Source organism: Propionivibrio pelophilus DSM 12018 (genome assembly GCF_059569095.1).
Window position 1 is genome coordinate 55,529 of record NZ_JCANUT010000001.1, and the last position, 54,556, is coordinate 110,084.

The 54,556-nt window shown below is 63.3% G+C and carries 60 protein-coding genes (1 of these 60 only partly in view); 35 read left to right on the forward strand and 25 right to left on the reverse strand.

All coding sequences use genetic code 11. The features are described 5' to 3' along the window. From tgt to BO74_RS00325, 5 genes are all read left to right on the forward strand, one after another. A protein-coding gene (gene tgt / locus BO74_RS00305; RefSeq protein WP_496439179.1) for a tRNA guanosine(34) transglycosylase Tgt crosses the window boundary here: on the forward strand, positions 1–265 show its 3' end. Its footprint begins 848 nt before the window's first position; the window shows 265 of its 1,113 coding nt (coding positions 849–1,113); its start codon lies beyond the left edge, outside the window; the stop codon is at positions 263–265. A gap of 85 nt (positions 266–350) precedes the next feature. Then, positions 351–674: a preprotein translocase subunit YajC gene (yajC, locus tag BO74_RS00310; protein WP_496439180.1), complete on the forward strand. Its 324-nt coding sequence runs from the start codon at positions 351–353 to the stop codon at positions 672–674. A 68-nt stretch (positions 675–742) separates the two neighbouring features. Continuing rightward, complete coding sequence (gene secD, locus BO74_RS00315) at positions 743–2,614, forward strand: protein translocase subunit SecD (RefSeq protein WP_496439181.1); 1,872 nt, start codon at positions 743–745, stop codon at positions 2,612–2,614. 18 nt (positions 2,615–2,632) lie between these two features. After that, a complete protein-coding gene (gene secF, locus BO74_RS00320; RefSeq protein WP_496439182.1) occupies positions 2,633–3,577 on the forward strand; it encodes a protein translocase subunit SecF in 945 nt (314 codons plus the stop codon). Between the two features lie 83 nt (positions 3,578–3,660). Then, positions 3,661–4,377, forward strand: a complete 717-nt coding sequence (locus BO74_RS00325) for a cytochrome b/b6 domain-containing protein (protein ID WP_496439183.1) — start codon at positions 3,661–3,663, stop codon at positions 4,375–4,377. 46 nt (positions 4,378–4,423) lie between these two features. Here the strand turns inward: BO74_RS00325 and BO74_RS00330 are convergent, their stop codons facing one another. The 3 genes from BO74_RS00330 to purB form a co-directional block, all read right to left on the reverse strand. Then, complete coding sequence (locus tag BO74_RS00330) at positions 4,424–4,876, reverse strand: c-type cytochrome (RefSeq protein WP_496439184.1); 453 nt, start codon at positions 4,874–4,876, stop codon at positions 4,424–4,426. Between the two features lie 129 nt (positions 4,877–5,005). Then, positions 5,006–5,326, reverse strand: a complete 321-nt coding sequence (locus BO74_RS00335; protein ID WP_496439186.1) for a DUF2322 family protein — start codon at positions 5,324–5,326, stop codon at positions 5,006–5,008. A gap of 11 nt (positions 5,327–5,337) precedes the next feature. Further along, positions 5,338–6,705, reverse strand: a complete 1,368-nt coding sequence (gene purB, locus BO74_RS00340; RefSeq protein WP_496439187.1) for an adenylosuccinate lyase — start codon at positions 6,703–6,705, stop codon at positions 5,338–5,340. A 141-nt stretch (positions 6,706–6,846) separates the two neighbouring features. Here purB and BO74_RS00345 point away from each other — a divergent pair, with 141 nt between their 5' ends. After that, positions 6,847–7,455 carry a glutathione S-transferase gene (locus BO74_RS00345; RefSeq protein WP_496439188.1) on the forward strand — a complete coding sequence of 203 codons (609 nt, stop codon included), beginning with the start codon at positions 6,847–6,849 and terminating at the stop codon, positions 7,453–7,455. Between the two features lie 48 nt (positions 7,456–7,503). On the opposite strand, the gene BO74_RS00350 is transcribed toward BO74_RS00345, so the two are convergent. The 5 genes from BO74_RS00350 to BO74_RS00370 are packed head-to-tail and all read right to left on the reverse strand — an operon-like array spanning position 7,504 to position 11,801. Beyond that, positions 7,504–8,427 carry a carbohydrate kinase family protein gene (locus tag BO74_RS00350; RefSeq protein WP_496439189.1) on the reverse strand — a complete coding sequence of 308 codons (924 nt, stop codon included), beginning with the start codon at positions 8,425–8,427 and terminating at the stop codon, positions 7,504–7,506. Then, on the reverse strand, positions 8,427–9,644 hold the full coding sequence (locus BO74_RS00355; protein WP_496439190.1) for an AGE family epimerase/isomerase: 1,218 nt from the start codon (positions 9,642–9,644) through the stop codon (positions 8,427–8,429). The genes BO74_RS00350 and BO74_RS00355 overlap by 1 nt, the downstream gene beginning before the upstream one ends. A 33-nt stretch (positions 9,645–9,677) precedes the next feature. After that, entirely contained in the window at positions 9,678–10,787 is a 1,110-nt protein-coding gene (gene mnmA, locus BO74_RS00360; RefSeq protein WP_496439191.1) for a tRNA 2-thiouridine(34) synthase MnmA, read from the reverse strand. Next, positions 10,777–11,358 (reverse strand): hypothetical protein, encoded by a 582-nt coding sequence (locus BO74_RS00365; protein ID WP_496439192.1) that lies wholly within the window; start codon positions 11,356–11,358, stop codon positions 10,777–10,779. Before BO74_RS00365 ends, mnmA begins: the two co-directional genes overlap by 11 nt. Beyond that, on the reverse strand, positions 11,355–11,801 hold the full coding sequence (locus BO74_RS00370; protein ID WP_496439193.1) for an NUDIX hydrolase: 447 nt from the start codon (positions 11,799–11,801) through the stop codon (positions 11,355–11,357). Before BO74_RS00370 ends, BO74_RS00365 begins: the two co-directional genes overlap by 4 nt. A 181-nt stretch (positions 11,802–11,982) precedes the next feature. Here BO74_RS00370 and BO74_RS00375 point away from each other — a divergent pair, with 181 nt between their 5' ends. From BO74_RS00375 to BO74_RS00385, 3 genes are read left to right on the forward strand one after another with little or no spacing between them, the layout of a single operon-like run. Continuing rightward, complete coding sequence (locus tag BO74_RS00375; RefSeq protein WP_496439194.1) at positions 11,983–12,168, forward strand: zinc-finger domain-containing protein; 186 nt, start codon at positions 11,983–11,985, stop codon at positions 12,166–12,168. Between the two features lie 10 nt (positions 12,169–12,178). Beyond that, positions 12,179–13,210 carry a lipopolysaccharide heptosyltransferase II gene (waaF, locus tag BO74_RS00380; protein WP_496439195.1) on the forward strand — a complete coding sequence of 344 codons (1,032 nt, stop codon included), beginning with the start codon at positions 12,179–12,181 and terminating at the stop codon, positions 13,208–13,210. After that, entirely contained in the window at positions 13,210–13,647 is a 438-nt protein-coding gene (locus BO74_RS00385) for a YybH family protein (protein WP_496439196.1), read from the forward strand. The genes waaF and BO74_RS00385 overlap by 1 nt, the downstream gene beginning before the upstream one ends. Before the next feature lie 129 nt (positions 13,648–13,776). Here BO74_RS00385 and xylA read toward each other — a convergent pair whose 3' ends face one another. The 6 genes from xylA to BO74_RS00415 all read right to left on the reverse strand — a co-directional run bounded on the left by xylA (position 13,777) and on the right by BO74_RS00415 (position 21,381). Then, positions 13,777–15,093, reverse strand: a complete 1,317-nt coding sequence (xylA, locus tag BO74_RS00390; protein WP_496439198.1) for a xylose isomerase — start codon at positions 15,091–15,093, stop codon at positions 13,777–13,779. 47 nt (positions 15,094–15,140) lie between these two features. Beyond that, positions 15,141–15,902, reverse strand: coding sequence for a polyphosphate--glucose phosphotransferase (gene ppgK / locus BO74_RS00395; protein WP_496439199.1), 762 nt, complete (start codon positions 15,900–15,902; stop codon positions 15,141–15,143). 26 nt (positions 15,903–15,928) lie between these two features. Continuing rightward, positions 15,929–17,074, reverse strand: a complete 1,146-nt coding sequence (locus BO74_RS00400) for a sugar ABC transporter permease (protein WP_496439200.1) — start codon at positions 17,072–17,074, stop codon at positions 15,929–15,931. A 42-nt stretch (positions 17,075–17,116) separates the two neighbouring features. Then, positions 17,117–18,655 carry a D-xylose ABC transporter ATP-binding protein gene (gene xylG / locus BO74_RS00405; RefSeq protein WP_496439202.1) on the reverse strand — a complete coding sequence of 513 codons (1,539 nt, stop codon included), beginning with the start codon at positions 18,653–18,655 and terminating at the stop codon, positions 17,117–17,119. Between the two features lie 72 nt (positions 18,656–18,727). Continuing rightward, positions 18,728–19,738, reverse strand: coding sequence for a D-xylose ABC transporter substrate-binding protein (gene xylF / locus BO74_RS00410; RefSeq protein ID WP_496439203.1), 1,011 nt, complete (start codon positions 19,736–19,738; stop codon positions 18,728–18,730). Between the two features lie 437 nt (positions 19,739–20,175). After that, positions 20,176–21,381 carry an ROK family transcriptional regulator gene (locus BO74_RS00415; RefSeq protein ID WP_496439205.1) on the reverse strand — a complete coding sequence of 402 codons (1,206 nt, stop codon included), beginning with the start codon at positions 21,379–21,381 and terminating at the stop codon, positions 20,176–20,178. A 213-nt stretch (positions 21,382–21,594) separates the two neighbouring features. On the opposite strand from BO74_RS00415, the gene BO74_RS00420 reads away from it, so the two are divergent. From BO74_RS00420 to BO74_RS00455, 8 genes are all read left to right on the forward strand, one after another. Further along, entirely contained in the window at positions 21,595–22,863 is a 1,269-nt protein-coding gene (locus BO74_RS00420; protein WP_496439206.1) for an EAL and HDOD domain-containing protein, read from the forward strand. A gap of 47 nt (positions 22,864–22,910) precedes the next feature. After that, positions 22,911–24,209 carry an EAL and HDOD domain-containing protein gene (locus tag BO74_RS00425; RefSeq protein WP_496439208.1) on the forward strand — a complete coding sequence of 433 codons (1,299 nt, stop codon included), beginning with the start codon at positions 22,911–22,913 and terminating at the stop codon, positions 24,207–24,209. A 2-nt stretch (positions 24,210–24,211) separates the two neighbouring features. Beyond that, positions 24,212–25,477 carry an EAL and HDOD domain-containing protein gene (locus BO74_RS00430; RefSeq protein ID WP_496439209.1) on the forward strand — a complete coding sequence of 422 codons (1,266 nt, stop codon included), beginning with the start codon at positions 24,212–24,214 and terminating at the stop codon, positions 25,475–25,477. Positions 25,478–25,483: 6 nt separating this feature from the next. Continuing rightward, a complete protein-coding gene (gene galE, locus BO74_RS00435; protein WP_496439210.1) occupies positions 25,484–26,497 on the forward strand; it encodes a UDP-glucose 4-epimerase GalE in 1,014 nt (337 codons plus the stop codon). A 43-nt stretch (positions 26,498–26,540) separates the two neighbouring features. Beyond that, complete coding sequence (locus BO74_RS00440; protein ID WP_496439212.1) at positions 26,541–27,497, forward strand: D-2-hydroxyacid dehydrogenase; 957 nt, start codon at positions 26,541–26,543, stop codon at positions 27,495–27,497. Between the two features lie 5 nt (positions 27,498–27,502). Continuing rightward, entirely contained in the window at positions 27,503–28,915 is a 1,413-nt protein-coding gene (locus BO74_RS00445; protein ID WP_496439213.1) for an MBL fold metallo-hydrolase RNA specificity domain-containing protein, read from the forward strand. A 120-nt stretch (positions 28,916–29,035) separates the two neighbouring features. Next, positions 29,036–29,185 carry a hypothetical protein gene (locus BO74_RS00450; RefSeq protein WP_496439215.1) on the forward strand — a complete coding sequence of 50 codons (150 nt, stop codon included), beginning with the start codon at positions 29,036–29,038 and terminating at the stop codon, positions 29,183–29,185. Positions 29,186–29,288: 103 nt separating this feature from the next. Then, positions 29,289–29,495, forward strand: coding sequence for a hypothetical protein (locus BO74_RS00455; protein WP_496439216.1), 207 nt, complete (start codon positions 29,289–29,291; stop codon positions 29,493–29,495). A 30-nt stretch (positions 29,496–29,525) separates the two neighbouring features. On the opposite strand, the gene BO74_RS00460 is transcribed toward BO74_RS00455, so the two are convergent. Beyond that, positions 29,526–30,584 (reverse strand): DUF2914 domain-containing protein, encoded by a 1,059-nt coding sequence (locus tag BO74_RS00460; RefSeq protein WP_496439218.1) that lies wholly within the window; start codon positions 30,582–30,584, stop codon positions 29,526–29,528. Between the two features lie 192 nt (positions 30,585–30,776). Between BO74_RS00460 and BO74_RS00465 the strand changes: the two genes are divergently transcribed. The 3 genes from BO74_RS00465 to BO74_RS00475 all read left to right on the forward strand — a co-directional run bounded on the left by BO74_RS00465 (position 30,777) and on the right by BO74_RS00475 (position 35,006). Next, complete coding sequence (locus BO74_RS00465; RefSeq protein ID WP_496439219.1) at positions 30,777–32,402, forward strand: methyl-accepting chemotaxis protein; 1,626 nt, start codon at positions 30,777–30,779, stop codon at positions 32,400–32,402. A 27-nt stretch (positions 32,403–32,429) separates the two neighbouring features. Continuing rightward, positions 32,430–33,281, forward strand: a complete 852-nt coding sequence (locus BO74_RS00470; RefSeq protein WP_496439220.1) for an MBL fold metallo-hydrolase — start codon at positions 32,430–32,432, stop codon at positions 33,279–33,281. A gap of 114 nt (positions 33,282–33,395) precedes the next feature. Beyond that, on the forward strand, positions 33,396–35,006 hold the full coding sequence (locus tag BO74_RS00475) for a methyl-accepting chemotaxis protein (RefSeq protein WP_496439221.1): 1,611 nt from the start codon (positions 33,396–33,398) through the stop codon (positions 35,004–35,006). Here BO74_RS00475 and BO74_RS00480 read toward each other — a convergent pair. The 8 genes from BO74_RS00480 to BO74_RS00515 form a co-directional block, all read right to left on the reverse strand. Next, positions 34,994–35,680: a class I SAM-dependent methyltransferase gene (locus tag BO74_RS00480; RefSeq protein WP_496439222.1), complete on the reverse strand. Its 687-nt coding sequence runs from the start codon at positions 35,678–35,680 to the stop codon at positions 34,994–34,996. The genes BO74_RS00475 and BO74_RS00480 overlap by 13 nt on opposite strands. Before the next feature lie 26 nt (positions 35,681–35,706). Then, positions 35,707–36,063, reverse strand: coding sequence for a DsrE/DsrF/TusD sulfur relay family protein (locus BO74_RS00485; RefSeq protein WP_496439224.1), 357 nt, complete (start codon positions 36,061–36,063; stop codon positions 35,707–35,709). Positions 36,064–36,098: 35 nt separating this feature from the next. Further along, positions 36,099–37,325, reverse strand: coding sequence for a YbbN family protein (locus BO74_RS00490; RefSeq protein ID WP_496439225.1), 1,227 nt, complete (start codon positions 37,323–37,325; stop codon positions 36,099–36,101). 22 nt (positions 37,326–37,347) lie between these two features. Beyond that, a complete protein-coding gene (locus BO74_RS00495) occupies positions 37,348–37,683 on the reverse strand; it encodes a DUF134 domain-containing protein (RefSeq protein ID WP_496439227.1) in 336 nt (111 codons plus the stop codon). Next, positions 37,680–39,587: a threonine--tRNA ligase gene (gene thrS, locus BO74_RS00500; protein WP_496439228.1), complete on the reverse strand. Its 1,908-nt coding sequence runs from the start codon at positions 39,585–39,587 to the stop codon at positions 37,680–37,682. Before thrS ends, BO74_RS00495 begins: the two co-directional genes overlap by 4 nt. Positions 39,588–39,812: 225 nt before the next feature. Continuing rightward, positions 39,813–40,634 carry a metal ABC transporter permease gene (locus BO74_RS00505; protein ID WP_496439230.1) on the reverse strand — a complete coding sequence of 274 codons (822 nt, stop codon included), beginning with the start codon at positions 40,632–40,634 and terminating at the stop codon, positions 39,813–39,815. Continuing rightward, positions 40,631–41,380 carry a metal ABC transporter ATP-binding protein gene (locus tag BO74_RS00510; protein WP_496439232.1) on the reverse strand — a complete coding sequence of 250 codons (750 nt, stop codon included), beginning with the start codon at positions 41,378–41,380 and terminating at the stop codon, positions 40,631–40,633. Before BO74_RS00510 ends, BO74_RS00505 begins: the two co-directional genes overlap by 4 nt. After that, on the reverse strand, positions 41,377–42,339 hold the full coding sequence (locus BO74_RS00515) for a metal ABC transporter solute-binding protein, Zn/Mn family (RefSeq protein WP_496439234.1): 963 nt from the start codon (positions 42,337–42,339) through the stop codon (positions 41,377–41,379). The genes BO74_RS00510 and BO74_RS00515 overlap by 4 nt, the downstream gene beginning before the upstream one ends. Positions 42,340–42,401: 62 nt before the next feature. On the opposite strand from BO74_RS00515, the gene BO74_RS00520 reads away from it, so the two are divergent. Genes BO74_RS00520 through BO74_RS00560 form a run of 9 tightly spaced genes read left to right on the forward strand, consistent with a single transcriptional unit; the run spans position 42,402 to position 48,981 of the window. Further along, positions 42,402–42,764 carry a NifB/NifX family molybdenum-iron cluster-binding protein gene (locus BO74_RS00520; RefSeq protein ID WP_496439236.1) on the forward strand — a complete coding sequence of 121 codons (363 nt, stop codon included), beginning with the start codon at positions 42,402–42,404 and terminating at the stop codon, positions 42,762–42,764. Beyond that, positions 42,761–43,261 carry a tRNA (N6-threonylcarbamoyladenosine(37)-N6)-methyltransferase TrmO gene (tsaA, locus tag BO74_RS00525; protein WP_496439237.1) on the forward strand — a complete coding sequence of 167 codons (501 nt, stop codon included), beginning with the start codon at positions 42,761–42,763 and terminating at the stop codon, positions 43,259–43,261. The genes BO74_RS00520 and tsaA overlap by 4 nt, the downstream gene beginning before the upstream one ends. Beyond that, positions 43,258–44,121, forward strand: a complete 864-nt coding sequence (locus BO74_RS00530) for a nucleotide-binding protein (RefSeq protein ID WP_496439238.1) — start codon at positions 43,258–43,260, stop codon at positions 44,119–44,121. Before tsaA ends, BO74_RS00530 begins: the two co-directional genes overlap by 4 nt. Continuing rightward, entirely contained in the window at positions 44,118–44,993 is an 876-nt protein-coding gene (locus BO74_RS00535) for an ATP-binding protein (RefSeq protein ID WP_496439239.1), read from the forward strand. Before BO74_RS00530 ends, BO74_RS00535 begins: the two co-directional genes overlap by 4 nt. Positions 44,994–45,024: 31 nt before the next feature. Then, positions 45,025–45,363 carry a NifB/NifX family molybdenum-iron cluster-binding protein gene (locus BO74_RS00540; protein ID WP_496439240.1) on the forward strand — a complete coding sequence of 113 codons (339 nt, stop codon included), beginning with the start codon at positions 45,025–45,027 and terminating at the stop codon, positions 45,361–45,363. 36 nt (positions 45,364–45,399) lie between these two features. After that, positions 45,400–46,245: a damage-control phosphatase ARMT1 family protein gene (locus BO74_RS00545; RefSeq protein ID WP_496439241.1), complete on the forward strand. Its 846-nt coding sequence runs from the start codon at positions 45,400–45,402 to the stop codon at positions 46,243–46,245. A gap of 6 nt (positions 46,246–46,251) precedes the next feature. After that, the gene (locus BO74_RS00550) at positions 46,252–47,202 is read left to right on the forward strand and encodes a radical SAM protein (RefSeq protein WP_496439242.1); all 951 of its coding nucleotides are present in this window, start codon (positions 46,252–46,254) and stop codon (positions 47,200–47,202) included. Between the two features lie 50 nt (positions 47,203–47,252). Then, the gene (locus BO74_RS00555; protein ID WP_496439244.1) at positions 47,253–47,639 is read left to right on the forward strand and encodes a RidA family protein; all 387 of its coding nucleotides are present in this window, start codon (positions 47,253–47,255) and stop codon (positions 47,637–47,639) included. Beyond that, the gene (locus tag BO74_RS00560) at positions 47,632–48,981 is read left to right on the forward strand and encodes a sigma-54 interaction domain-containing protein (RefSeq protein WP_496439246.1); all 1,350 of its coding nucleotides are present in this window, start codon (positions 47,632–47,634) and stop codon (positions 48,979–48,981) included. Before BO74_RS00555 ends, BO74_RS00560 begins: the two co-directional genes overlap by 8 nt. A 207-nt stretch (positions 48,982–49,188) precedes the next feature. Here BO74_RS00560 and citC read toward each other — a convergent pair whose 3' ends face one another. Together citC and BO74_RS00570 are read right to left on the reverse strand one after the other, a co-directional pair. Next, positions 49,189–50,217 (reverse strand): [citrate (pro-3S)-lyase] ligase, encoded by a 1,029-nt coding sequence (gene citC / locus BO74_RS00565; protein WP_496439247.1) that lies wholly within the window; start codon positions 50,215–50,217, stop codon positions 49,189–49,191. A gap of 50 nt (positions 50,218–50,267) precedes the next feature. Beyond that, entirely contained in the window at positions 50,268–50,591 is a 324-nt protein-coding gene (locus BO74_RS00570; RefSeq protein ID WP_496439248.1) for a HesB/IscA family protein, read from the reverse strand. Positions 50,592–50,832: 241 nt separating this feature from the next. Between BO74_RS00570 and BO74_RS00575 the strand changes: the two genes are divergently transcribed. The 6 genes from BO74_RS00575 (at position 50,833) to BO74_RS00600 (ending at position 54,467) form a co-directional block, all read left to right on the forward strand. Further along, positions 50,833–51,258 carry a NifB/NifX family molybdenum-iron cluster-binding protein gene (locus tag BO74_RS00575; protein ID WP_496439249.1) on the forward strand — a complete coding sequence of 142 codons (426 nt, stop codon included), beginning with the start codon at positions 50,833–50,835 and terminating at the stop codon, positions 51,256–51,258. After that, positions 51,245–51,595: a hypothetical protein gene (locus BO74_RS00580; protein WP_496439250.1), complete on the forward strand. Its 351-nt coding sequence runs from the start codon at positions 51,245–51,247 to the stop codon at positions 51,593–51,595. The genes BO74_RS00575 and BO74_RS00580 overlap by 14 nt, the downstream gene beginning before the upstream one ends. A 66-nt stretch (positions 51,596–51,661) precedes the next feature. Continuing rightward, on the forward strand, positions 51,662–52,153 hold the full coding sequence (locus BO74_RS00585; protein ID WP_496439252.1) for a PaaI family thioesterase: 492 nt from the start codon (positions 51,662–51,664) through the stop codon (positions 52,151–52,153). Beyond that, positions 52,137–52,703: a disulfide bond formation protein B gene (locus BO74_RS00590; RefSeq protein WP_496439253.1), complete on the forward strand. Its 567-nt coding sequence runs from the start codon at positions 52,137–52,139 to the stop codon at positions 52,701–52,703. Before BO74_RS00585 ends, BO74_RS00590 begins: the two co-directional genes overlap by 17 nt. A 134-nt stretch (positions 52,704–52,837) precedes the next feature. Beyond that, positions 52,838–53,275 (forward strand): thioredoxin TrxC, encoded by a 438-nt coding sequence (trxC, locus tag BO74_RS00595; RefSeq protein ID WP_496439255.1) that lies wholly within the window; start codon positions 52,838–52,840, stop codon positions 53,273–53,275. A 31-nt stretch (positions 53,276–53,306) separates the two neighbouring features. Next, on the forward strand, positions 53,307–54,467 hold the full coding sequence (locus BO74_RS00600; protein ID WP_496439257.1) for a TsoY family (seleno)protein: 1,161 nt from the start codon (positions 53,307–53,309) through the stop codon (positions 54,465–54,467). Positions 54,468–54,556 lie beyond the last annotated feature (89 nt).

The following is a 54,556-nucleotide window of genomic DNA, read 5'->3' on the forward strand; positions in this document are numbered from 1 at the left end:
CATCAAGATCCGCAACGCCCGCTACAAGAACGACACGCGGCCGCTGGACGAATCGTGCGACTGCTACACCTGCCGCCATTTCAGCCGCGCCTACCTGCACCACCTGTTCCGCGTCGGCGAAATCCTCGGCGCGCAGCTGAACACGATCCACAACCTGCGCTACTACCAGACGCTGATGCGCGAATTGCGCGAGGCGATCGTGGCGGGTGAACTGGCCGGACACGCCGCCCGGTTCCATGCTGATCGTGCCCGAGGGCCGGCCTGACCACCCCGGTGATACAATGCCCCGTTAAATTTCCAGTTGCACTGACTGCGACTGTTGTTCCATCAACCAACCAGGAGACATTACTGTGCTGATCAGCAACGCCTACGCTCAAGCCGCCGCCGGAGGACCCATGGAAAGTGCAATGCAGTTCCTGCCGATCATTCTGATGTTCGTCGTGCTGTACTTCCTGATGATCCGTCCGCAACAGAAGAAAGCCAAGGAACACAAGGCCCTGCTCGAAGCGCTGGGCAAGGGTGACGAGGTCGTCACCGCGAGCGGCATGGCCGGCCGCATCACCAAGGTCGGCGATGACTACGTGACCGTTGAAATCGCCGCGAACACCGAAGTGCAGATGCAGAAACAATCCATCGCCGTCGTCCTGCCCAAGGGCACGCTGAAAAACCTGTAAGGACCGGAACACGGGGGCTCACGGGCCCCCGTCCTGTTTTCACCCTTACTCTTACCCCCCACCGAAAAATGAATCGCTACCCGCTCTGGAAATACATTACCGTCGTCGTTGCGCTGCTGATCGGTTTCATCTACACCTTGCCGAACTTCTTCGGCGAATCCCCCGCCGTCCAGGTTTCCAGCGCCAAGGCCACCCTCAAGGTTGACACCAAGACGCTCGGTCTCGCCGAAAGCGCACTGCAGACCGCCGGCATTGAAACGAGCGGACTCTTTCTCGACGCCAACGGCGTCAAGGTTCGCCTGAAGGATACGGACACGCAGCTCAAGGCCAAGGATCTGCTGGAGAAGGCCTTCAACCCCGATCCCGCCGACCCGCACTACGTCGTCGCCCTCAACCTGCTCTCCAGTTCGCCGAAGTGGCTGACCGACCTGGGCGCGCTGCCGATGTATCTCGGCCTCGACCTGCGCGGCGGCGTGCACTTCATGCTCCAGGTCGACATGAAAGGCGCGCTGACCAAGCGTCTCGACGCCCTCAGCGCCGATCTGCGCAGCCTGTTCCGCGACAAGTCGATCCGCCATGGTGGTGTTAACCGCGAAGGCGAACGCATCAGCATCCGCTTCCGCGACGAGGACACGCGCGGCAAGGCCCGCCTCGCTCTGCAGGACAACCAGCCTGATCTGGCCGTAATCGAACAGGGCGATAGCAGCGACCTGCGCCTGATCGCCACGCTGAAGCCGACGGCGATCCTGAAACTGCAGGAATCGGCGATCAAGCAGAACATGGGCACGCTGAACAACCGGATCAACGAACTCGGCGTTGCCGAGCCGGTCATCGCCCAGCAGGGCGCCGACCGCATCGTCGTCCAGTTGCCCGGTGTGCAGGACACGGCCAAGGCCAAGGACATCCTCGGCCGTACCGCCACCCTGGAAATCCGCCTGGTCGACGACACACCCGGATCGCTGGAAGCCGCGATCGCCGGACAGGTTCCGTTCGGCACTGAGCTCTACACCGAGCGTGGTGGCCGTCCGTTGCTGGTGAAGAAGCAGGTGCTGCTCACCGGCGACCGCCTGACCGACGCCCAGCCGGGCTTCGACAACCAGACGCAGGAGCCGGCGGTGCACCTCACGCTCGACTCCGCCGGCGCGCGCATCTTCAAGGACATCACCCGCGAGAACGTCGGCAAGCGCATGGCCATCCTGCTGATCGAAAAAGGCAAGGGTGAAGTCGTCACCGCGCCGGTCATCCGCACCGAGATCGGTGGTGGTCGCGTGCAGATTTCCGGTTCGATGAGCACGACCGAAGCCAACGACACGGCACTGCTGCTGCGTGCCGGTTCGCTGGCGGCGCCGATGGAAATCGTCGAGGAACGCACGATCGGCCCGAGCCTCGGCGCCGAGAACATCAAGAAGGGGTTCGACTCGACGATCTGGGGCTTTGGCACGATCGCCGTGTTCATGACCGCCTACTACCTGCTGTTCGGCCTCATCTCGGTCACGGCGCTGGCGGCCAACCTGCTGTTCCTCGTGGCTCTGCTCTCGATGCTGCAGGCGACGCTGACGCTGCCCGGTATCGCCGCCATCGCCCTGACCCTGGGCATGGCCATCGACGCCAACGTGCTGATCAACGAACGCATCCGCGACGAATTGCGTAACGGCTCCCCGCCGCAAACGGCAATCCACACCGGTTACGACCGCGCCTTCGACACGATTCTGGACTCGAACATCACGACGCTGATCGCCGGCATCGCGCTGCTCATCTTCGGCTCCGGCCCGGTGCGCGGCTTCGCCGTGGTGCACTGCCTGGGCATCATGACCTCGCTGTTCTCGGCCGTGGTCGTCTCGCGCGCCTTGGTCAACCTCGTCTATGGTCGTCGCAAGGTGAAGTCGCTGTCGATCGGACAGGTCTGGAAGCCGGGCGTCGACACCACCGCTTCGAAGTAAGGAAAGAAGGAAAAGCAGATGGAATTTTTCCGCATCAAGAAAGACATTCCCTTCATGCGCCATGCGCTGGTGTTCAACGTTATCTCGTTGGTCACCTTCCTGCTGGCGGTCTTTTTCCTCAGCACCCGCGGCCTGCATCTCTCCGTCGAGTTCACCGGCGGCACGCTGATCGAGGTCAACTACGCGCAGGCGGCCGATCTCGGCAAGATCCGCGAAGGACTGGGCAAGGCAGGCTATACCGACATCACCGTGCAGAATTTCGGCTCCAGCCGTGACGTGATGATCCGCCTGCCGCTCAAGGCGGAGCAGAACTCGGCGAAGATCGGCGAGGCGGTGATGGGCGTGCTCGACGCGGAAGCGCCGGGCGCCAGCCTGCGCCGAGTCGAGTTCGTCGGCCCGCAGGTCGGCAGGGAACTGGCCGAAAACGGAGCGCTGGCCCTGTTGCTGGTGATCATCGGGATCGTCGTTTACCTCGCGATGCGCTTCGAATGGCGCTTCTCGGTGTCGGCGATCATTGCCAACCTGCACGACGTGATCATCATCCTCGGCTTCTTCGCCTTCTTCCAGTGGGAATTCTCGCTCTCCGTACTGGCCGCGGTGCTGGCCGTTCTCGGCTATTCGGTCAACGAATCGGTGGTGGTCTTCGACCGCGTCCGCGAAACTTTCCGCAAGGTGCGCGGGCTGACCACACCGCAGATCCTCGACCACGCGATCACCAGCACCATCTCCCGCACCGTAATCACCCACGGCAGCACGCAGGTGATGGTGCTGTCGATGCTGATCTTCGGCGGCGAGACGCTGTATTACTTCTCGCTGGCGTTGACCATCGGCATCTGCTTCGGCATCTACTCGTCGGTCCTCGTCGCCAGCCCGCTGGTGATGTGGCTCGGCGTTTCGCGCGAGCACTTCGTCAAGCCGAAGAAGCAGATCGAAGGCGCCAACGAGGACGGCGCCGTCGTCTGAACGAATTTCCACGGGTTGTGTCCTATTGGACGTAACAGACGGGCGCCTGATCGGCGCCCGTTTTTTTTGCCCGGAGAAGGAACATGACCAATGCAACACCCGCCCGCATCAAGCTGTGGGATCTGCCGACCCGGCTTTTCCACTGGCTGCTCGTCATCCTCGTGATTGCCGCCGTGGCCAGCGGCAAGATTGGCGGCAACGCCATCGTCTGGCATGGCCGAATCGGCCTGGCCATACTCGCCCTGCTCGCCTTCCGGCTCGTCTGGGGTTTTGTCGGCCCGACGCCGGCGCGTTTCGCCAGTTTTTTCCCCACCCAGGCGGGGATCGCCGCCTACCTTCGCGGCACGTGGCGCGGAATCGGCCACAATCCGCTCGGCGCCCTGTCGGTCCTCGCGTTGCTGGTATTCCTGTGCATCCAGGTTGGCACCGGACTGTTCGCCAACGACGACATCGCCTTTCGCGGCCCGCTTTTTGAACTGGTGAGCAAGGAATCGAGCGATACGTTGGTGGGCTACCATCGCCTGGCGATCAATGCCCTGATCGCCCTGGTCGTCCTGCACATCGTGGCAATTGCCTTCTACGCGCACGTCAAGAAGGAGAATCTGGTCAGGCCGATGATCGATGGCTGGAAGGCCGTCGAACCGGAAGACGAAGTTGCTCCGATCCGAGGCGGAGGGATCATCGCCCTGATTGTCGCGGTGAGCGTGGCAGGCGCCGCCGTTTATGCCGCGTCGGGACTGTGGATCAAGCTGGCGGAATCACCCCCGGCGGCAGTGACACCGCAAGCGCCGGCTTGGTAAGTCTCCAGAACGGATGCCCGCGCCACGCGGGCATCCTGACGATTCGTCAGTTGCGGAAATTGTCGTGACAGGCCTTGCAGGTTCCGCCGGTCTTGCCGAATTGCGCCTGGATCGCCGCCTTGTCGCCCGTCGCCGCCACTTTCGCAAGTTCGTTGGCTTCCTTGTTGAAATTCATGGCCAGTTCGCGGACCTTGTCCTGCTGCTGGAAGAATTCCGCCTTGACGCGGGTTTTCTCTCCGCCGACTTCCTTGTCCGTCCCCGGACCGAACAACGCCCCGAGCCCTGAATTGGCAACTGCCGCCACCGCCTTGGCCGCGGCTTCCGTCTGCTCCTTGTTGAAGCTGCCATCCAGATTGGCCTTGATCTTGCCCATGTTCCACGACATGAAGCTGTAGGCCGACTTGCGATACTTGATCATCTCTTCGGGCTTCAGCGTCTGCTGCGCCATGGCGGCTCCAGCGAAAGTCACGAGAACGAGCGTTGCGAGGATTTTCTTCATGATTCATCTCCACAGAGCGGATTAACCGAGCGGTTAACAAAAATCGGGGCAGAGACTGCCCCGACCGTACAACACCCTTTAGTCAACGATGGTTATCAGAAGTTCGCCATCGATCCGGCCCGTTTTTTCTCAGACAGCGAAAACGTGCTTGACGCGCAACGTTTTTTTCTCGTCGGCTACGGCAATCAAGCGATCAATGTTCGGATGCTTACCCGGATGCTGGCGGGCATCTTCGGTGTGCTCGGCGTAGATTTCCAGTCCCTTGCGGGCCGCGTCCGGCGAAATGGCGCCGTAGGTTTGCGCAAGGTGGTTGTAAACGGCCAGCGAACCCTGGCTGCCCGCCTTGTTCTCGATCACCGCGACGACGTTGCCTTCGGCGTCGAGCAGGTTGATCGCTGCCAGATGCGAAATTCCGGGCAGTTTCTTCAGGTTATCGGCAAATTGCGACATGATCCTTCCCCTCAGATCCGGCGCGCCAGTTCGGCCGCCTTGCCGGTGTAGTCCCACGGCGTGAGCTTGAGCAGCTCTTCCTTCACCGTCTCGGGGAGCTCCAGCGTTTTCACGAATTCCTGCATGCCCTCGCGCGAAATCCGGTTACCACGGGTCAATTCCTTGAGCTTTTCGTACGGATTGGCGATGCCGTAGCGGCGCATCACGGTCTGGATCGGCTCGGCGAGGAGTTCCCAGTTGGCGTCGAGGTCGGTGCACAGGCTGTCGGCGTTGGCTTCCAGCTTGTTCAAGCCGCGCAGCAGCGAATCGTAGGCGAGCAGCGTGTAGCCGAGCGCGACGCCCATGTTGCGCAGCACGGTCGAATCGGTCAGGTCGCGCTGCCAACGCGAGATCGGCAGCTTTTCCGAGAGGTGGCGCAGCACGGCATTGGCCAGACCGAGGTTGCCTTCCGAGTTCTCGAAGTCGATCGGATTGACCTTGTGCGGCATCGTCGACGAGCCGACTTCGCCGGCCTTCAGCTTCTGCTTGAAGAAGCCGAGCGAGATGTAGCCCCACACGTCGCGGCCGAGGTCGATCAGGATCGTGTTGACGCGGGCGAAGGCGTCGAACAGTTCGGCCATCGCGTCGTGCGGCTCGATCTGGATCGTGTAGGGGTTGAATTCGAGGCCGAGCGACTCGACGAAGCGCCTGGCGAAGCTTTCCCAGTCGTAGGTCGGGTATGCGGCCAGATGCGCGTTGTAGTTGCCGACCGCGCCATTGATCTTGCCGAGCAGACTGACGTCGGCGATTACCTTGCGGCCGCGCTCCAGGCGATAGACGACGTTGGCCACCTCCTTGCCCAGTGTCGTCGGCGTCGCCGGCTGGCCGTGCGTGCGCGACATCATCGGCAGTGCCGCGTGCTCGTGCGCCAGATCGCGCAGACGGGCGATCGCCTTGTCCAGCGACGGAAGCATCACTTCATCGCGTGCCGCCTTGAGCATCAGGGCGTGCGACAGGTTATTGATGTCTTCCGAGGTGCAGGCGAAGTGGATGAACTCGGAGACGAGCATGACCTCCGCGTTGTCCGCGAGTTTCTTCTTGATCCAGTATTCGAGGGCCTTCACATCGTGGTTGGTCACCGCCTCGATCTCCTTGACTTCGGCGGCCTGCTCCGGACCGAAGCTTTCGACCAGCCGGTCCAGCTCGGCCACGGTGGCCGGCGAGAACGCCGGGATCTCGGCGAAATGCGGCTCGGCGGCCAAGGCCTTCAGCCATTCGATCTCGACCTGGAGGCGACGGTGGATCAGTCCGTACTCGGAAAACTGGGCACGCAGCGCATCGACCTTGCCGGCGTAGCGTCCATCGAGCGGAGAAAGGGATGTAAGAGTATCAAGCAACATGGCGTCTGACCTGTGAAAACGTGGAGCCGGAAAAGGGTCTGTATTCTACCTTTTCCGGACTTCTCTCCCAAAAATCGCGTCGCACTGTTGGTATATAATCCAGAGCGATAGACACCTCCCCTGCCACCCTCGAAGACACCCATGAAGCTTATCGGATCCCTTACCAGCCCCTTCGTCCGCAAGGTGCGCGTCGTGCTGGCGGAGAAAAAGATCGAATGCGAATTCGAGATCGATTCCCCCTGGACGCCGGAATCGAATGTTCCCAACATCAATCCGCTGGGCAAGATCCCGGTGCTGGCGCTGGACGACGAGACGGTGCTTTTCGATTCGCGGGTGATCAGTGAATACCTCGACAACGTCGCCCCGAACAACAAGCTGATGCCCGCCCCCAACCGCGAACGAACGGAAGTAAAACGCTGGGAGGCCCTAGCTGACGGGGTTTGCGATGCGGCCGCATTGATCTTCCTGGAAATGAAACGCCCGGAGGGACAACAGAGCGCCGACTGGATCGCCCGCCAGCAGGACAAGATCACCCGCGGCCTGGAATACATGGCCAAAGAACTCGGCGAGAGCCCGTGGTGCATGGGCAACCACCTGTCGCTGGCCGACATCGCCACCGGCTGCGCGCTGGGCTACCTGGCGTTCCGCTTCCCGGAAATCGACTGGCGCGAAACACATCCGAATCTTGCCCGCCTTTACGACAAGTTGATGCAGCGCCCGGCATTTGCCGAGTCGGTACCGAAGGGCTGAACGAGACTCAAGGAACACGAAGGGCCGCGAAAGCGGCCCTTCTGCCGTTCACCCTTCGCTCACCTGAACCTCGGCAGCCAGGCGTTCAACGAGTTCATCGGCCGGCGGCGTCGCTCCCGCGGCCAGGCAGGCACCGGATCCGGCCGCCACCGAAGCGCGCAAATGGGCGTCCCACCCTCGTTCGGGATGGTGCAACCGGCTGCCCAGCAAACCGGCCAGGCTGCAGTCCCCGGCACCGACGGTGTCGATTACCTCGATTTCCGGCGGTACGGCACGCCAAAACCGCTCGCCGACGTACAGCGCGGCACCTTCCCCGCCTCGCGTGTATAGGACCGGCACATCGGGGTTCATGGCGCGCAGACGGGCAAAGGCGCCCTCTTCGTCGTTAGTGCGGAACAACCCGCGCAGGTCTTCCTCGGAAACTTTGACGAGGTCGGCGACGGCCATCATGCGCCTCAGAACGGGGTCGTAGCGCTCGTCCATCACGGCACGGAAATTGGGATCGTAGCTGATGCAGACGCCTTGTTCGTGCAGCCGCTCGGCGAGACTCACGAGACGCCCGGCAAGCGGTTCCCGCGCCAGGCTGATGCCACCAAAATGCGCCCAGCGCACGCCGTTCTCCCAGCCAGCCGGCAGCGTGGAGACGTTGAAATGCAAGTCGGCACTATCGTCGCCGACGAAGAAGTACTTTGGCGGGTGCGTCTCGTGCACGACGGCGAGCAGCGGCGATTTATCCTGACGCTGCATGAAACGCAGGTCGAGCCCGGCCTGTTCACTCTCCCGCCACAACGCATCGCCGAAACAATCCCGGCTGATTGCGCCGCCAAACGCACTCGACACACCGAAGCGAGCCATTACCCGCGCGACATTCCATGGCGCGCCACCCGGAACGCTCGTCCACGTATTCCTGTCACGCCGGATCAGATCTGTGAGGGCCTCGCCAAACGAGGCAAAAAGTGGGAAATCGCTCATCACAAACCTTCCGGCAATTTGCCCAGCGCGCGCAACACGTCGAAACAGGCGCCGATATCGTGGTAATCGACCTTGCCGGCCGGGCTTTTTTCGCGTGTGTGATTGAGGTTGGCCGGGTCGAGGATGCGGAACCAGGCGCCGTTCTGGTGATCGACGAAATGGCACCAGCAGTAGTCCCAGATGCGGTCATACCACGCCCAGTAGTCCCCCTTGCCGGTACGCTGCGCTAGCAACGCCGCCGCGGCGAACGATTCGGCCTGCACCCAGTGGTACTTGTCGCCATCGCAGATACGGCCGTCGGGCGCGAAGCCGTAGTACAGGCCGCCGTGCTGCCGATCCCAGGCGCGGCTGACCGCCGCTTCGAACAGCGCCTCGGCGCGCGGCAGGTGCCAGTCGGCGGGCAGGCGGGCGTCGAGCTGCAGCAGCAGCTTGGCCCATTCGGCCTGATGCCCGGGCTGGAAGCCCCATGGACGGAAGATGTTGCTCTTGTCGCGCCGGTTGTAGTCCCAGTCGACGCTCCAGTCGGCGTGGTAGTGCTCCCAGACGAGGCCGTCGGCCAGTGCAGCCTGCCGGACGGTGATGTTGTGCGCCAGCGTCTCCGCACGTTCGATGTAGCGGCGTTCGCCGGTCGCGACGTAAGCGTAGATCATCGCCTCGCAGGCGTGCATGTTGGCGTTCTGCCCGCGGTACGGCGAGAGCGTCCAGTCCGGTGCGGCCTCGTCGGCGTATAGGCCAGAATCTCCCAGCCAGAAACGCTGCTCGGCCACGTCGAAGGTCTCGGCCAGCCAGCCGCGCGCCTCGGCAACGCCGCTCTTGAATGCGTGCGCGTAGGCCAACATGACGAAGGCCATCCCGTAGCAGTGGCGCGTGGCGTCGAGCACGGTGGCCTTGCCCTCGTGCCAATCGATCAGCCAGGCGTAGCCTCCGGTCAGCGGATCGAGGAACGCCCGGCGCAGGAAGTCGACGCCGTGGCGCACCCCCTCACGGAAACGTTCGTCGCCAGTCAATTGGAAGAGCACGGCGTGGATGATCACGAAGCGCGTGGCGCTGACGAGGTGCCGCGTGCGCGCGTCATAGACCGTCCCGTCATCGAGAAAGAAGTGGTACATGCCGCCGCTCGGGTCGATCGCCCGGTCGGCGTAGAAATCCATGATCCAGGCGATGTGCCGGCGCAGAAAACCCGGGGAGCGAAAATCGGGTGACGGAGGAATGACCATGTTATTCGCCGAACAACAAAGACGGGAAAACGTTCACAGAATGACGCCACCGCCGAGACACACCCGGCTCTCATACACCACTACCGACTGCCCTGGCGTCACCGCCCATTGCGGGCTGGCGAAGCGGATCAGACACTCATCCGCGTCGACGCGCTCGATTTCACACGGCGCGTCGACCTGGCGGTAACGGGTCTTGGCACCATAGACCCAGTGCGTATGTGGAGCCTCGCCCGATATCCACGAAAGCTGGTCGGCACGCAGCTCTTCCGAAAGCAGTGCCGGATGCTCGTGGCCCTGCACGACGTAAAGGATGTTGCGCGCCATGTCCTTCTTCGCCACGAACCACGCCTCGTGCTCGCCGGTATCGGCGCCCTTGCCGCCCTTCACTCCACCGATCTGCAGGCCCTTGCGCTGGCCGAGTGTGTGATAGGTCAGGCCGTCATGTTCGCCAAGCACGCGCTCGTCGTCGAAACAACGGATTTCGCCCTTCTTCGGCGGCAGGTAGCGCATCAGGAATTCCTTGAACGGCCGCTCACCGATGAAGCAGATGCCCGTCGAATCCTTTTTCACCGCCACGTGCAGACCGGCGTCTTCGGCCATCTTGCGCACGTCGCGCTTGTAGATCTCGGCCAGTGGAAACAGCGTTTTCGACAACTGCGCCTGATTCAGACGGTGCAGGAAGTAGCTCTGGTCTTTGGTGCCATCCTCTGCCTTCAGCAGCTGGAAACGACCATTGAATTCGCGCACGCCGGCGTAATGGCCGGTGGCGATCTTCTCGGCGCCCATCCGCAGCGCGTGGTCGAGGAAGGCTTTGAACTTGATCTCCGAATTGCACAGCACGTCCGGGTTCGGCGTGCGGCCGGCCTGGTATTCCTTGAGGAAGATCGAGAACACGCGCTCGCGATATTCCTTCGCGAAATTCACCACCTCGACATCGATGCCGATCGTGTCGGCGACGCTCATCACGTCGATCAGATCCTGGCGCGACGAACAGTATTCGTCGTCATCGTCGTCCTCCCAGTTCTTCATGAACAGGCCGACGACGTTCCAGCCCTGCTGCTTGAGCAACAGCGCCGCCACCGACGAATCGACACCGCCGGACAGGCCGACGACCACCGTTTTTCCCTTGCCTTCACTCGACATTCGGGCTCTCCCCATCCAGCCACGCCGCCAGCGGCATCACCGCCGCCGGCCGGCCATTGTCAAAAAACCAGCTATCCACGACATAACGCGCATGACTCACGTCCTCGGTATCTACCGAGGTTTCCTCGATCAGCGCCGACCAATGCTGAAACAACAGGAAACGCGACCGCAGGGCCGGCTCCAGCACGCGGTGGAAACGCAACCAGCCACGCCGCTCCATCAGTCCCAGCAAGCGAGTGGTCGTCGTTGCGTGATCGATGCAATCCATTCGTCCATACACAGCATCGTCGGCATAGTTGCCGCCGCGATCCGCCGAAATCGGCGCCTGCTGCCCTGCCCAGCCAAGCAGACGCCCGACGGCTTGACTGATCGCCGCGCGTTCTTCCTCCGCATCGCGTGCCACGACGAGCGAATACCCGAGTTCATCGAGTTGGTCGTCGCTGAACTCGACCTCGGCCTGCGCCAGGCACCCGTAGTTGAAGCAGACAGGGACACGCTCCACCGCAGCGGCGGAAAACGCCCCCAATGCGATCAATGCGCCAAGGCACAGGCGCAGCCAGCGAGCCATCATGCGTAATGGGTGATCAGTTCCAGCGGATAGCGCTTGCCGGCCTGCCAATCCTCGATGCAGCGCAGGATCAACGGGCTGCGGTGCTGGCCGGCCGTGGCCCGGATTTCATCCAGCGACAGCCAGCGCGCGCCGATGATGCCGGTATCGAGTTGGCGCTCGGGGTCGTGGCCGGTGATCTCGCCGCCGAAGGCGAAGCGGAGGTAGGTGATGTCCTTGTCCGGGTGGCGCCAGTTGTAGACGCCGACCAGGAAGCGCGGCGCGAACGCATAGCCGGTCTCCTCCAGCGCCTCGCGCACGACTGCGTCGGTCAACGCCTCCTCGCACTCCAGGTGACCGGCCGGCTGGTTGAATCGGATGCCTTCGTCGGTTTCTTCCTCGACCAGCAGGAATTTGCCGTCGCGCTCGATGATCGCGGCCACGGTGACATGGGGTTTCCAGATCATGGGGGGATGCCTCGGGTTCTGCAAAGGGCGTATTCTAGCGCCATCCCGGCAGCGAAATCGGCTAGAATTTCCGCCTGTCCGCGCGCCGGCAACGCACCGGAACAGGCCCAGCCTCCCGCCGGCGACCGCCCGATACAGAACAATCCAGAATATTCGAACACTCCATCACCCGGAAACGACCATGGCCGACAACAAGACCGTCGAAGTCACCGCTCACGACCTGCCGCTGCACTGCCCGCCTGCCGGCGCCACCGCCTGGAACCAGCATCCGCGGGTCTTCCTCGATGTGCTGCACACCGGCGAAGTGACCTGCCCCTACTGCAGCACCCACTACGTCTTCAAGGGCGAGGCGCCCAAGGGACACTGACACGCCGCGCATGAGCGCCCTCCGCGCACTGGTCGTCGCTCCGGCCTGGATCGGCGACACGGTCATGGCGCAGCCGCTGTTCATGCGCCTGCACCAGACGTTTCCCGGTTTGCAACTCGACGCGCTTGCCGCGCCTTGGGTCGCGCCGGTGCTTCGCCGCATGCCGGAAATCGGCGAGATCATCGACAACCCGTTCGCCCACGGCGAACTGTCGCTCGCCGCACGTTTCCGCCTCGGACGGCAACTCGCGCAACGCCGCTACCGGCAAACCTACGTCCTGCCCAACTCGGCGAAATCGGCACTGATTCCCTTCTTCGCCTGCATTCCGGAACGCATCGGTTTTACCGGCGAAGCGCGCTACGGCCTGCTCAACATTCGCCACACACTCGACGAGACCGCGCTGCCGCAGATGGCCGAACGCTTCGCCCAGCTGGCACAGGCGCCCGGATCGCCGCTCATCCGTCCGGTCGAATACCCCCGCCTGACCTCGACACCGGAACAACAGGCGGCAACGCTGTCCGCGCTCGGCATCGAGCGTCCGGCGCGCATCGCCGTCTTCTGCCCCGGCGCCGAATACGGCCCGGCCAAGCGCTGGCCGCCACGCCATTTCGCGACGCTGTCCGATGCGTTGTCCGCGCGTGGCTACGCCATCTGGCTGCTCGGCTCGGGAAAGGACAGAGTCGGCGGCGACGAGATCATCCAACTGTCGCGGAACGCCTCGCCGCGTAATTTCTGCGGCGAAACTTCGCTGTCGCAAGCCATCGACCTGATCGGCGCCGCGGATTTCGTCGTCTGCAACGACTCCGGACTGATGCACGTATCCGCGGCACTGGGGAAACCGCTGGTGGCCGTCTATGGCTCGTCCTCGCCCGGATTCACGCCCCCGCTCTCCGACCGGGCGACGATCCTCAGCCTCAATCTCGACTGCAGCCCCTGTTTCAAGCGCGAATGTCCGCTCGGCCATCTGGACTGCCTGAACAAACTCACGCCGCAGCGCGTGCTGGAGGCCTGCCTGGCGGCCGACCTGAACGGAGAGGATTGATGAGTACCATCTACACGACGGCGGAAGACGCCGAAGAAGCCTTTTACGAAGCGATCGGACGTGCCGATCTGGACGCGCTGATGGCCACCTGGTCCGACGACGAGGAAATCGTCTGCATCCATCCGACCGGGCAGCGCATGGACGGCCATGCCGCCATCCGCGAAAGCTGGCGCTCGATCTTCGAGAGCAACCCGCGCTTTTCCGTACATATCCGCAGCAAGATTCGCTGGCAAAGCCTGCTGCTCTGCGTGCACAGCGTCGTTGAAACCCTGTATCTGGAAAACGACCGGACGACCCACGGCCCGATGCTGACCACCAACGTCTTCATCCGCGGCGCCAACGGCTGGCGATTGCTTTCGCGGCATACCTCGGCGGCGGCCGAGGCCTCGGACGGCGGGGACGACGACCTCGATACGAAGAAACACACGCTGCACTGACATTCGTCATTCCGGCGAAGGCCGGAATCCAGAAAGTTGAACGAACTGGACCCCGGCCTTCGCCGGGGTGACGAATATTTCAGCGCTTATCCAAGTCGACGGAGAGTTTCCTCTCCGCCTCTCTCCCGATCACATGTAGCGGTTGACGATGTTCTCAAGCATCTCCTGACACCCGGAACGCGGGGTCGGTTCGAGCCCCTCCTTCGTGACCAGGTCGGCCACCGCGGCAAGATCGGCTTTTCCGGTCATGATCCGCTGACCGAGATCGCCGTCCCAACCGGCGTAACGTTGTGCCTTGAAGGTGCCGAGCTTGTCGTCCTCGATCATCCGCGCGGCGATCAGCAGGCCATGCGCCAGCGTATCGATGCCGCCGACGTGGGCATGCACGAGGTCGACGGCGTCCACGCTCTGGCGACGAATCTTTGCATCAAAGTTGAAACCGCCCTGGGTCAGACCGCCGGCCTTGAGCACGTGGTACAAGGCTTGCGCCGCCTCGCCGGCGTCGTTGGGGAACTGGTCGGTATCCCAGCCGTTCTGCGAGTCGCCGCGGTTGGCATCGACCGACCCGAAGCAGCCCAGCGCCGTGGCCAGCGCCACTTCGTGCTCGAAGCTGTGCCCGGCCAGTGTGGCGTGGTTGCATTCGATGTTGACCTTGACCTCTTTTTCCAGACCGTACTGCTTGAGGAAGCCATGGACGGTGGACACGTCGAAATCGTACTGGTGCTTGGTCGGTTCCATTGGCTTCGGCTCGATCAGGATCTGGCCCGTGAAGCCGATCTTGTACTTGTGTTCGACGACCATCGAGAGGAAACGACCGAACTGGTCGAGTTCGCGCTTGAGGTCGGTGTTGAGCAGCGTGTCGTAGCCTTCGCGCCCGCCCCAGAGGACGTAGTTTTCCCCGCCCAAGCGATGCGTCGCTTCGAGCGCATCGCGCACCTGCACGGCCGCACAGGCGAACACCTCAGGATCGGGGTTGGTTGCCGCACCGGCCATGTAACGTGGATGGGAGAAAAGATTGGCGGTGCCCCAAAGCAGTTTCACGCCGGTCCGTTCCTGCGCTTCCGCCGCCTTGTCGACCATGTGGGCGAAGGCCTTCTGGCTCTCGCGCAACGGCCCCAGTTCCGGCGCGAGGTCGCGGTCATGGAAGGTGTAGAAGGGAACGCCGAGCTTTTGCACGAAGGCCATCGCTTCATCGAGTTTCCGCTCGGCCAGTGCCAGCGGATCGCCTCCCTTGTGCCAGGGCCGGTCGAAGGTGCCGCTGCCGAACATGTCGCTGCCGTTGGAACAGAAGGTGTGCCAATAGCAGACGGCGATGCGCAGGTGCTCTTCCATCGTCCGGCCGAGAACGACGCGCTTGGCGTCGTACCAGCGGTAAGTCAACAGGTCGTCACTATCCGGCCCGGCATAACGAATCGGCTCGATCGCCGAGAAATAGCTTTCTGTCATTTACGTTTCTCCTTGGGTTAATCGCTTCCGCGGTGCAGGTGAGCAAGTCACATTGCCGCGTGGGGGTTGTTCAATTCTTCCTCGGCGTAGAGAGCCGCGCCGACGATGCCGGCCTGGTTCAGGAAGCTGGCCGCGACGACCGGCGCCTTGGTGGTGAGCATCGGGGCAAATTCGTGCAGCGTGGCGCTGACTGCACCGCCGAGCACGATGAGATCCGGCCAGAGCAACGCTTCCAAGGTACGCAGATAGAGGTTGAGGCGATCGCCCCAGACCTCCCAGGACAAGCCCTGGGTCACGCGAACCGCCTCGGAGGCGTAACGCTCGGCTTCGTGCCCGTTCTCCAAATAAACATGGCCGAGCTCGGTATTCGGTTGCAGGTGCCCCGCGCTGAACAAGGCGGTCCCGAGGCCGGTGCCGATCGTGACGATCAGTACCACGCCGGGGTGATCCTTGCCAGCGCCGAAGCGCATCTCGGCCATCCCGGCCACGTCGGCGTCGTTGGCGATATGCACCGGCATGCCGATCTGGCGGCTGAAATAGTCGGCGATCGGCAGGTCGATGAAGGACTTGTCGACATTCGACGCCGTGCGCGAAATGCCGTGCTGGATGGCGACGGGGAAGCCGATGCCGACCGGCCCGTTCCAGCGATGGCGCTCGACGACCGCACGCAGCGTCTCCCCGACAGCCTCTGGCGTAGCCGGCCGCGGCGTTTCGACCCGGAAGTGCTCGCTGACGAGTTCGCCGGTTTCCGTCTCGACGATCGCGGACTTGATGCCCGTGCCGCCCACATCGATTCCCAGAATTTGCACGATGACGTCCTCTCGCTATCCGTTTTTCAGCGTTCGCTGCCGGCGCCCGACACCACGTCGATCCACACGGCCAGCAGCAGGATCGCGCCCTTGACGATCATCTGCCAGAAGGACTCGACGCCGAGCATCGACATGCCGTTGTCGAGACTGGCCATGATCAATGCGCCGATCAGGGCGCCATAGACCGTCCCGACGCCACCGCGGCTCGACGCGCCGCCGATGAAGCAGGAAGCGATCGCATCGAGTTCGCCGAGCGTCCCGGCGGAAGGAGAACCGGCGGCGAGACGCGCCGTGGTGGTCAGGCCTGCGAACGCGGCCATTAACCCCATCATGCCGAACACCAGCATCTTCACCGCCCGCACATTGACGCCGGAAAGACGCGTCGCTTCGAGGTTGGAACCGACCGAATAGATCCGCCGCCCGAACACCGTCTGGTTGGCCATGAAACTGAAAATACCGAGGATGACCAGCGTCACGAGGACCGGAACGGGGATCCCCTCGTACTGGTTGAGCGTATAGACGAAACCGACGATCAGCACACCGATCACGCCCAGCTTGCCGAGATCCTGCCAGAGCGGCGGCACGCTCAGACCATGTTGCGCCCGTCCAGCGCGGGTCCGGAAGGTCAGGAAAGCCATCAGCGCGAACACCGCGACGCCGAGGAGATTGCCGAGCATGATCGGCAGATACGCCTGCCCGATCATGATCATCGGCTCGGACTCCAGCGGCACGGTCGTTCCCTTGGTGATGCCGAGCAGAATGCCGCGGAACGCCAGGAAGCCGGCCAGGCTGACGATGAACGACGGCACGCGCAGGTAGGCCACCCAGTAGCCGTTGAAGAGGCCGATGCCGATGCCGAGCGTCACCACGATCAGGATGATCAGCGGCATCGGCAGTTGGTAGGTGTAGTCGAGGATTGCCGCGATACCGCCGAGCAGCCCCAATGATGCACCGACCGAGAGATCGATCTCCCCGGAGATGATGATGAACACCATGCCCGAGGCCAGCATCCCGGTGATGGCCATCTGCCGCAGCAGGTTGGAGAAGTTGCGCGGCGTCAGGAAGGCGCCGTCGGTCAGCTGTCCGAAGAACAGCCAGATCATCGCGATCGCGAGCAGCAGCGCGAGAATCTTGTATTGTGCAAAAAACCGTTTGAAATCGCGGGTCGTCATGTTCGTGTCACCTTCCCTGTGAAGTCTTGAAGTGAGTGCGGATCAGGCGGCCAGCGCCGCCGACTGACCGAGCGCGGCGGTGAGCACCTGCTCCTGGGTCAGCCCGTCATTGATGAAATCGCCCCGCAGCTGGCCTTCGCCGATAACGAGGACGCGGTCGGAAATCCCGAGAACCTCCGGCAATTCCGAGCTGATCATGATGATCGACAGCCCCTGCCGGACCAGTTCGAACATCAGCTTGTAGATTTCGTACTTGGCGCCTACATCGACGCCGCGCGTCGGCTCGTCGAGGATCAACACTTTCGGATTGGGCAGCAGCATTTTGGAAAGCACGGCCTTCTGCTGGTTGCCCCCGGACAGCCCGCGGATCGGCAGGTCCGGCGAAGCCGTCTTGATGCGCATGCGGGCAATCGACTTCTCGATCTGGCACAACTCCTTTTCGGCGTTGATCACGCCGTGCCGGGCATAATCGCCGAGCACCGCCATCGTAATGTTGGCGCCGACGCCCTGCAGGGGAACGATCCCGTGGCGCTTGCGATCCTCCGGCACCAGACAGATGCCCTGCGTCACCGCCGCACGCGGCGAATCAACGGAGATTCTCCGGCCATCGAGCCACAGCTCGGCGCTGTACTGCCCGGGATAGCAACCGAAAATGGCCATTGCCAGTTCGGTGCGTCCGGCGCCGACCAAGCCGGCGACGCCGAGAATCTCGCCCTTGCGCAGCTGGAAGGAAATGTTGTCGACCCGCTTGCGCCGGGGATTGTTGACGTCCAGGCAGGTCACGTTGCGCGCCTCGAAGAACACCTCGCCGATCGGATGCTCTTCGCGCGGAAAAAGGTTCTTGATCTCGCGACCGACCATCATGGTGATGATCTCGTTGGTATCCATGCCGCTCATCGGCCGCGTACCGACGTGCGTGCCGTCGCGGATGACGCTGATGGTGTCACAGACGGCGGCAATCTCGTCGAGCTTGTGCGAAATCATCACGCAGGCCACGCCCTTGCGCTTGAGATCGCGGATGATGTCGAGCAGGATTTCAGTTTCCGACTTGGTCAGCGACGACGTCGGCTCGTCGAGGATCAGCAACCGTGCCTTCTTGTTCAGCGCCTTGGCAATTTCGATCAATTGCTGATGGCCGCCACCGTAGTGATATACCGGCAAGGCCACATTGACGTCCGGCATTTTCAGTTCGGCCATCAATTCCTCGGCACGCTTGTACATCGCCGAGTAGTTCATGCGTCCGCCGGGCAGCTTGATCTCGTTGCCCATGAAGATGTTTTCCGCGACCGACAGCTGCGGCACCAGCATCAGTTCCTGGTGGATGATGACGATGCCCGCCTCCTCGGTCTCGCGGATCGACGTGGCCTTGAGCTCCTTTCCATCCCAGAAAATCTGGCCTTGCCAGGTACCGTAGGGATAAACCGCCGACAGCACCTTCATCAGCGTCGACTTGCCCGCGCCATTCTCGCCACACAAGCCGACGACTTCGCCGGCGCGCACCTTGAGGTCGATGCCGTCAAGGGCCTTCACGCCATTGAAGTCCTTGACGATACCCCGCATATCAAGCAGATACTCGGCCATGATCCTCCGTCCCGAAAAAATGAACACGCCCACGCACGGCGGCGGGAACCCCTCGCCGCCGTGCCATGACGATTACAGCCCGAGTTGCTCCTTGGTATAGAAGCCGTCCTTGACCAAAGTGTCCATGTTCTCCTTGGTGATGACGATCGGGTCGAGGAGGATTTGCGGAATGCCGCCTTCGGCCTTTTCAGCCTTGTAGCTGACCTTCTCGCCCTTGACCAGAGCCACTGACACCTTGGCGGCTTCAGTGGCGATCAGGCGCAACGACTTGTAGACCGTCATCGTCTGCGTTCCGGCGAGGATGCGCTTGCAGGCCGCGAGTTCAGCGTCCTGGCCGGTGACCGGCACCTTGCCCGCGAGCTTCTGGCCGGCCAGCGCCTGGATGATGCCGCCGGCGGTGCCGTCATTCGGGCCGAGGAAGCCGTCGATCTTGTTTTGGTGCTTCGTCAGGACGTTTTCGGCGATGGACAGCGCGTTCGATGGCAGCCAGTCCTTGACGGACTGCTCGCCGAGAATCTTGACCTTGCCGCTCTTGATCGCCGGCTCCATGGCCTTCATCGCCCCGGCCTTGAACAACTTGGCGTTGTTGTCGCCGGGATCTCCGGAAAGCACATAAACACCGCCGCCGTTCGGCATCGCCTTCATCAGCGCCTCGCCCTGCATGAAGCCGACGCGCTCGTTGTCGAACGAGATATAGACGTCGATGTTCCGGCTCTTGATCAGGCGATCGTAGGAGACGACCTTGATCCCGGCTTTCTTGGCCTCACGAAGCACGTTAGACAACGTCGACTGGTCCTTCGGCACGATCACCAGCGCATCGACCTTCTGCGAAATCAGGTTCTCGATCTGCGACACCTGCTTGGCGGTATCACCATCCGCCGACTGGACGTTGACTTCGGCACCCAGCTGCTTGGCCGCCTCGATGAAGTAGTCGCGGTCGCGGGCCCAGCGTTCGACGCGCAAATCGTCGATCGAAAAGCCGATGACCGGCTTTTCCTTGGACGCCATGGCCGGCATGGAAACGCACGCGGCTGCCGCGACGAGAACGGACAAAAGGGTACGGCGGACTGTGAAACGGCTCATCTGAATTCTCCTTCAATTAACGGGGCGCACCCCGGCAGGACAACCACATCGAACGGAACCCGCCGGCAGGACGCCGACGGAGGCTCACCACGCAGCAACAAACCGGCGACACGCACCCGGAAAGACTCCGATCACGCCTCGCCGCGAACACTTCACGGGATGTTATGCAATGAAAGGGCCGCAAAAATGCGCACACGCGCGGTGACAAAGACGCACCGATGGCGCACGGATGCCTGCAATTTGACTGTCTGAACCATCAACCCCTCCTCTTTCTCCCGGCAGTCTTCATCTTTTTTTGCCTGCCGCGATCTATCGCATTTCCCTTCGCCCGCCAGCGTTATGTTTTTGTACCGGTCGAGCGTGCGCAAAACATTAGTTCATTTCTCGTACCAATACAACAGTTTTTTTCGCCCAATAAATTACGGCGCCACACAGCATCAACGATCACCGAGGCGGTAATCCATCGGCCGGGTCAGGACGTGCTTGACCAGCGCCGCCGCGCCGATACCGATCGAACGCGAACCGAAACGCGCCAGTCGCAACTCGGGCAACGGCAGCGAGCAATCGCGCGAAAACCCTTCGAGACAGGAAAATGCCGCATCAAGCAGGGGCGGCCCGAGGTCGCATAACGGACCGCCAATGACGACCCGCCCGGGGTTGAACGATGTCCACAGATTCTGGATCAACACGCCGAGATAGTGTCCGGCACGCCGCACCGACAAGTGCGCGGATTCGTCGTTGCGATCGAGCAACTGACGGATCGTCTCGACCGGGAGCAGATCGTCGGCCCGCCCGGAGATCCGGGTACTGACCGCCCGCTGCCCGATAAAGGCCTCGGCACAGCCGCGCCGCCCGCATGAGCACACCGGCCCTTCGACCTGCAGAATCGAATGGCCGACCTCGCCGGCAAAGCCGTCGGCACCAAGAAACAGGCGCCCGCGCACGACCACCCCAGCGCCGACGCCGACACCAAGCCCCAGGTAAATCAGCGGATCGGGCAACGGCGCCTCGGCGAATTCGAACTCGTATTCGCCAAGCACCGCCACGTCGTAATCGTTCTGCACCAGGATCGGCAGGTCGGCAACGCCACAGGCCGCCAGTTCGGCGCTGAATACCGCATAAAAGGAGAAATCACGCCATCCCAGGTTTGGCGCCAGCTTGACCGTACCCTGATGGTCGAGAACCGCACCGGGAACCCCAACCCCGATTCCAAGCAGTTCTCGCCCGGCCGTACGCGCCCTGGCAACGACCTCAGCCACCAACGCAGCGAGACGCGGCACCACGTCTTCCGGGTGCCTGCCGGGGAGCGGTTCCGCCGCCGCTTCAAGCACTTCGCCGGTCAGCGAAACGGCCAGCACGCTCAACCCTTCCAGACTCACATCAGCGCCAATCATCGCCAGTCGCCCGCCGTCGAGGCCCAGCGGCGTCGGCCGGCGGCCGATCGCCCCGGTCACCTGCACATCCGATTCGCACAACCAACCTGATGCAATGAGATCCTGCACCAGCAGACCGACCGTCGATTTCGTCAGCCCGGTTGCATTGGCCAGATCGGCGCGCGACAGCCCCGACCCCTGCTGGACGGCACGCACGATGGCCATCCTGTTGATTTCGCGCAGCAGACTCTGATCACCGGTAATTGTCATGATTGCCCACCCTGAGCACTGTAATTTGTCAATTTCTCGAACAATTATCCTTGCTCGCGCGACGACAATCAACCAACAACAGTCACTTTTGACGGGCAGCCATGGACGCCGACCGGATTGATTCAGGTCGTTTCCCGTCAGCGATGCTAAGATGAAAAAAAACAAAAATCGCGGCGGCCCAAACCCACTCCCGGTCGCCATGGAGGAGTCACCATGCCCGACAACGATCTCAAGGACGTGTTTCTTGGCCGCCAGCCGATTCTCGATCGCAAGCAGCAGCTGTTCGCCTACGAGCTACTTTTTCGCAGCAGCAGCGCGGAGACCGGCAATTTCGCCAGTTTCATCGACGGCAATCAGGCCACGGCCACCGTCATCATCAATGCCTTTACCGAATTTTCGGTCGCCAATGCGCTCGGCCCCTACCAGGGATTCATCAAGGTCGACCAAGGCTTGCTTTTCAGCGACCTGATCCACGCCCTGCCGCCTCATACGGTGGTGCTGGAGATCATCGACACGGTGGCCCAGACGCCGGAAATGATCGAGCGTTGCGAGCAGTTGCGCCAAGCGGGCTACGTGTTGGCCATCCGCATGCGCCCCGAGTCACTGGACACCGAAAAGCCGCTGCTGCAAATCGCCGAGGTGCTCAAGATCGACATCAGCCGTGTCGAGCCGGAGCGGCTGAAGCAACTGGCGCCCGCACTCAAGCCGCTGAAGAAGACGCTGCTCGCCGAGAAGGTCGAGAGCGACGCACAGATGCGCCTATGCCACGAACTCGGTTTCGATCTGTTCCAAGGCTACTATTTCGCCCGCCCGACGGTCATTCAGGGCAAGCGCCTGCAAAGCTCGGAAGTGGCGCTGCTGCGCTTGCTCGGGCTGATCAGCCAGGATGCGGATACCGCGGAGATCGAGAAAGTCTTCAAGCAGGAGCCGGTACTCACGCTCAACCTGCTACGCCTGACCAACTCGGCCGCGGCCGGCATGCCGACGAAAATCACCTCGCTGCGCCACGCCATCACCCTGCTCGGCCGCCGCCAGCTGCTGCGCTGGCTGCAATTACTGCTCTACAGCGGCGCCGCGAGCGCCGCCGGCGCGGTCAATCCACTGCTGCAACTGGCGGCGACGCGCGGCCGCCTGATGGAGCTGCTGGTCGACCGCACACCGGACGTCAAGGGAGGCGGCCGCGACCTGATCGATCAGGCGTTCATGGTCGGCATCCTTTCGCTGATGCCGACGCTGATCGGCAGCAGCATGAATGAAATCCTTGCCCAGTTGCCGCTCGCCCGGCCGGTACTCGATGCTCTCGGCGAACGCCACGGCGTGCTGGGGGATCTGCTGAACCTCATCGAATCGCTGGAAAACGAGGACAGCGAAAAAGCCGCCGCCGTGCTGACCGGCCTGCCGGACATCGACGCGACCTACGCCAACAGCTGCCTGACGCGCGCACTGGCGTGGGCCAATAATCTGGCACGCGAGGCATCGTGACAGGCGGCCAGTCGCGCGGAGCCCCCATTCGCCTTTAGAATATTTCCTTGATCCACGCCCGGGGCGCCCTCGCCGACATGTCCGAATCCGACCATTCACAGATTTTCCTTGGCCGCCAGCCGATCCTCGGGCGCGAACAGCAGCTGCTGGCCTACGAATTGCTGTTCCGCGACGGCCCGATCCTTACCGCCAATCGCGCCGAAATCGTCGATCCGTCGCAAGCTACGGCCACGGTCATCGCCAACGCGTTCACCGAACTCAGCGCCAACGAAGCTCTTGGCCCCTACCGCGGCTACATCAACGTCGATCAGGAGTTCCTGTTCAACGACCTGATCGAAGCCCTGCCGCCCAAGGTCGTCGTCCTGGAAATACTGGAAACCGTCGAGCCAACCCCCGAAGTGATCGCCCGCTGCCGGCAGCTGCGCGACAAGGGCTTTTCGCTGGCCATCGACGACGTCGTCGAAATCACCGAGGCGGCCCGCCCGCTGCTCGAACTGGCTGACATCATCAAGGTCGACGTGCTCGGTCTCGAAACGGAAAAGCTCACCGTGCTGGCCCAGCAACTCAAGCCGTTCGGCAAGAAGCTGCTCGCCGAAAAGGTCGAGTCGGCGGAGCAGGTCGAACTCTGCAAGCGTCTTGGTTTCCACTTGTTCCAGGGGTACTACTTCGCCAAACCGGCGCTCATCGTCGGCAAGAAACTCAACCCGTCGCAACTGGCGTTGCTGCGCCTGCTGGCACTCGTTCTGCAGGATGCCGACACCAGCCAGATCGAAAACGCCTTCAAGGTCGAGCCGGGGCTGACGGTCAACATGCTGCGACTGACCAATTCGGTCAGCAACGGCTTGAGCACGCGCATCACCTCGCTGCGCCACGCCATCACCATCCTCGGCCGCCGGCAGCTGCAGCGCTGGCTGCAGCTGTTGGTCTATACCAACCCGAAAGGCGGCAGCCAGGGCGACAACCCACTGCTGCAACTCGCCGCGACGCGCGGACGGCTGCTGGAGCTGCTTTCCGACCGACTCCTGCCGCGCAACCGGGAATTTGCCGATCAGGGCTTCATGGTCGGGATCATGTCGTTGATGCCCGCCCTGCTCGGCGTCACGATGGAGGAAATCCTCACGCATCTGCCGGTGGTGCAGCGCGTCAGGCTGGCCCTCGTCGAGCAGACCGGTCAGCACGGTCAGCTGCTGCAACTGGCCATCGCTACCGAACAGACCGATCCGCAGGTGCTCGAGGACGCGCTGCAGCGCGTCCCGGCCATCGGACTCGATTTCCTCAACGATTGCCTCGCCCAGGCCCTGTTCTGGGCCAACAACCTCGGGCGCGAAAAGGCCGACGATATCTGAGCATGAACGAATCCGGCCTCAACGATACCTACCTCAGCCGCCAGCCGATCCTCGACCTGCAGGAGGAACTGGTGGGTTACGAACTGCGACTGCACCTCTCCGGAGACGCTGTTTCCGGCAAAAAGGACAAGGAAAACGCCGCGCTGCTGATCTGCTCGGCCTACGCCGAACTCGGCATCCGCAGCGCACTGGGGCGACAACGGGCTTTTCTTCGCATCGATCAGGACTTCCTGCACGACGACGCTATCGAGGCCTTGCCGGCCGACTGCGTCGTGCTGCAGATCGCACCTGACCGCGTACCCGACGAAAGTACGCTGGAACGCTGCCGCACCCTGCGCGACCGGCGTTATTCGCTCGCGCTTATCGACTACACCGGGCTCGACGAATGCAGCGCGCCGCTGCTGACAATAGTCGACCAGATCGGGATCGACGTTCGCAAAAAAAGCGCGCAGCAGCTCCTCGAACTCGCCGGCCCGCTCAAACATCTGCCGCTGAAGCTGCTGGCCCAGCGGGTGGAAACGCAGGAAGCGCTCCGGCAAAGCCGGGAGGCGGGCTTCCTGCTGTTCCAGGGGCACTACTTCGCCCGCCCGGAGATCGTCAGCGGTCGCCGCCTCTCGGCCTCGCAGGCGACGCTCATTGAACTGATCAACCTTGCCAACCGCGACGCCGACACGGTCAAGCTCGAAGAACGCATCAAGCACGACGCCGCTGTGGCGGTCAACTTGTTGAGCATCGTCAACTCGGTCGGTTTCGGAATGACTAGGCGCATCAGCTCGCTGCGTCATGCCATCACGATTCTCGGGCGACGCCAGCTGCAACGCTGGCTGCAACTTCTACTGATGACGCCGGCCGGCAAGGCGCCGGACCCGAGCCGCATTCCGCTGCTTCAGGTCGCCGCCCTGCGCGGGCGGATGCTCGAACTGCTCGTCGGCCACCTGCGCCCGCGCGACGCCACCCTGGCCGGCCAAGCCTTCATCACCGGCATCATGTCGATGATGCCGGCGGCGCTCGGCCTGCCGATGGATGAAATCTTCGAGCAGATCGCCCTCGAACATGAGATCGTCGCTGCCTTGCAGGCCTACCAGGGAATCCTCGGCAAGGTACTGGCGCTAATCGAATGTTACGATGCGGAAGACATCCACGGCTGTGACGAGATCCTGGCCGGTTTCCTCGGCTCCGGGCTGGATCGCCACATGCTCAACAATTGCCTGACGGATTCACTGCGCTGGATCAACGGCAACAACGAAATTGACCAACCACCTCACTGAAAGTCCATGCAGAACATCCTGATCACCGGCGGTGCCGGCTACATCGGCTCGCACACCTGCGTCGAACTGCTGGCGGCCGGCTATGACCTGGTCGTCATCGACAATTTCTCCAACAGCAAGCCGGACGTACTGCGCCGGGTCGAGCAGATCAGCGGCCGGACACTCTCCTTCGAGGAAGTCGACATCCGCGATCGCGGCGCCCTGCGCGACGTCTTCCGCCACCACGCCATCGATGCAGTCATCCATTTCGCCGGGCTCAAGGCCGTCGGTGAATCCGTATCGCAACCGCTGCGCTACTACGACAACAATATCTCCGGAAGCATCGCGCTGTTCGAGGTGATGGCCGAGTCCGGCGTCAAGACGCTGGTCTTCTCCTCCTCGGCGACGGTCTACGGCGACCCGCACAGCGTCCCGATCCGCGAGGATTTTCCGCTTTCCGCGACCAATCCGTACGGCCGCTCGAAGCTGATGCTCGAAGAAATCCTGCGCGACCTGTCGCGCTCCGACGAAACCTGGCAAATCGCCTTGCTGCGCTACTTCAACCCGGTCGGTGCACACGACTCCGGGATCATCGGCGAGGACCCGAACGGCATTCCGAACAACCTGATGCCCTATATCACCCAGGTCGCGGTCGGCAAGCTGCCGGAACTCTCCGTCTTCGGCAACGACTACCCGACGCCCGACGGCACAGGCGTGCGCGACTACATCCACGTCGTCGACCTCGCGCGCGGACACCTGGCGGCACTGAGGGCGATCGACGGCAAATCCGGCGTCACGACGGTCAACCTCGGAACCGGCCAGGGCTACAGCGTGCTCGACGTCGTCCGCGCTTTCGAAAAGGCCAGCGGCCGGCCGATCCCCTACCGGATCGTCGAACGCCGCCCCGGCGACGTCGCCCAATGCTACGCCGACCCGGCGCTGGCAGACCAGCTGCTCGGTTGGCGCGCCGAGAAAGACCTCGACGCCATGTGCCGCGATTCCTGGCGCTGGCAGGAGTGGGCCGCGTCCCACAAGCCCTGACCTTAACCGTAAATATTCCCCCCCCCACCCAATGGAGACAAGCATGAAAATCGTAGTCCTCGACGGCGCAACCCTGAACCCCGGCGACCTGACCTGGGATGCCCTGGCCCGCGAAGGCCAGCTGACCGTGCATGACCGCACGCCGCCAGAACTCGTCATCGAGCGCATCGGCGACGCCGAGATCATCTTCACCAACAAGACGGTACTCACCCGCGAGATCATCGCCGCCTGCCCGAGCGTGCGCTTCATCGGCCTGCTGGCCACCGGCTACAACGTCGTCGACATCGCCGCCGCGCGTGAAAAAGGCATCGACGTCTGCAACATCCCGACCTACGGCACCCAGTCGGTCGCCCAGTTCGCCGCCGCGCTAATGCTCGAACTGTGCCACCGCGTAGGCCGCCACGCCGACGACGTGCGCACCGGCAACTGGGGGAAATGCGTCGATTTCTGCTACTGGCTCAACCCGCTGACTGAACTCGACGGCAAGACGCTCGGACTGATCGGCTGCGGGCGCATCGGCCAGGCGTTCGCGCGCATCGCCCAGGCGTTCGGGATGAAGGTCGTGGTCTACGACAAGATGGTCAACCCGACACTGGAGAGCGACACACTGAAATTCGTCACGCTCGACGAGCTGTACGCCGCGGCCGACGTGATCAGCCTGCACTGCCCGCTGTTCCCCGAGACCCAGGGCATGATCAACAAAGAAGCCATCGCCCGCATGAAGCCGGGCGTGATGCTGATCAACACCTCGCGCGGCCCCTTGATCAACGAACAGGATCTCGCTGACGCGCTGGCCGCCGGCCGCGTCGCCGGTGCGGGGGTGGACGTGCTCTCCTGCGAACCACCGAAGCCGGACAATCCCCTTCTCTCCGCCCCCAACTGCATCGTCACCCCGCACATTGCCTGGGCGACGAAGGAGGCGCGGGAACGCCTGATGGGAATCGCGGTCGACAACGTCATCGCATTCAAGAAAGGGACGCCACAGAACGTGGTGAACTGACAGCCATGAAACTCTCCTTCTTCGGCGCGGCCGGCGAAGTCACCGGTTCGTGCTATCTCGTGGAAACCGGCCGGACCCGGTTCCTGGTCGATTGCGGCATGTTCCAGGGCGGCCCGGAGGCCCGGGCCAAGAACCTGGGTGCGCTGAAGTTCAGCAGCGACGTGCGGAACATCGACTTCGTCCTGCTGACCCACGCGCACATCGACCACTCCGGCCTGCTCCCGCGCCTCGCCGTGCTCGGCTACAGGGGACCGATCTACGCCACGCCGGCGAGCATCGACCTCCTCGGCGTGCTGCTCCCGGACAGCGCGCACATCCAGGAGAAGGAGACGGAGTGGCAACTGCGTCACCGCCGCCGCAAGGGCAAGACCGACCGAGGCGTGCAGGCACCGCTCTACACCGTTGCCGAAGCCCAGACCGTGCTCCGGCTGCTCCGGCCGGCGCGCTACGGTGAGACCGTTTCACCGGCGGAGAACATCAGCGTCCGCTTCCACGACGCCGGACACATCCTCGGCTCGGCTTGGCTGGAGGTCACCATCGATGAGGGAGGGCAACCCCGCCGTCTGGTCTTTTCCGGCGACCTCGGGATGCACAGCCGGCCCGTGCTGCGCGACCCGGAAAAAGTGATTCCCGAAGCCGACGTCCTGCTCGTCGAATCGACCTACGGCAACCGCCAGCACCGCTCGATGCCGGAGACCGAAGACGAAATCGTCGACGCCTTCGAGCGCACCCGCGCCACCCACGGCAACCTGATCATTCCGTCCTTCGCCGTCGGGCGTACGCAGGAGATCCTCTACATCCTGGCCGATCTGGTGCGACGTGGACGCATTTCGCCGCTGAAGGTCTATGTCGACTCGCCGATGGCCAACGAGGCGACGCGCATCACCCTGGCCCACGACGAGCTGCTTGATGCCGAAACCCGCGAGCTGATCGCCTGGCAGGAAGCACACCCCGAGAAGATGCGTGTCGAGTTCGTCGCCGACGTCGAGCGCTCCAAGGAACTGAACGCGATGCGCGAAGGCGCGGTGATCATCTCGGCCAGCGGCATGTGCGAAGCCGGCCGGATCAAGTACCACCTGCGCGAGAACCTGCCGCGCAGCGAATGCAGCATCCTGATCGCCGGTTTCCAGGCGGGCGGAACGCTGGGGCGCCGGCTCGTCGATGGCGCGCGCATCGTCAAGATCTTTGGCGAGACGATTCCTGTGCGCGCACGTATCTACACCGTCGGCGGCCTTTCCGCACACGCCGACCAGGGCGCGCTGCTCAACTGGCTGCGCGGCTTCCACAAACCGCCACGGATGACCTTCATCACCCACGGCGAGTCGTCGGCCGCAGAAGTCTTCGCCACGGTCCTTCACGACCAACTGGGCTGGAAGAGCGTGCATCGCCCGGTTCGCGGTGAGAGTTTCGAAATTTAGCCGCCAAGGAAACTGTCACCCGGAATAGTTGTCTGAGTTCGCAAGCGACCGGTGTTCTTCGTCAACTTTCAATGCGAAGCCGGTCGTCCCGATCGATGAACCCCGCAGCAGGAGATCATCATGGAACTGGACGAACTCAACGTATTGCTCGCCCTCGCGGCCGCAGCGCCTTATGCCGCGGAAGCCGCCTACCGCTCGCTGAAGCGTTCCGGCGCCGGCAAGTCGGTCGTCCGTTTTCTGCAGAGCCAGTTCACCCAGATCCAGCATTGAGCGGAAGCCGCGTCCGGGGACTTCAGGTCGAACACGCTTTCATCGGCCTGCAACATTTCTCTCGGACAATCCGCCCCACGTCAATAATCGAATCATTGGAGCAATGCACAAACTCGACCACTATGTCGGCCGCATCGTGCGGCTGAAGGATCAGGCCTATCAGCAACTCGTCCGCCGCGGACGGCGCTTTGTCGAAGATCAGGAAAACTGTTTCCTCGTCGCCTCCGTTGACCGGCAATTGAGTCGCCTGATCTGCTACGGCGCGGACCGGCGCATCGATGTCGGGCCGGCAGACATCGTCCTGGTCTGAACAACCCGCGCCAGCCCCCGACCCCCTCCGTCAGAACTCGCGTTCCCGCCTCGCCCACAGGCGTGGATCGCCCCGTTCGACCCGGAATGCCATCACGCCAATCACGCGACCGTCCTGCGTCCCGACCGAAAGACGCCACTCACCGGGCTGCGGATTGAGCACCCACGAATAGCCGCGAAAGCCGAGCTCCCGGCCGCCTGTGCTGCGAAAACGGTTGCGGTAGACCAGTTGCCAGCCATCATCGCCGAACATTTCCCAGCGGTGCTCCAGATATGCCGTCACCCCGAGCGGCGCGAATACCGCCGTCACTCCGTAGAGACGCCCGCCCTCCTCGACATGCACCGTTGCCGCCTGGTTCCGCCAGAACTGCCCGCGGGACGGCTGTTCGACGGTCAGCAGGAAGCGTCCATCGGTCTGCACGAAATCGTGGCCAACCGCCAGGTCGCGGCTGACCAGCGGCACCGGCGCGATCATCCCGAGATTCCAGGCTGCCAGCAGCGAGACGGCGACACCCCACGCCGGCCCGATCCGCCCCGGTCGCCCGGGCGCGAGCCAATACAACACCGTCGCGGTCATCGCCCCGGCCAGCGTCGACGCGTAGAACCAGCGCTGATCGAGGCTGCCGGAGAGGTGCGGCAGGACGAAGTTCAGTAGCAGGATGGCGTTCAGCGCAAACAGCGCCCAGGTCAGGGTGAAACGCCTTCCGTAGCGGTCGCCGGCGAACTCGTTGGCGACCAGCAGGCCGCCGAGGGCCACCGCGGTGAGCCACGCGCCGAAATGCCCCGAGCTCTTGAAGTACAGGATGAACAACGCGGAGAAGATACTGCCGTAAAAGAACTGCACGAGCAGGTACGGCGCCTGCCAGCGAAAGCGCGCAACGTGCCCTTTCAAGTCGGCGGCAGGCAAGGGCGGTTCCTTCTCGCGCGCGTCACGCCAGGCCAGCCACAGGATGAACACCGCAGCCCCTGTCAGATACGCGCCCAGTTGCCAGAAATCGAACGCCCTGACGCGCTTCCCGAGCGTCAAGGCATCGACGATGAAGCCGCCGAAAAAGGCGGCCACCGGGTAGAGGCGGCGAAAGATCTTCACGTTTCCGGGACAAAATCGATGGAGACGCCAATCTTAACGTTGACCAGAGGCGCAAAAAACGCTCTCGCAAATGCCGTCCGCTCGATCGGTGCCTGCAGCAGAAGAAATACTGGCATATGACAATATTCACACCTTTCAGCGGTATCATCTCGCAAGCAACTCATCAACCCGGCCGATCGTAGGAGGTACCCCGTGCTTGCCAATCTCTCGCTAAAAAACCGACTCTGGCTGCTCGGAATCGCTGCCGCGCTAGGCATGTCGATTCTCGCCATTTCGTCCGTCCTCTTCACGACCAGCAGCGAAGCCCTTCTCGTCAAGTTCGTCGATGAACGGATCGCGACTCGTCACGCGGCAACCCTGGCCTACGCCAACGGACTGCAGAAAGGGCAGGCCATCCGGAACATCCTGCTGGACCCGGGCAAGCAAACGGCCTACGACAACTTCAGCAAGGCCGCGGGAATCTTCTCCCACGAAGTCGACACACTCATCCCTCTCCTGACAGCGGCGGGAACCACTCAGGAAATCGCCAGCCGCCTCAAACGCAACGTCGATGAATGGCAGCCGCTACAGCAGAAGGTCATCACGCTGGTCAAGGCGGGTAACCTGGACGAATCAAAGACACTGCTGGTCGCCGAAGAAACCCCTGCCTGGCGGAAAGTTCGCGACGACCTGCTCGAAATCGGAAAAATCGCCGAGGCAGCTGCCACAACGGATCGCGCGGCACTGGTTGCCGGGCTTGAGCGCGCTCGCACGCTGGCCATCACACTCGCTATCGCCAGCGTGTTGATCGTCGCCGGGATCATCGTCTTCATCGGCCGCAGCATCTACCGCCAGGTTGGCGGAGAACCGGCCGAGGCCGCCGCCGCCTTGAGCCGGATCGCTCAAGGCGACCTGACCGAGTCGCTGCCTGTGCTTCAGGGAGACCGCAAGAGCATCGTCGCAGCGATGCAAACGATGCAGACACAAATCCGTCAGCTCATTGCCGACACGGCCCGGAGCGCCGATGCCGTCGTCGACGAGAGCGAAGCGATACTGGCAGATGCCTCCCGGCTGGCGCAAACAGCGGAGGAGCAGAGTGCCGCGACATCGGCGATCGCTGCCGCCGTCGAGGAATTCACGGTCAGCATCGGTGTCATGTCCGAAACCGCCAACGACGCGGGAACACTCTCCGCAGACTCGAAGCAGCAGGCACACGACGGCCTGGACACGGCATCGAACGCTACCCGCATCATCCAGTACCTGGCATCGGGCATGGCGGACGCCGCTGCAACCATGGAGGAACTGTCCGGCAAGGTGTCGAACATCACCGGAATAGTGCAGACGATCCGCGACATCGCCGACCAGACCAACCTTCTCGCGCTCAACGCCGCGATCGAGGCCGCGCGTGCCGGCGAGGCGGGCAGAGGATTTGCCGTCGTCGCCGACGAAGTACGCAAGCTGGCCGAACTGACGGCAAAATCGACCCAGGAGATTTCGAGCATCGTTGATGGCGTGCGCCAGACCAACGACGCCGCGTTCGCCACCATATCGCATGCCAAGGCACAGGCAGTGGACGGCGCCAGCTGCACGGAGGAAATCCGCACGGCCGTCGCCCGGATGAACGACGCTTCGATCCGGGTCAGTGAAGCGATTGAGACGATCGCCAACTCCCTGCGCGAGCAGTCGGCAACCAGTACCGATATCGCCCAGCGCGTCGAACTGATCGCGCAGGGGATCGACCAGACGCACAGCGCTTCCAGCGAATCGCGCCGCCGCTCCGACCTGCTGGTCAATCTCTCGCGCAACCTGAAGGAAAGCGTACGCCGTTTCCGCGTATGAACCCATTTCAACCCACGACAAAACGCCATGAATGACACCATCAGCATCACCCTCATCGTCGACAACGAGGCCCCGGCCGGAATGGTGGCCGAACACGGCTTCGCCGCCTGGATCGATACCAAGGAAGAATGCTTTCTCTTCGACACCGGCCAGGGCGCGGCGCTCATCCCCAACGCCAAGGTGCTCGGGTTCGACCTCGACCGGGCCAGCGCCCTCATCCTCAGCCACGGCCACTACGACCACACCGGCGCCCTCCCGGAGTTCCTGGCCGCCAACCGGCATGCGCCGGTGATCCACGGACCGGGCGCGACGATCCGCCGCTTCAGTTGTCATCCGGAACAAGCCCCGCGGCAGATCGGCATGGCCGATGCGGTGCTGCAAGCAATCGAACAACTGCCGCCGGAACGGCACACCGTGCTCGACGCGCCGCGCCACCTGCGGCCGGGTATCGGCATCACTGGCCCCGTTCCTCGCGATTCAGCGTTCGAGGATACCGGCGGTCCCTTTTATCTGGACGCCGACAAGGCGCAGCCCGACCTGATCGAGGATGACCTATCACTTTGGTTCGAGACCACCGAAGGCCTGGTCATCCTTACCGGTTGCTGCCACTCAGGTCTCGTCAACACGGTGCGCCACGCACAGCGGATCAGCCGCCTTACCCGCATCCACGGCATCATCGGCGGCCTGCACTTGCTCAACGCCGGGCCCGAGCGACTGCACGCCACCCTCGAATTCCTCCACGAATGCGCACCGGATTTCCTGCTGCCCTGCCACTGTACCGGGGCGCACGTCATTGAGCGGCTGCGGACGGAATTCGGCGAGACAGTGGTCAAGGCCGGCGGTGCGGGGCAGATGATCGAAATCGGCAGTCTGCGGTGAAAACACCGATAAGTGAGAACAATGGAATATACAAATAAAACAATATGCTGATACTATCACCCCCCCGGAACGTCACCGCGGATCAATCCAACCAACAATCAAAAGGGAGTCTCCATGTCGTTCGGTATCGGCTCGCGCTTGCGCCTCACCACCGGCGCAATGTTGTTTTCACTCTTCTGCGCCCTGGCGGCGGGCTATTACATTCTCGCCTCGCAAGCCGGCGTGATCAGTCAATTGATCGACTATGAGATGGCCCTGTTAACCCAGTACCGCTCGATGTCTGAAGAAGGCTTGCAATGCCAGTCGGCGATCCGCGGCGTACTGCTCGAAAAAGGCGACCAGAAGGCGATTGACAACCTGCGCAAGGGACAAGAGGCTTTCCGCAACGCAATCGCCCAGGCGCGCTCCCTGCACCGCTCCGATGACGGCGGCGAGCAGATAACGGAAGCTTTCAAGAAGCAACTCGACCAGATCATCGCCATCGACGACCAGATCGTCGAGACGTATCGCCAAGGCGACTTCGAGAGAGCCCTGGCGATGCAGATCAATGATCGCACCGTCATCTGGCGCGACCTGAAAAAGAAGATCGCCGAACGGCAGCAGGTTATCGACGCAGAAGTCGGCGGGCTGGTCAAGGACGCTAGGCAACGCGCCGATCTCCAGAAGCTGCTGCTCGCCGCGTGTGCCGTCATCGGCATTGCGCTGTTCGTGTTCAGCTTGCTTACCGGACGCCGAATCGTCCGCGAAGCGCACCAATTGCGCGACGACGTCATCCTCCTGACGAAGAACCGCGATCTCTCGCACCCGCTACCGGCCGTCAAGCTGGCCGAACTGGCGGGAATCCGGCAAGCCGTTGCCCAGCTGGTTCTGGACCTGCGCCACATGCTCGGAGAGTTGCACGAGCATTCGACCGGGATCGACTCCATTTCGCAGACGCTCGACCATGACAGTCGAACCCTGGCCGGAAACAGTCAGCAACAGAGCGTGCAGGCCGAATCGATTGCAACCAACACTGAGCAGACCAGCGTCGCCACGGAAGGCGTAGCCCAGAAAGCTGAGGAAGCCCGCCGCATCGCCACGCAAGCCCTCGATAACGCACGCGACGGGAGCGAAGCGGTGCAAGAGGTCATGGCATCCATCGGCCAGATCGGTCAGTCCGTACAGGAATCGTCGATCAGTATCGGCGAACTCGGCGAACTGTCCGGGCGCATCGGCGGCATCGTGGACACCATCCGGGAAATCGCCGACCAGACCAATCTGCTGGCGCTCAACGCGGCAATCGAAGCGGCACGTGCTGGCGAGGCCGGGCGCGGCTTCGCCGTCGTCGCCGACGAGGTTCGCAAGCTGGCTGAACGCACGGCCGCCTCAACGCACGAAATCGCCGGGCTGATCGGAAAAATCCAGGAATCCTCGGGCCAGGTCGTCGGCTCGATGACCCGGACTCGCGAGGTATCGGAACAAGGCCAGACGGTGTCGGCACGCATCGAAAGCAGTCTTGGCACCCTGCTGGGCAGCATCGAGAACGTATCGGGGGCCATGCACGAGATTGCGGCATTCACCAAGGAGCAATACACCGCGGTGCATGACATCGCCGTCGGCGTCGGCACCCTCGCGGAGTCGGTCGAGGTCACCAACGGTCAGTCCGGAAACCTGTCCGCGCTGTCCGGGCAACTGGTCACCACGGCCGGCAAGCTCAGGGCACTCGGCGGACTTTACCGGGCCTGAGCCGGAAAGGCGGTCGCGTTTAGCGCGCCCGCCCGTTTTTTTTCTCCCGCCAAGACCAGAAAGCCACCCCAGGCAAGGGAGGGTGGCAGGACCGCCTCCAGCCCCAGCGCGAACACCGACCCGGACGGCGAGAACACCGCGCTGCGCAGGCGAACATTCCTCACCGGCAATCCTGCAACGCTGTCGCGCAGTTCTTCCGGCGTCACCCAATAAGCGCCACGATAGGCGCCGCTGCCGCCATTCCGGCCCTTTTCACGCCACAGGAGACTGCGCCGGTTGAGCATGCCGATGGCAAAGCGTCCACGGCTGACGCGAACAATCTCGCCGACCGCACGGCGCCAGTCGGCGGTGAAACACAGCGCCGCGATCGACACGACGCCATCGAAACTGCTGTCGGCAAACGGCAGCGTCAGCGCGTCGCCCTCGATGTAGTTGGAGGCGGCATCACGTTCGCGGGCATAGGCCAGCCATTCGGCGTTGATGTCCACACCGGTCACCTGCAAGCCGTGCAGCTGAGCCATTCGCCGCGTGAACCATCCGGTACCGCAGCCGACGTCGAGCAATGACTCGCCCTGGCGCGGTTCCACCGCCTGTTGCAACAGGCGGTACTCCGCATCGCCGATCCAGCGCCCGCGCGGGGTGTCATACCAAGCATCGTAATCAGCTGCGTTCATCCCGCCCCCCCATTCTTCGAGGATTGTCAGAAAGTGAGCACCCGCTCGCTGTCGACGACCCAGTCGGCGAGCACCTGCATCGTCGACTTCTCCGCGCCGGCGTAATACGGCTGGTTCTTGTGGATGCCGCAACGCGCCATGCACGTGCCGCAGACCTGCACCGAGACGCCGCGGGCGATCAGATCCTTGAGCATCTGCTTCAGATCCTGGTCGTACCCCGGCGGCGGAACGCACACTTCGCGCGCCATATCGACGGCGTCGTTCATCAGGAAGATGCGCACCTCGTGCCCACCGTCGACCAGTTTCCCGGCCAGGCGCAGGCCGTTCCAGGTCACGTCGGTGCCGTCGTACGGTTCATGGTTGAAGACGAGCAGGATTTTCACGGCTTTCTCCTTCTGGTGGGTTAAAGCGAAATCATTCACGGCGACATCCGGCGCGCGGCGATCCAGGTAATTCCGAGCGCCGCCAGCGGAATCCCGAGCGCCAGTCCGACATTCCCGAGTTTTTCCGGCGCCAACAACAGCAACGCGCCGAGGCCGAGCATCATCAGGCCGGACAGTAACTTGAGCAAGCGTCCCTCGCGTTGGCTGAGCTTGCGCGCGCCCATGGTGCGCACGAAGGCGATGACGATCGCCAGCAGGGGCAGCACGTAGATCACGTTGTACAGCGCGAGATAGAGATAGTGCTGCGCCACGCCGCCGCCCTGCAGCGTCAGCAGGCGGGTGAACACCATCGGGAAGCCGGCCGTGCACAGCAGTTCGTAGAAATTGGCGGAAACGGCAAGGACGACCGTCGCGACCAGCATCGCCGGCAGGCTTTCGGCGGCCAGCAAACGGCGGGCGCGCTGGAAGATCGTCGCCTTGCCGCTGTCGGAGATCGAGAGCGAGATCCCCTCGCGGAAGCGCACGAAGTCCTTGACGTTGACCGCGCCCATCAGCAGCGCCAGCAGCCCGGCCGCGCCAGTCACCCACGGCAGACTGCCGAGCACGAGGAACAGGTTAAGCCAGGCGGCCATGAAGGCGAAGTACATCAGCCCGGAAAAGGCCACGAAAACACCGCCGATCAGCGCCATCCGCTGGTGATCCGACTGATGCACGAGCAGCGAGAGTAGAAAGAGCAGCACAAAGAACGCGCAGGGATTGAAGGCATCCATGCCGGCGATCAGCACCGTCAGCAGCGGCAAAGACAGACTGGCTGGATCGACTTCGCCGAGCAGCGGCAGGCGAAGGGGGGCCGTGCCGGAATCCGCTGCCGTTCCATGTTGCGCCCGGCACGCTTCCAGCCGGCCGAGCAGCTTCGCCATGCCGGCCTCGCTGCTGTCCAGTCCGACCTCCATCCGCCCGCAATAGATCAGCGTCGGCACGGCGCGCGCCTCGCCGCCAACCTGACCGGCGAGTTCTACGAAGCGGTCGACGTTTTCCCGATGCGCGTTCAACTCATGGTCATGCAGCCTGATCCAGGTGTTCCGCGCCGCGAGATCGAGCAGGCGCGGATGCGCTTCGAGGCAATGCGGGCAGCCTTTCGACCAGAACAGGTAGAGATGGACCTGCGCGCCGTCCCCGCCAGGCTCAGCCCACACCGGCTCCACAGCCCCGGCCAGAAGCGGGAGCCAGGAGAGGATGAGGACACAGAGCCACTTGCGCATGACACCTCCGGGGAGCCTTTCTTTACTCTAGCATAGCCGCCGGCGCGGCCACGATCGCCGTCTCGTCGAGCCCAGGCAACATCTCGGCGAGACGCAGCGCCTTGCCATCGATCAGCGCCGTCGCCACCTTCTTGCGCGCCAGTGTAACGATCTTGCCGAAGGTCTGCCGCGAAATGCCCATCTGACAGGCCGCATCGGCGTGATACAAGCCTTCGAGATCAGCAAGGCGCAGCGCCTCGATTTCGTCCGGCGCGAGCACTACTTCGTCAAGCGCGTCGGGCGACACGCAATGCGGCTTGAACAGGCCGACCACCGGACGGCAGCAGACGCGGCGGCACTTGGGCGGTCGCCCGATCATGCTGACGCGAGCTTGCGCTGCATCAGGGCGGCGACCTGCTCCGGCGTCATCGCCCCGAGATCCTTCCCGGCCACGTCGCGCACCGACACCGTGCCCTCGCTGCGCTCACGCTCGCCGGCGACGAGCAGGTACGGCACGCGCTGCAGCGTGTGTTCGCGCACCTTGTAGCCGACCTTCTCGTTGCGCAGGTCAGCCACCGCCCGCACGCCGGAGCGCTTGAGCGCGTCGACGGTGGCGCGCACGTAGTCGGCCTGCGCGTCGGTGACGCCGAAGACGACGGCCTGCACCGGCGCCAGCCAGGCCGGGAAGGTGCCGGCGTAGTGCTCGATCAGGATGCCGGTGAAGCGTTCGAGCGAGCCGAACAGCGCGCGATGCAGCATCACGGGGCGCACGCGCTGGCCGGCCTCGTCGATGTAGGCGATGTCGAACCGTTCGGGCAGGTTGAGATCGACCTGCAGCGTGCCGCACTGCCAGTCGCGGCCGATCGCGTCGCGCAGGACGAATTCGAGCTTCGGCCCGTAGAAGGCGCCCTCGCCGGGGTTGGTCGTATAGGCCAGCCCCATCGCGTCGAGCGACGACGAAAGCGCATGTTCGAGCACGTCCCAGGTTTCGTCACTGCCGATGCGGTTGGCCGGGCGTGTCGATAGCTTGATCGCCACCTCGCTGAAGCCGAAGTCGCGGTAGATGTCGAGGATCAGCCGGACAACCGTCTCGCACTCGGGCTGCATTTGCGTGGTGGTGCAGAAGATGTGCGCGTCGTCCTGCGTGAAGTGGCGTACACGCAACAGGCCGTGCAGAGATCCGGACGGTTCGTAGCGGTGCACCTTGCCGAACTCGGCCATGCGAATCGGCAGGTCGCGGTAGCTCTTCAGGCCGTTGGCGAAAATGGCCACGCCGCCCGGGCAGTTCATCGGCTTCAGCGCGAAGGTGCGGCCGTCCTCGGTCTCGGTGGTAAACATGTGGTCGCGGTAGTTGGCCCAGTGGCCGGAAAGCTCCCACAGCGAACGGTCCATCACGTCCGGCGTATTCACTTCCTCGTAGCCGGCGTCGAACTGGCGCTGACGCATGTAGGCGATGAGCTGCTGGAACAGCGTCCAGCCCTTGCTGTGCCAGAACACCGAACCCGGCGCGCATTCGTCGAAGTGGAAGAGGTCGAGCTGCGTTCCCAGCTTGCGGTGATCACGCTTCGCCGCCTCCTCCAGCCGGGTGAGATAAGCCTTCAGGCTTTTCTCGTCCGTCCAGCAGGTGCCGTAGATGCGCTGCAGCATCGCGTTCTTCGAGTCGCCGCGCCAGTAGGCGCCGGCCACCTTCATCAGCTTGAAGGCCTTGAGCTTGCCGGTCGACGGCACGTGCGGGCCGCGGCAAAGATCGACGAAGTCGCCCTGGCGGTAGAACGAAACGACGGCGTCGGCCGGCAGGTCGCGGATGATCTCGCACTTGTATTTCTCTCCGAGTGATTCGAACAGGCGAACGGCCTCTTCGCGCGGCACTTCGCTGCGCTCCAGCGGAATGTCGGCGCGCGCCAGTTCGCGCATCCGCTCCTCGATCTGCGCGAGGTCTTCCGGCGTGAAGGGACGCGAATAGGCGAAGTCGTAGTAGAAGCCGTCCTCGATCGTCGGGCCGATGGTGACCTGCGCCTCCGGGTAGAGTTGCTTGACGGCCATCGCCATCAGGTGCGCGCAGGAGTGACGCAGGAGGTCGAGTGCCTCCGGATCGCGCTCGGTGATCAGCGCGACGCGCGCGTCGGAATCAATCACGGCGGACAGGTCGCTCAGGCGGTCGTCGATGCGCGCCGCCAGTGCGTTGCGCGCCAGGCCGGCGCCAATGTCCTGGGCAATGGAAAAGGCGCTCAGCGGCGCCGGAAAACTGCGTTGCGCCCCGTCGGGCAAGGTGATTACAGGCATGTCGATCTCTCTCGCTTCGCGCCGACCGGCACCGGGAACGGACGAGGACGATCGTCCGAATCACGGCGGCCTCGGCAAGGCGCACAATTCAAAGTAAAACTGTTGGTTTCAGGAACAATGCTCGACGGTTCGAGTCGTTCGGTTCGGCCCTCTATAATATGGCATATGCTACAAAATTGACACCCAGGACCAATCCGGACACTTCAATACCGGGCCACTCGCGTGTCACTTTCGCCGCCGAATCCCCCGCTTCCAGAGCAGTCCGGCCACGAAGACGCCCGCCGCGCACAGGACGATGGTCGCCCCGGCCGGCGAGTCGGTCTCGAACGCGACGCCAAGGCCAGCGACGATCACCACGGCGGAAAGCAGCGTTGCGCCGATCATCAACCGCGCCAGCGATCGGGAAAACAGCAGGACGGTCGCCGCGGGCAGGGTAAACAGGGCCATGACCAGCACCAGTCCGACAGCCTGAATCAGCACGACCACGGCCATAGCGACAACAACCATCAGCCCGAGATAAAGCGCCGTCGTCGGCACACCGCGCAGCCGCGCGAATTCCTCGTCGTGCAGCGTTGCCACCAAGGGCCGGTAGAAGACACATAGCAAGCCGAGCATCAGCGCATCGAGCAAGGCCATCGCGATGACCTGCTCGCGGGTCACCATCAGCAGGTTACCGAGCAGATAGCTCATCAGATCGGTGCTGTAGCCCGGCGTGTGGGCGATGGCGATGATTCCGACAGCCATGCCGACAGCCCAGATGGCACCGATCAGCATGTCTTCGCGCTGACGCGCCTTGAGGCTGATCCAGCCGATCAGCAGCGCGGCGAGCACGGCGGCGACGGCCGCGCCGATGATCGGCACGCCGCCGAGGAGATAGGCCAGCCCCATCCCGCCAAGCACCGTATGCGCAATGCCGCCGGCCAGGAAGGAGATGCGCTTGACGACGACGATGCTGCCGACCACGCCACACCCGACGGCCGAGGCCAGCCCCGCCGCCAGTGCAACCTGCAGGAATCCTTGCTGAAAAAGCGCCTCGATGAAATTCATGGTGACACGGTCTCGTGCAGATGATCGACCAGACGCAAGGGCATGCCATAGACCTCCTCGAGTACGCCCGGCTGCAGAGGCGGCGCCGAATGGCAGACCAGCCGGCGATTGAGGCAGGCGACGCTGTCGACATGGCGGGAAACCAGCCCGATATCGTGCGAAACGACGAGGATGCTCAACCGCGTGCGCAGTTCCGCCAGGCGGGCGAACAGGTTCTGCTCGGCGCGGGTATCCACGCTCGCGGTCGGCTCATCGAGGACCAGCAGCTCGGGTTCGGTCGCCAATGCCCGCGCCAGCAATGCGCGCTGCAGTTGTCCTCCGGACAGGCTGCCGATTGGACGGTCGGCAAGGTCGGCGATGCCGGTATCCGCCAGCGAAGCCTCGGCAACGCGGAAATCCTCGCGCTCCAGCCGGCGCCACCATGCGCGCTTCCCCAACCGCCCCTGCAGGACCAGCTCGCGTACGCTGATCGGCATGTCGCGTTCGAAAAGGGCGAATTGCGGAACATAGCCGATCCGCCGGGCCGCCTCCTGCGGTTTTTTTCCCAGCACGGTGACGCGCCCCGATTGCGGCTCCAGCAAGCCGAGAACCAGTCGCACGAAGGTGCTTTTCCCCCCGCCGTTCGGACCGACCAGCGCGAGAAAGGAACCGCGCTCGAAGCGCATCGAGATGTTTTCGAGAGCGAGCGTTTCGCCGTAGCCGAAGCTGACTTTGGCGAACTCGACAGCAGGCGTATCCGGTCTCATAGCATGGCGTCGGCCAGCGCTCCGACGACCGCGCGGGTGTTCCCGACAAAGTCTTCGGCGAGCGGGTCAATATCGACGACCCTCCCGCCGATTTCCCGGGCCACGGCCGCGGCGGCCGTCTTTGAAAACTGTTTCTGCACGAATACGACACGGACCTTCTCCCGCCGTGCTGCTTCGATGATTCGCGCCAGCGTCTGCGGGCCGGGCTCTTTCCCCTCCACTTCAATCGCCATCTGCAGCAACCCATAGGCCCGCGCGAAGTAGCCCCATGCGGGATGGAAAACCATGAAGCGTCGTTCCTTTTTCCCGGCCAGTTGCTGCCGGATGTCGGCGTCCAGCCGATCGAGATCGGCGGCGAAGCTTGCATAGCCGGCCTCGAACGTGGCGCGATCGGACGGACGCAGCTCGATGAGCGCATCACGAATCACCGCCGCCTGCTGTTTGACGAGTGGCGGCGCCGTCCAGATATGCGGGTCGAGGCGACCGCCGGATTTCCCATCGGGATCGATCGGTTGCAGGGCAATCCCCTCCCGCGTGTCGACGATTTTGAGATTCGCGGCGACACGCTGAATCCGCGGCAGCCACTTCTCCTCAAACTGGACCCCGATCCGGAAAAACGCCGCCGAACGTGCCAGCGCATTCATCTGCTGTGGTGTCGGCTCGTAGTTGCCGGGGTTCATCCCCGGGCGGACCATCACCTCGACTTTCACCCCATTGCCCGCCACCCGCTCGACAAAGTACTTCTGCGGCAGGATGCTGACGAACACCTCCAAGGGCGCTGCCCAGGACAGCGACGCGAGGGTACCGAGCAGGCAGGCGACAGCCTGCCGTACAACGCGGGGCGACAAAAACGACAAAGCAAACATGACGATTTCCCGATAGTAGTGCAGATGCAACAATATTGCATCTACACTACTGATGCAACTTTGTTGCAAAAAAATCCTGAGAACCGGTTGCATTTGTTTTTGGCTTATGCCAGTATTTATTCAGCCAATCGGCGCTTCAAAGGAGTGATACCGCGATGAAACTTATTTTCACCACCACCGGTGACAATCTCGATGCACTGCTCGACCCCAGCTTCGGGCGGACACGCAATTTCCTGCTTTACGATACGGAAAGCGAGACCAGCCAGGTCATCAGCAACCAGCAGAACCTCAATGCCGCACAGGGCGCAGGCATCCAGGCCGCACAGACGATCGTCAAGGCCGGCGCCGGCGCGCTCGTCACCGGGCATTGCGGCCCGAAGGCGTTCCGCGTCCTCGCCGCCGCCGGCGTCAAGGTGTACAACACCGACGCGCCGACCGTCGCCGAAGCACTCGCCCGCTACCGCGCCAGACAATTGACCGAGGCAACCGCGGCCAACGTCGAGAGCCACTGGGCATGAGCGACAGCATCGTGTTCCGGCCGATCGGCGTGATCCGCAGCGAGCACGTCGTGCCGCACGAAACCCCGATCCAGCCGGTCTACGCCGGGGACTGCCGCGGGCGCGTCGAACTCCTGCCGGAGTTCGCCGACGGCCTGCACGACATCGACGGCTTCTCGCACATCTATCTGATCTACCACTTCGATCGCGCCGAAGCGCCGAAACTGCGCGTCAAGCCGTTCTTGCAGGATACGGAACGCGGCGTTTTTTCGACGCGCGCGCCCTGCCGCCCCAACGCCATCGGCCTGAGCGTCGTCGAGCTGCTGCGCCGGGAAGGCAACGTGCTGCACTTCGCCGGCGCCGACATCCTCGACGGCACGCCACTGCTCGACATCAAGCCGTTCTCCGCCAAGTTCGACGGCATCACGCCGACGCGCAATGGCTGGCAGGACGAAGTTGATGAAGAGACAGCCCAAAAGCGCGGCAAGCGTGGATTCCGCGGCGGGAGGACAGAATGATCGTCACCATCGCTTCCGGCAAGGGCGGGACGGGCAAGACCAGCCTGGCCGTCAATCTGGCGCGCACGCTCGAACGGACGCACGCCCTGCCGGTACAACTGCTCGACTGCGACGTCGAGGAACCGAACGCTCACCTGTTCCTGGCCGGCACCCCGCTCGGCGAGGAAACGATCAACATCGCCGTTCCCGATTTCGACCCCGACAAGTGCGACGCCTGCGACAAGTGCGTCGAGTTCTGCCAGTTCAACGCACTGGCCTCGGTCGGCAAGACACCGCTGCTCTTCCCCGAGCTGTGCCACGGCTGCGGCGGCTGCATGCTGGTCTGCCCGCAGGACGCGATCCGCGAGAAGGACTACCGGATCGGCGTGGTCAAGACCGCCCGCGCCGGGAGCATCACCCTCAAGAGCGGCTGCCTCGACGTCGGCGTCTCGCTGGCCTCGACGCTGGTACATGCACTAAAGGAGCGTATGGAGGATGGCATCACGACCCTCCTCGACGCACCGCCCGGCACGGCCTGCCAGGCCGTCGCCACGTTGCGCGGCTCGGATTTCGTCCTCCTGGTGACCGAACCCACGCCGTTCGGCCTGCATGACCTGACGCTGGCGGTCGACACGGTGCGCGCGCTCGACCTGCGTTTCGGCGTCGTCATCAACCGCGTCGGCGTCGGCGACGACCGCGTGCAACGCTACTGCGCCAACGAAGGCATCCCGATCCTCCTCGAAATCCCCGACGACCGCCGCGTCGCCGAAGCCTACTCGCGCGGCGAATTGATCGTCGACGCGCTGCCCGAGTACCGCACCCACTTCGCACAGTTGTGGCAGGCCATCGAAAGCCACGCCGCGCAGGAGGTCGCCGCATGAAAGAACTCGTCATCCTCAGCGGCAAGGGCGGCACGGGCAAGACCAGCATTACCGCCTCGTTCGCCCGCCTCGCCGAACGGCCGGTGATCGCCGACTGCGACGTCGACGCCGCCGACCTTCACCTCGTCATCCCCCCCACCATCCGCGAACGGCATGTATTCATGAGCGGCCACCAGGCGGTGGTCATGGAGGAAGTCTGCTGCAACTGCGGCGTCTGCCTGCCCGAGTGCCGCTTCGGCGCGATCATGGAGCCGGCTCCGGAAGCCGGCCACGACACTTACTGGATCGACCCGACCGCCTGCGAGGGCTGCGGCGTCTGCCTCGAAACCTGCCCGATGGATGTCATCGAGTTCCCCGAGCGCCGCTGCGGCGAATGGATGATTTCCGACACGGCCTGCGGCCCGATGGTCCACGCCCGCCTCGGCGTTGCCGCCGAGAACTCGGGCAAGCTCGTCACCACGGTACGCCAGCAGGCACGGCGCATCGCCGAAGAAGCCGGGCATCCACTGATCCTCGTCGACGGCCCGCCCGGCATCGGCTGCCCGGTCATCGCCTCGATCACCGGAGCCACCGACGTGCTGCTGGTCACCGAGCCGACGCTGTCCGGCGCGCACGACCTCGAACGCGTGCTCGGATTGACGCGGCACTTCGGCATCCCGGCGTCGGTCTGCGTCAACAAGTGGGACATCAACCCGGAGATGACCGAGCGGATCGAGGCCCAAGCGCGCGAATCCGGCGCCCGCGTCGTCGGCCGCGTCCGCTACGACCCGTCGGTTACCCGCGCGCAGATCCAGGAAAAGGCCGTCGTCGATACCGACTGCCCGTCGGCCGATGACATCCGCGCCATCTGGAAAGAGCTTGCCCTGCAATGAACCACTACACTTTTATACAAGGAGTCTGATCATGCGCTTCGCCATTCCCCTCGCCGAAGGCAAACTCGCCATCCACTTCGGCCACTGCGCCAGCTTTGCCCTGCTCGACGTCGACCCTGCGACGAAAGCAGTTACGGGCCGTCAGGACGTTGATGCCCCGCCGCACCAGCCCGGCCTGCTGCCCCCCTGGCTCGCCGAACGCGGAGTCAACCGGATCATCGCCGGCGGCATGGGCCAGCGCGCCCAGCAGTTGTTCGTTGCCCAAGGCATCGAGGTCATCGTCGGCGCGCCGGTCGATACCCCGGAGCGTCTCGTTGCCGCCTGCCTCGACGGTTCGCTGCAGGTCGGCAGCAACGCCTGCGACCACTGAGAGAAAAAGCGACTCCGCCTGAACTGAGGGAATCCGATGAAAACCGCGCTGGAATGCATTCCTTGCTTCGCCCGGCAGGCGGCCGAGGCCGTCACGCAGACGGTTTCCGAACCTGACCGCCGGGAGAAAATCCTGCGGACGCTCCTGCGCGCGATCAGCGAAACCGACTGGAACGGCTCGCCACCGGTGATGGGGCAACGCATCCATCGCCTGATCCGGCAGGAACTCGGCTGCGACGACCCCTACCGGGAAATCAAGCAGCGGATGAACCGGATGGCCCTCCAGTTGTTGCCCCACCTCCGGGAATCCATGGCGCGTCAGCCGGACCTGCGGGAAGCCGCAGTGCGGCTGGCGATTGCCGGCAACCTGCTCGATGCGGGCGCAAAAACGCAGATGGAGATGGAAGCGTTGCCACGCTACATGGAAACGATCTGGACTCGGCCGTTGCACGGCGATGTCGCCGCGCTGTTTGACGCCGCCGAACGCGCCACCCGGATTCTCTACCTGGCCGACAACGCCGGCGAAATCATCTTCGACCGGGTACTGATCGAGGCACTGCCGCACGGCAAGGTCACCGTCTTCGTCCGCGGCGCGCCGGTCCTCAACGACGCGACGCTGGACGACGCGATTACCGCCGGCCTGCCCGAACTGGCACCGGTCTTCCCGAACGGCTCGGACGCCCCTGGCACCCTGCTCGACGACTGTACCGACCAGCTGCGCGACGCCTTCGCCCAGGCCGACATGATCATCGCCAAGGGACAAGGCAACTACGAGACGCTTTCTGAATCGTCGCGGCCGATCTTTTTCCTGTTTGTCGTCAAATGTCCAGTGATCGCCGCACGACTCGGCGCACCGGTCGGAACGCTGGTCGCCGGGAGGTAAAACACCATGGAAATCGCTTTCGGTCCTGTCCCGTCCCGCCGTCTCGGGCACAGCCTGGGCATCAACAACATCCCGGCGAAGCACTGCAGCTATTCGTGCGTATATTGCCAGGTCGGTGCCACGCGCTCCCCGGAAATCATTCCGCGGGCATTCTATTCGCCGGCGCAAATCCTGCAGGAGGTCCAGGAGCGTGTCGACGCCGTTCGCTCCCGCAATGAACCCATCGATTACCTCACCTTCGTCCCGGACGGTGAGCCGACGCTGGACATTACGCTCGGTGCGGCGATCGATGCCCTGCGCCCGCTCGGCTTGCCGATCGCCGTCATCAGCAACGCCTCGCTGATCTGGCGTCCGGAGGTCCGGGACGCACTGCAACGCGCCGACTGGGTCAGCGTCAAGGTCGACAGCGTCGATGAGTCTCTCTGGCGCCGCATCAACCGGCCACACCCCGACCTCGCACTGGCCGACATTCTCGACGGGATCCGGGCCTTCTCCCGAAGCTACCGCGGCATGCTGGTCAGCGAAACAATGCTGGTGGCGGGCATCAACGACACGGAGGAGGCACTGGCAGCGACCGCCGGCTTCCTGCGTGGTGCCGGCATCAACCATTCGTACCTGTCGGTCCCGCTCCGCCCACCGGCAGTCGTGGGCGTCCGGGTGCCCGACGAGCAGGCGATCGCCCGCGCTTGGGAGATTTTCAGCGCGGCCGGGCTCGCCGCCGAATTGCTGACTGAGAGCGAAGGCGACGCCTTTGCCTTCAGCGGTGAGCTGCGCAAGGACATCCTGGCCATAACCGCCGTACACCCCCTGCGCGAATCGGCATTGCATGCCCTCGTCGAAAAATCGGGAGCGTCGATGACCGAGGTCGACGCGCTCATCGACGCGGGCGAGTTGAAAGCCGTGACGCACGCCGGCGAAATCTTCTATGTCCGCCGGCTGGCCCCCGGGGCTACCTGAACGTTTTTCCCTTCAACACTCCTGCAGCACACCCACACGAAGGAGGCACCATGGAACGCAAAGCCATCCACACATCCCACGCTCCGCAGGCCGTCGGCACCTACTCCCAGGCCATCGCAGCCGACCGGATGGTCTTCCTCTCCGGACAACTGGGCATCGACCCGGCCAGCGGCAATCTGGCCAACGGCTTCGACGCGCAGGCGCATCAGGTCTTCCGCAATTTGCGTGCGGTATGTGAGGAAGCCGGCGGCCGGCTGCAGGATATCGTCCGGCTCGGCGTTTTCCTGACCGACATGGGCGACTTCTTCCGCTTCAACCAGATCATGAGCGAATACTTCAGCGAACCGTACCCAGCCCGTGCCGCGGTTCAGGTCGTCGCGCTGCCCAAGGGCGGACTGGTGGAAGCGGAGGGAATCCTGATCCGCCGCGATGCCTGACCTTCCTGGCAACGGGCTGAACCAGGCGATTCTCGACAGCCTCTCGGAAGGCGTGTTCACCGTCGACACCGACTGGCGGATCAGCTCCTTCAACCGCTCGGCCGAGGAAATCACCGGCGTCCCGCGCAACGAAGCCCTCGGGCAATTGTGTTCCGACGTCCTGCATTCAACGCTGTGCGAACGCCACTGCCCGATCCGGCAAGCCCTGGCCGACCACAAGCCGATCATCGACCGGCGCTGCCACGTCGTCGACATCGACGGCGAGCGCATCCCGCTCAGCGTCTCCGCCGCGGTCCTGACGGGAGAAAACGGTGAGGTGCTCGGCGGCGTCGAGACCTTTCGTGACCTCAGCGAGGTCGAAGCCCTGCGCACCGCCCTGCAACGCAAGGACACCCGCCTGACCAGCAACAACCCGGCCATGCAGCAGGTGCTCGATCTCGTCCCGGTACTGGCGGACAGTCCAACTTCGGTTCTCATTGCCGGGGAAACCGGGACCGGCAAGGAAGTCATCGCCCGCGCCCTGCACGACCACGGCCCCCGCGCCAAGCGACCGTTCGTGGCGATCAATTGCGGCGCGCTGCCAGAAACCTTGCTTGAGTCCGAACTGTTCGGCTACCGGAAAGGCGCCTTCACCGGTGCCGACCGCGACAAACCCGGACGATTGGCCCTCGCCCGCGACGGCACGCTGTTTCTCGACGAGATCGGCGAAATCAGCCCGGCCATGCAGGTTCGCCTGCTGCGGGTCTTGCAGGAGCGCGAATTCGAACCGCTGGGCGGCACCCAGCCGGAGCCGCTGCGCTCGCGCATCATCGCCGCCAGCCACCGCGACCTGCTCGCCTTGGTGCGCGAGGGGCGCTTCCGCGAAGACCTCTACTACCGGCTGGTCGTGATGCGCCTCGACATTCCGCCGCTGCGTGAACGCCGCGAAGACATCCCGGCGCTGGCCAACGATCTGCTGGCGCGGATCAACCTGCGGATGGAGCGCGCCATTGCCGGCTTTACGCCCGAGGCCATGGACGTCCTGCAGAGGCAACTCTGGCCCGGCAACATCCGGCAGCTGGAAAACGCGATCGAGCGCGCCGCCGTGCTTTGCCGCAGCGAGTTGATCGACCTCAGCCATCTTCCCGCGGAATATTCGGATTGTTTGGTAAGGCAACTACCATCCCGCACCGACACCTCCCGGCCGCTAGCCGCGCAAGCCCGCCAGCAGGCCGAAGCGCGGACGATCCTGGAAGTCCTGCGGCGCAACGGATTCAGCCGGCACAAGACCGCCGCCGAACTCGGCATGCACCCGAGCACGCTCTACCGCAAGCTAAAGGCCTGGCACCTTCTGGAAGAGTAGCGACCGACCTCGCGGATCGCTTGAACAACCTCTACCCCCCTTCAAGGGCTATAGCATGCACATAACCCCGTGTCATTCCGGCGCAGGCCGGAATCCACGCTTTCGGAGCATGAACTGGATCCCGGCCTACGCCGGGATGACGGAGGCTTCGCGAGGAGAGGGAGCGGAGGTGCTGATGCGTATTGCACACAGGCGATTGCCTTGCGATCAGCAACCGCTCAGCGCCTTGTTCCTGAAATCGTTCTGCAGCCGCTCGCGGATCGCCTGTGCTTCGTCGCTTTCGAGGAAGGCCCGTGTTGTCGGGGGAACGTAGTCGGCGAGACCGGCGAAATCGCCCTTGCCGACCAGTTCGCGCACCTTGGACGCGCTGATCACCCCAGTTTCCGCCTGCTTGCGCTCGATGATCTCCAGTTCGATGCCGTGTGCCGGCAGGATGCGCTGCATCGCCAGGTTGTAGCCACCGGTCAGCGGACAGTTCGGCTCGGTGCCGACAAAGCGGCGGGTGATGCCGAAGAACGGGGCGATCTTCGAGGCGAACAGGGTGACGTCGAGCTCCATCTGGATCCGCGCGACCGGATCGTCCTTTTTCAGGAAGTAGGTCGGGAAGGTCGCGCCGCTGACGATGTAGCGCGAGGTGTCGAGCTGGATGACGTTCGGAATGTAGCGCACGCCCTCCTCGACGAGGCGGTAACGCACGTCGAACGGAAAGACCGAGCGGTCTTCCTTGACGACGAAGATGTAGAGATTGTCGACGCGATGCGCAGCGCTCTCGATCAGGTACAGATGACCGTTGGTGAAGGGGTTGCAATTGACCACCACGGCGCCGTTCAGCCCCGGGCGGACCAGATCCTTCTTCGATTCCAGCCACTTGCTCAGCCCCTTGCCGTATTCGAGCAGGGCGACCTTTTCCTGGCTGGCAAGCAGCGTGAAATTGAGCGACTGGAAGGAGAAGATGAATTCCGGCTTGGTGTACACGAACAGCGACTCATGCCCGGCACGCTGCCCGCTCAGCACCAGTTCGGTCACCAGTTCGCCGAGCACCGAGCCCCCCTGGTGGTCGGGCGCCAGCGCCAGCATCTTCAGGATGTTTCCAGCCCGCGAGCCGGTCGCCACGAGCTGCTCGTTCTCGTACATGCCGTACATCACGTCGACGTTGTCTTCGAAGGCCAGCCCGCTCGCCTCGATCAGTTCGCGCGCCATCTTGCGTTCGGACTTCAGCGCCAGTTCAACGATCATGTTGTATCCCCCTCAACTTCTTTTCTCGCGGGCATTCTAGCCGGCGACGCTCACACGTAGAAACTCTCGCCGCAACCGCACTGGCTGCTGACGTTGGGATTTCTGAAGGCGAATCCGCTCTCCTCGCCCGTCTGCACGAAGTCGATCACCGTCCCCTCGATCCAGACGAGCGATTTCGGATCGACGTACAGCTTCGCACCGTGACACTCGAAGACTTCGTCGCCGTCTTCCGGCGCATCGACGAAAACCATCCGGTAGGCCATGCCCGAACACTCGGACGACTGCACGATCACCCGGATTCCCAATCCACCACCGCGCTCGTCCAGATACTTGATGATTTCTTCAGCCGCTCGCTGGGTAAGACTCACTGCCATGCTGTACTCCCGGACAAAATTTCTGGCATATGCTAACACATCCTCGCCACCGTACAGCGGGATCGTTCACGACATTGCAACTTTGCAACACGCGCCAGCCGCGCATTGCAGAACTGCACGATCATCCAGGCGAGTTCTCCTGCGGATTATCGCAAGCCACTGATTTTACTCGCCTCGATGATTTCTTTCCGCACTGGCACGCAGGTTGCTCATAACGATCGTCGCAACCGCCGTTACCGCAATGAAAATCGCCGTCCCTGTCTGCCGCAACCGCATCGCGCCGCTATTCGATGTCGCCGAAACTTTTGTTCTCTTCGACGCTCCGGATGCCGAAAGCGCCCCGACGCAAACCGTCACGATCGACGCGCCCCACGGCGATACGTCCCGGCTGCTCCTGGACGCCGGCGTAGGCACTGTGCTCTGCGGCGCCATCTCGCGCTGCTGGCAGAACCGGCTGAACCGGGACGGGATTGAGGTCCACGGTTTTCTCGCGGGAGAAATCCCGGTGATTGCGCAAACTTATCAGCAGGAGGGTCCGCGAGGACTTGCACGCTTCGCCATGCCCGGCTGGCAGCACCGTGGCCAGGGCCGGCAGCGAAGGATGCGCCGCCACGGCGGCTTCATGCTGCAACAACTTGAACAGGAGATTGATCATGCCACGCTTTAATAACGGAATGCCCGGACGCAACGGTGCCGGGTTCGGAATGGGAAATGGGAGCGGGAATGGAATGGGTGCGGGCCAGGGGCGAAGCGCCGGAGGCGGCCGAGGCCGCGGTACGAATTGCCGGGGCAACGGATTCGGCCTTGGACTCGGGGCCGGCAACGCAGGCGGCATCGGGCAGGCTTCGGCGGGCCAGCGCAACCCGGGCTTTTTCCGCCGCTTCTGTCTCGGACTCACCGACCCATCGGACGTAACGACCGGCACGCGTCGCGGAGGAATCCTCTCCGCCATCGATGATCTTCAGCGGCAGATCGATGCGCTGAAGAATTCGACCGACAAATAACCGAGCTCACTTTTTTTCCGGGGCATCTCCTCGTTGCCCCGGTTTTTTTCTTTTACGGGTAGACCATTGAGCACCAACGTTATCAAACTCAGAAGTTTTCTCGACCCGGCCGACGCAATCCATGTTCACGCGCCGTCCAGCCACGCGCATTGCATGGCCTGCAGCCCCGGCGGACTGCTCGGGCTGCGTTTCCGGCCCGACGGCGCGCGTTCCGTCGTCGCCTCGATCCGACCGCTGCAGGAATGGCAAGGATATGCCGGGATCCTGCACGGCGGCATGGTCAGCACCCTGCTCGACGCGGCGATGACCCACTGCCTTTTCCATCACGAGGTCGAGGCTATGACCGCCTCGCTGAAGGTGCGCTTCCTCGAACCAGCGCCGTGTGCCGGCCTGCTCGACCTCCGCGCCACCTTGTCCGACCGGCGTCGCCATGTCTATCTGCTTGACGCCGAGTTGAGCGCCCACGGTCGCGTACTGGCGCGGGCCGAGGCGCGATTCATCACCGCATCCGCTGCGGCCCGCCCACCTCGGGAAAAACGCCATGGGCAGCCCGACTAGCCGCCATCGGCCGGCGCTGAAAAACGACCCGGCCGCCGCGTTCTTTCTGGCCGTCGTGGCTTCCGGGCTGGGCCTGCTGGCCGTCGTGCTCGCCGTCGCTCTGCGCCTGGAAGCCTGCCACCTGTGCATCTTCCAGCGGCTCGTTTATTTCCTCGTCGGTGCTTCGTTTCTCGTCGCCTTCCTGGTCTGGGAGCGCGTCGCCCTGCGTCTCCCTGCGCTCCTGTGCGCGGGCGCTTGCAGCCTCTGGGGGATTTGCATTGCCGCCCAACAGAGCTGGCTGCAGTGGTTTCCTGAATCAGGTTTCTCCTGCAGCACGATCGAACCGAGCCTCACCGAACGGTTGATCGACTGGCTCAGCGAGTTGTCGCCGACGTTCTTCATGGCGACCGGGTTCTGCGGCAGCAAGGATCTGGTGATCCTTGGCCTCTCGCTCGCCAACTGGTCCTTCCTCATTCTGGCCGGCTTCCTTGCCGCAAGCGCGTGGCTGCTCTTCGAAAGGAAAGATCGATTCGGGCCGGCGCGGCAAGACATCGACGAAAGGAATACTTAACGTCGAATCTGATCGCCACGGTCAGGGGAAAAAGACTTGCCTTCCTACAAATCTGGCATATGCTTGAAAAAACGCTTGCAATCTCCATAAATATCAATGTATATTAGTTTTTACTAATTTACTGGAGTAGCGAAATGCCCGAGACTCAACAACTGGTATGTCCTCACTGCCACGTCATCAACCGCGTAGCCAGCGACCGTATCGCAGACGGTCCGATCTGCGGCGAATGCAAGGAGCCGCTACTCGACGGCGAGCCGCTGGACCTGACGAGCGACACCTTCGACCGGCACATCGGCAACTCCGACTGGCCGGTACTCGTGGACTTCTGGGCACCGTGGTGCGGCCCGTGCCGGATGATGACGCCGATCATCCATGCCGCGGCGAAAGAACTGAAAACATCGATGCGTGTCGCCAAGCTCAACACCGAAGCGGAAGGTCAGATCGCCGCGCGCTTCGGCATCCGCAGCATCCCGACGCTGATGGTCTTCCATCGCGGCAAGGTGGTCCTGCAAAGGACTGGGGGAACCGATCTCGCCAGCCTGCTCAAGTGGGCGAAATCAGCGCTCGACTGACCGACTGCAACATGCGGGAAAGGACGTCTCCATGCTGTTGAACAAGCGAACCGCCGAAAGCTACACCCCGTTGTACCTTCTGGCCTCGCTCGGCGCTGGCGGCATGGCCGTCGCAGTTTACCTGCATCTGATGTTCCTCACCCCGCACCCCGCAACGCCCGTGCCGACCTGGGATAGCCTGAGCGTCTTCTGGCACGGGGCGGGATTCCCGGAACGCCTCGGCGTAGGAGTTGCCTGGTCGGTGACGCTGGCGCTGGTGCTGATCCACGTCATCCTGCTGCTCTGGAACATCCGAGCCTACAAGGCGTTCAAGGCGACAGCCGATTTTGAAACACTTGTCCGGTCGAACGCGACGTTCCAGCGCATGGCCTGGCCGTTGACCCTGGCGATGGCGCTGAACGCCGGTTTCGTGGCCGCCCTGCTGACGATTCCTGGCTTCTGGTCCGTCATCGAATACATCTATCCGTGGGCGATTGCCGCCTTTCTGGCGCTTGGCGTCGCCGCGCTGAAAATGCAGGCGTCGATCCTCGGCGAACAGCTGACGCAGGGCGGCTTCGCCTGCGAGAAGAACAACAACCTGGGCATGATGATGTCGCCGTTCGCGCTGGCCATGATCGCCGTCGGCTTTTCCGGCCCTGCGGCGATGTCGGGAGCAACGCCGACGATCCTGGTTGCCGCGGCGTTGTGCATCGCGTTTTTCGTCATGGCCGTGCTGTCTTCGCTGGTGTACTTCCTGACGGCGATGCGCGCCATCTTCGCGCAAGGCGTCAATCAGGATTCGAGCCAGACGCTGATGGTCGGTGTCCCGATCGCGACGGTTCTGGGCATCGCTGGCTATCGATTGGCAATGATGCTTGGCCATCACTTCGGCGTTGCCATTCCGCCTGTTTTCCTGTTCCTCGGCCTCATCGCGATCATGGCGGTGCAGTTGATGTTCATCCTGTTCGGCGCGTCGATCCTGTTACGCAACGAGATGCTGCGGAAAGCGCTGAGCAACGGGCCGACGCCGCTCTCCTTCGCCCTGGTGTGCCCTGGCGTCGGCTTCATCGTGACGTTCCAGTTTTTCATTCACCGCGGGCTGCTAGCTGTCCTGCCGCAGTCCGCCGTCGTGGTTCCGGCAATTACCGTGATCGTCGTCCTGGCCCAGATCGGTTTGCTGGCCGCTTACGCGAACATGGTGAAACGGCAGTGACGCAATGAACGGGTAACAGTTTTTTCAAGAGGAGGTACGAAGATGGGATGTGATACCGGAATCAAGCCGAGAAAAACGATTCAAGCAGA

What these genes read in the sequence shown, in the direction of transcription:
- secD (WP_496439181.1), top strand. Translation starts at nt 743, where the DNA reads ATGAATCGCTACCCGCTCTGGAAATACATTACCGTCGTCGTTGCGCTG.
- secF (WP_496439182.1), top strand. Translation starts at nt 2,633, where the DNA reads ATGGAATTTTTCCGCATCAAGAAAGACATTCCCTTCATGCGCCATGCG.
- BO74_RS00325 (WP_496439183.1), top strand. Translation starts at nt 3,661, where the DNA reads ATGACCAATGCAACACCCGCCCGCATCAAGCTGTGGGATCTGCCGACC.
- BO74_RS00330 (WP_496439184.1), bottom strand. Translation starts at nt 4,876, where the DNA reads ATGAAGAAAATCCTCGCAACGCTCGTTCTCGTGACTTTCGCTGGAGCC.
- BO74_RS00335 (WP_496439186.1), bottom strand. Translation starts at nt 5,326, where the DNA reads ATGTCGCAATTTGCCGATAACCTGAAGAAACTGCCCGGAATTTCGCAT.
- purB (WP_496439187.1), bottom strand. Translation starts at nt 6,705, where the DNA reads ATGTTGCTTGATACTCTTACATCCCTTTCTCCGCTCGATGGACGCTAC.
- BO74_RS00345 (WP_496439188.1), top strand. Translation starts at nt 6,847, where the DNA reads ATGAAGCTTATCGGATCCCTTACCAGCCCCTTCGTCCGCAAGGTGCGC.
- BO74_RS00350 (WP_496439189.1), bottom strand. Translation starts at nt 8,427, where the DNA reads ATGAGCGATTTCCCACTTTTTGCCTCGTTTGGCGAGGCCCTCACAGAT.
- BO74_RS00355 (WP_496439190.1), bottom strand. Translation starts at nt 9,644, where the DNA reads ATGGTCATTCCTCCGTCACCCGATTTTCGCTCCCCGGGTTTTCTGCGC.
- mnmA (WP_496439191.1), bottom strand. Translation starts at nt 10,787, where the DNA reads ATGTCGAGTGAAGGCAAGGGAAAAACGGTGGTCGTCGGCCTGTCCGGC.
- BO74_RS00365 (WP_496439192.1), bottom strand. Translation starts at nt 11,358, where the DNA reads ATGATGGCTCGCTGGCTGCGCCTGTGCCTTGGCGCATTGATCGCATTG.
- BO74_RS00370 (WP_496439193.1), bottom strand. Translation starts at nt 11,801, where the DNA reads ATGATCTGGAAACCCCATGTCACCGTGGCCGCGATCATCGAGCGCGAC.
- BO74_RS00375 (WP_496439194.1), top strand. Translation starts at nt 11,983, where the DNA reads ATGGCCGACAACAAGACCGTCGAAGTCACCGCTCACGACCTGCCGCTG.
- waaF (WP_496439195.1), top strand. Translation starts at nt 12,179, where the DNA reads ATGAGCGCCCTCCGCGCACTGGTCGTCGCTCCGGCCTGGATCGGCGAC.
- BO74_RS00385 (WP_496439196.1), top strand. Translation starts at nt 13,210, where the DNA reads ATGAGTACCATCTACACGACGGCGGAAGACGCCGAAGAAGCCTTTTAC.
- xylA (WP_496439198.1), bottom strand. Translation starts at nt 15,093, where the DNA reads ATGACAGAAAGCTATTTCTCGGCGATCGAGCCGATTCGTTATGCCGGG.
- BO74_RS00400 (WP_496439200.1), bottom strand. Translation starts at nt 17,074, where the DNA reads ATGACGACCCGCGATTTCAAACGGTTTTTTGCACAATACAAGATTCTC.
- xylG (WP_496439202.1), bottom strand. Translation starts at nt 18,655, where the DNA reads ATGGCCGAGTATCTGCTTGATATGCGGGGTATCGTCAAGGACTTCAAT.
- xylF (WP_496439203.1), bottom strand. Translation starts at nt 19,738, where the DNA reads ATGAGCCGTTTCACAGTCCGCCGTACCCTTTTGTCCGTTCTCGTCGCG.
- BO74_RS00415 (WP_496439205.1), bottom strand. Translation starts at nt 21,381, where the DNA reads ATGACAATTACCGGTGATCAGAGTCTGCTGCGCGAAATCAACAGGATG.
- BO74_RS00420 (WP_496439206.1), top strand. Translation starts at nt 21,595, where the DNA reads ATGCCCGACAACGATCTCAAGGACGTGTTTCTTGGCCGCCAGCCGATT.
- BO74_RS00430 (WP_496439209.1), top strand. Translation starts at nt 24,212, where the DNA reads ATGAACGAATCCGGCCTCAACGATACCTACCTCAGCCGCCAGCCGATC.
- galE (WP_496439210.1), top strand. Translation starts at nt 25,484, where the DNA reads ATGCAGAACATCCTGATCACCGGCGGTGCCGGCTACATCGGCTCGCAC.
- BO74_RS00440 (WP_496439212.1), top strand. Translation starts at nt 26,541, where the DNA reads ATGAAAATCGTAGTCCTCGACGGCGCAACCCTGAACCCCGGCGACCTG.
- BO74_RS00445 (WP_496439213.1), top strand. Translation starts at nt 27,503, where the DNA reads ATGAAACTCTCCTTCTTCGGCGCGGCCGGCGAAGTCACCGGTTCGTGC.
- BO74_RS00450 (WP_496439215.1), top strand. Translation starts at nt 29,036, where the DNA reads ATGGAACTGGACGAACTCAACGTATTGCTCGCCCTCGCGGCCGCAGCG.
- BO74_RS00455 (WP_496439216.1), top strand. Translation starts at nt 29,289, where the DNA reads ATGCACAAACTCGACCACTATGTCGGCCGCATCGTGCGGCTGAAGGAT.
- BO74_RS00470 (WP_496439220.1), top strand. Translation starts at nt 32,430, where the DNA reads ATGAATGACACCATCAGCATCACCCTCATCGTCGACAACGAGGCCCCG.
- BO74_RS00475 (WP_496439221.1), top strand. Translation starts at nt 33,396, where the DNA reads ATGTCGTTCGGTATCGGCTCGCGCTTGCGCCTCACCACCGGCGCAATG.
- BO74_RS00480 (WP_496439222.1), bottom strand. Translation starts at nt 35,680, where the DNA reads ATGAACGCAGCTGATTACGATGCTTGGTATGACACCCCGCGCGGGCGC.
- BO74_RS00490 (WP_496439225.1), bottom strand. Translation starts at nt 37,325, where the DNA reads ATGCGCAAGTGGCTCTGTGTCCTCATCCTCTCCTGGCTCCCGCTTCTG.
- BO74_RS00495 (WP_496439227.1), bottom strand. Translation starts at nt 37,683, where the DNA reads ATGATCGGGCGACCGCCCAAGTGCCGCCGCGTCTGCTGCCGTCCGGTG.
- thrS (WP_496439228.1), bottom strand. Translation starts at nt 39,587, where the DNA reads ATGCCTGTAATCACCTTGCCCGACGGGGCGCAACGCAGTTTTCCGGCG.
- BO74_RS00505 (WP_496439230.1), bottom strand. Translation starts at nt 40,634, where the DNA reads ATGAATTTCATCGAGGCGCTTTTTCAGCAAGGATTCCTGCAGGTTGCA.
- BO74_RS00510 (WP_496439232.1), bottom strand. Translation starts at nt 41,380, where the DNA reads ATGAGACCGGATACGCCTGCTGTCGAGTTCGCCAAAGTCAGCTTCGGC.
- BO74_RS00515 (WP_496439234.1), bottom strand. Translation starts at nt 42,339, where the DNA reads ATGCAACCGGTTCTCAGGATTTTTTTGCAACAAAGTTGCATCAGTAGT.
- BO74_RS00520 (WP_496439236.1), top strand. Translation starts at nt 42,402, where the DNA reads ATGAAACTTATTTTCACCACCACCGGTGACAATCTCGATGCACTGCTC.
- tsaA (WP_496439237.1), top strand. Translation starts at nt 42,761, where the DNA reads ATGAGCGACAGCATCGTGTTCCGGCCGATCGGCGTGATCCGCAGCGAG.
- BO74_RS00530 (WP_496439238.1), top strand. Translation starts at nt 43,258, where the DNA reads ATGATCGTCACCATCGCTTCCGGCAAGGGCGGGACGGGCAAGACCAGC.
- BO74_RS00535 (WP_496439239.1), top strand. Translation starts at nt 44,118, where the DNA reads ATGAAAGAACTCGTCATCCTCAGCGGCAAGGGCGGCACGGGCAAGACC.
- BO74_RS00540 (WP_496439240.1), top strand. Translation starts at nt 45,025, where the DNA reads ATGCGCTTCGCCATTCCCCTCGCCGAAGGCAAACTCGCCATCCACTTC.
- BO74_RS00545 (WP_496439241.1), top strand. Translation starts at nt 45,400, where the DNA reads ATGAAAACCGCGCTGGAATGCATTCCTTGCTTCGCCCGGCAGGCGGCC.
- BO74_RS00550 (WP_496439242.1), top strand. Translation starts at nt 46,252, where the DNA reads ATGGAAATCGCTTTCGGTCCTGTCCCGTCCCGCCGTCTCGGGCACAGC.
- BO74_RS00555 (WP_496439244.1), top strand. Translation starts at nt 47,253, where the DNA reads ATGGAACGCAAAGCCATCCACACATCCCACGCTCCGCAGGCCGTCGGC.
- BO74_RS00560 (WP_496439246.1), top strand. Translation starts at nt 47,632, where the DNA reads ATGCCTGACCTTCCTGGCAACGGGCTGAACCAGGCGATTCTCGACAGC.
- citC (WP_496439247.1), bottom strand. Translation starts at nt 50,217, where the DNA reads ATGATCGTTGAACTGGCGCTGAAGTCCGAACGCAAGATGGCGCGCGAA.
- BO74_RS00570 (WP_496439248.1), bottom strand. Translation starts at nt 50,591, where the DNA reads ATGGCAGTGAGTCTTACCCAGCGAGCGGCTGAAGAAATCATCAAGTAT.
- BO74_RS00575 (WP_496439249.1), top strand. Translation starts at nt 50,833, where the DNA reads ATGAAAATCGCCGTCCCTGTCTGCCGCAACCGCATCGCGCCGCTATTC.
- BO74_RS00580 (WP_496439250.1), top strand. Translation starts at nt 51,245, where the DNA reads ATGCCACGCTTTAATAACGGAATGCCCGGACGCAACGGTGCCGGGTTC.
- BO74_RS00590 (WP_496439253.1), top strand. Translation starts at nt 52,137, where the DNA reads ATGGGCAGCCCGACTAGCCGCCATCGGCCGGCGCTGAAAAACGACCCG.
- trxC (WP_496439255.1), top strand. Translation starts at nt 52,838, where the DNA reads ATGCCCGAGACTCAACAACTGGTATGTCCTCACTGCCACGTCATCAAC.
- BO74_RS00600 (WP_496439257.1), top strand. Translation starts at nt 53,307, where the DNA reads ATGCTGTTGAACAAGCGAACCGCCGAAAGCTACACCCCGTTGTACCTT.